The sequence below is a fragment of the Gaiella sp. genome, assembly GCF_057140465.1.
This window is the reverse complement of sequence record NZ_DBNHWK010000089.1, coordinates 1-53,907: the sequence shown is the minus strand read 5'-3', so window position 1 is coordinate 53,907 and position 53,907 is coordinate 1. Positions and strand designations below refer to the sequence as shown.

54 protein-coding genes and 2 tRNA genes are annotated in these 53,907 nt (G+C 73.0%); 19 read left to right on the top strand and 37 right to left on the bottom strand.

Features of this window, described 5'->3' with window-relative positions; all coding sequences use genetic code 11:
• The coding region (locus AC162C_RS12765; protein ID WP_484097871.1) for an adenylate/guanylate cyclase domain-containing protein at positions 1-391 on the top strand (391 nt) is incomplete at its 5' end.
• 315 nt (positions 392-706) lie between these two features.
• Here the strand turns inward: AC162C_RS12765 and AC162C_RS12760 are convergent.
• Both AC162C_RS12760 and AC162C_RS12755 read right to left on the bottom strand, forming a co-directional pair.
• The gene (locus tag AC162C_RS12760) at positions 707-1,567 is read right to left on the bottom strand and encodes an SGNH/GDSL hydrolase family protein (protein WP_484097870.1); all 861 of its coding nucleotides are present in this window, start codon (positions 1,565-1,567) and stop codon (positions 707-709) included.
• 472 nt (positions 1,568-2,039) lie between these two features.
• Positions 2,040-2,113 (bottom strand) — tRNA-Val (locus tag AC162C_RS12755).
• Between the two features lie 168 nt (positions 2,114-2,281).
• Between AC162C_RS12755 and AC162C_RS12750 the strand changes: the two genes are divergently transcribed.
• Complete coding sequence (locus AC162C_RS12750) at positions 2,282-2,623, top strand: TfoX/Sxy family protein (RefSeq protein WP_462975449.1); 342 nt, start codon at positions 2,282-2,284, stop codon at positions 2,621-2,623.
• Positions 2,624-2,706: 83 nt separating this feature from the next.
• Positions 2,707-3,921 carry a hypothetical protein gene (locus AC162C_RS12745; RefSeq protein ID WP_484097869.1) on the top strand — a complete coding sequence of 405 codons (1,215 nt, stop codon included), beginning with the start codon at positions 2,707-2,709 and terminating at the stop codon, positions 3,919-3,921.
• 69 nt (positions 3,922-3,990) lie between these two features.
• Here the strand turns inward: AC162C_RS12745 and AC162C_RS12740 are convergent, their stop codons facing one another.
• Complete coding sequence (locus tag AC162C_RS12740) at positions 3,991-4,497, bottom strand: CarD family transcriptional regulator (protein ID WP_462974542.1); 507 nt, start codon at positions 4,495-4,497, stop codon at positions 3,991-3,993.
• Between the two features lie 97 nt (positions 4,498-4,594).
• Here AC162C_RS12740 and AC162C_RS12735 point away from each other — a divergent pair, with 97 nt between their 5' ends.
• Entirely contained in the window at positions 4,595-5,356 is a 762-nt protein-coding gene (locus AC162C_RS12735) for an SDR family NAD(P)-dependent oxidoreductase (protein WP_484097868.1), read from the top strand.
• Here AC162C_RS12735 and hpnH read toward each other — a convergent pair.
• The 10 genes from hpnH to hutH all read right to left on the bottom strand — a co-directional run bounded on the left by hpnH (position 5,286) and on the right by hutH (position 15,790).
• Positions 5,286-6,365, bottom strand: a complete 1,080-nt coding sequence (gene hpnH, locus AC162C_RS12730) for an adenosyl-hopene transferase HpnH (RefSeq protein ID WP_462974544.1) — start codon at positions 6,363-6,365, stop codon at positions 5,286-5,288. The two genes, AC162C_RS12735 and hpnH, sit on opposite strands and share 71 nt — an antisense overlap.
• Positions 6,362-7,876, bottom strand: a complete 1,515-nt coding sequence (ispH, locus tag AC162C_RS12725; protein WP_484097867.1) for a 4-hydroxy-3-methylbut-2-enyl diphosphate reductase — start codon at positions 7,874-7,876, stop codon at positions 6,362-6,364. Before ispH ends, hpnH begins: the two co-directional genes overlap by 4 nt.
• Complete coding sequence (gene shc / locus AC162C_RS12720) at positions 7,873-9,729, bottom strand: squalene--hopene cyclase (protein WP_484097866.1); 1,857 nt, start codon at positions 9,727-9,729, stop codon at positions 7,873-7,875. The genes ispH and shc overlap by 4 nt, the downstream gene beginning before the upstream one ends.
• The gene (gene hpnE / locus AC162C_RS12715; protein WP_484097865.1) at positions 9,726-11,087 is read right to left on the bottom strand and encodes a hydroxysqualene dehydroxylase HpnE; all 1,362 of its coding nucleotides are present in this window, start codon (positions 11,085-11,087) and stop codon (positions 9,726-9,728) included. The genes shc and hpnE overlap by 4 nt, the downstream gene beginning before the upstream one ends.
• Positions 11,084-11,932 (bottom strand): squalene/phytoene synthase family protein, encoded by an 849-nt coding sequence (locus AC162C_RS12710; RefSeq protein ID WP_484097864.1) that lies wholly within the window; start codon positions 11,930-11,932, stop codon positions 11,084-11,086. Before AC162C_RS12710 ends, hpnE begins: the two co-directional genes overlap by 4 nt.
• The gene (gene hpnC, locus AC162C_RS12705; protein WP_484097863.1) at positions 11,929-12,798 is read right to left on the bottom strand and encodes a squalene synthase HpnC; all 870 of its coding nucleotides are present in this window, start codon (positions 12,796-12,798) and stop codon (positions 11,929-11,931) included. The genes AC162C_RS12710 and hpnC overlap by 4 nt, the downstream gene beginning before the upstream one ends.
• Positions 12,795-13,250, bottom strand: a complete 456-nt coding sequence (locus AC162C_RS12700) for a secondary thiamine-phosphate synthase enzyme YjbQ (protein WP_462974550.1) — start codon at positions 13,248-13,250, stop codon at positions 12,795-12,797. The genes hpnC and AC162C_RS12700 overlap by 4 nt, the downstream gene beginning before the upstream one ends.
• Before the next feature lie 216 nt (positions 13,251-13,466).
• Positions 13,467-13,539 (bottom strand) — tRNA-Glu (locus AC162C_RS12695).
• 47 nt (positions 13,540-13,586) lie between these two features.
• Positions 13,587-14,189, bottom strand: a complete 603-nt coding sequence (locus AC162C_RS12690) for a nitroreductase family protein (protein ID WP_484097862.1) — start codon at positions 14,187-14,189, stop codon at positions 13,587-13,589.
• Between the two features lie 71 nt (positions 14,190-14,260).
• On the bottom strand, positions 14,261-15,790 hold the full coding sequence (gene hutH, locus AC162C_RS12685) for a histidine ammonia-lyase (RefSeq protein ID WP_484097861.1): 1,530 nt from the start codon (positions 15,788-15,790) through the stop codon (positions 14,261-14,263).
• A 98-nt stretch (positions 15,791-15,888) separates the two neighbouring features.
• Between hutH and AC162C_RS12680 the strand changes: the two genes are divergently transcribed.
• Complete coding sequence (locus tag AC162C_RS12680; protein WP_484097874.1) at positions 15,889-17,217, top strand: formimidoylglutamate deiminase; 1,329 nt, start codon at positions 15,889-15,891, stop codon at positions 17,215-17,217.
• Positions 17,214-18,419, top strand: a complete 1,206-nt coding sequence (gene hutI, locus AC162C_RS12675; RefSeq protein WP_484097860.1) for an imidazolonepropionase — start codon at positions 17,214-17,216, stop codon at positions 18,417-18,419. Before AC162C_RS12680 ends, hutI begins: the two co-directional genes overlap by 4 nt.
• On the opposite strand, the gene AC162C_RS12670 is transcribed toward hutI, so the two are convergent.
• The 4 genes from AC162C_RS12670 to AC162C_RS12655 are packed head-to-tail and all read right to left on the bottom strand — an operon-like array spanning position 18,389 to position 23,451.
• Complete coding sequence (locus AC162C_RS12670; RefSeq protein ID WP_484097859.1) at positions 18,389-19,747, bottom strand: fibronectin type III domain-containing protein; 1,359 nt, start codon at positions 19,745-19,747, stop codon at positions 18,389-18,391. The two genes, hutI and AC162C_RS12670, sit on opposite strands and share 31 nt — an antisense overlap.
• Before the next feature lie 41 nt (positions 19,748-19,788).
• Complete coding sequence (locus AC162C_RS12665) at positions 19,789-20,154, bottom strand: hypothetical protein (RefSeq protein WP_484097858.1); 366 nt, start codon at positions 20,152-20,154, stop codon at positions 19,789-19,791.
• A gap of 4 nt (positions 20,155-20,158) precedes the next feature.
• Complete coding sequence (locus tag AC162C_RS12660; RefSeq protein WP_484097857.1) at positions 20,159-21,025, bottom strand: hypothetical protein; 867 nt, start codon at positions 21,023-21,025, stop codon at positions 20,159-20,161.
• Complete coding sequence (locus tag AC162C_RS12655) at positions 21,022-23,451, bottom strand: AAA family ATPase (protein WP_484097856.1); 2,430 nt, start codon at positions 23,449-23,451, stop codon at positions 21,022-21,024. The genes AC162C_RS12660 and AC162C_RS12655 overlap by 4 nt, the downstream gene beginning before the upstream one ends.
• An 89-nt stretch (positions 23,452-23,540) precedes the next feature.
• Here AC162C_RS12655 and AC162C_RS12650 point away from each other — a divergent pair, with 89 nt between their 5' ends.
• Positions 23,541-24,002 (top strand): peptidylprolyl isomerase, encoded by a 462-nt coding sequence (locus tag AC162C_RS12650; protein WP_484097855.1) that lies wholly within the window; start codon positions 23,541-23,543, stop codon positions 24,000-24,002.
• Between the two features lie 79 nt (positions 24,003-24,081).
• Here AC162C_RS12650 and AC162C_RS12645 read toward each other — a convergent pair whose 3' ends face one another.
• On the bottom strand, positions 24,082-24,735 hold the full coding sequence (locus AC162C_RS12645; protein WP_484097854.1) for a GGDEF domain-containing protein: 654 nt from the start codon (positions 24,733-24,735) through the stop codon (positions 24,082-24,084).
• Between the two features lie 80 nt (positions 24,736-24,815).
• Between AC162C_RS12645 and AC162C_RS12640 the strand changes: the two genes are divergently transcribed.
• The 3 genes from AC162C_RS12640 to AC162C_RS12630 are packed head-to-tail and all read left to right on the top strand — an operon-like array spanning position 24,816 to position 27,272.
• Entirely contained in the window at positions 24,816-25,556 is a 741-nt protein-coding gene (locus tag AC162C_RS12640) for an SDR family NAD(P)-dependent oxidoreductase (RefSeq protein ID WP_484097853.1), read from the top strand.
• Between the two features lie 11 nt (positions 25,557-25,567).
• Positions 25,568-26,869 (top strand): MATE family efflux transporter, encoded by a 1,302-nt coding sequence (locus tag AC162C_RS12635; protein WP_484097852.1) that lies wholly within the window; start codon positions 25,568-25,570, stop codon positions 26,867-26,869.
• A gap of 16 nt (positions 26,870-26,885) precedes the next feature.
• Positions 26,886-27,272 (top strand): DUF2237 family protein, encoded by a 387-nt coding sequence (locus tag AC162C_RS12630; protein ID WP_484097851.1) that lies wholly within the window; start codon positions 26,886-26,888, stop codon positions 27,270-27,272.
• Positions 27,273-27,286: 14 nt separating this feature from the next.
• Here AC162C_RS12630 and AC162C_RS12625 read toward each other — a convergent pair whose 3' ends face one another.
• The 4 genes from AC162C_RS12625 to AC162C_RS12610 are packed head-to-tail and all read right to left on the bottom strand — an operon-like array spanning position 27,287 to position 31,342.
• Positions 27,287-28,042: a GNAT family N-acetyltransferase gene (locus AC162C_RS12625; RefSeq protein ID WP_484097850.1), complete on the bottom strand. Its 756-nt coding sequence runs from the start codon at positions 28,040-28,042 to the stop codon at positions 27,287-27,289.
• A gap of 10 nt (positions 28,043-28,052) precedes the next feature.
• On the bottom strand, positions 28,053-29,294 hold the full coding sequence (locus AC162C_RS12620; RefSeq protein ID WP_484097849.1) for an MFS transporter: 1,242 nt from the start codon (positions 29,292-29,294) through the stop codon (positions 28,053-28,055).
• The gene (locus AC162C_RS12615; RefSeq protein WP_484097848.1) at positions 29,287-30,162 is read right to left on the bottom strand and encodes an MBL fold metallo-hydrolase; all 876 of its coding nucleotides are present in this window, start codon (positions 30,160-30,162) and stop codon (positions 29,287-29,289) included. Before AC162C_RS12615 ends, AC162C_RS12620 begins: the two co-directional genes overlap by 8 nt.
• A 34-nt stretch (positions 30,163-30,196) precedes the next feature.
• Positions 30,197-31,342, bottom strand: a complete 1,146-nt coding sequence (locus AC162C_RS12610; RefSeq protein WP_484097847.1) for a cystathionine gamma-synthase — start codon at positions 31,340-31,342, stop codon at positions 30,197-30,199.
• Between AC162C_RS12610 and AC162C_RS12605 the strand changes: the two genes are divergently transcribed.
• Complete coding sequence (locus AC162C_RS12605) at positions 31,226-31,735, top strand: phospholipase D-like domain-containing protein (RefSeq protein ID WP_484097846.1); 510 nt, start codon at positions 31,226-31,228, stop codon at positions 31,733-31,735. The two genes, AC162C_RS12610 and AC162C_RS12605, sit on opposite strands and share 117 nt — an antisense overlap.
• A gap of 42 nt (positions 31,736-31,777) precedes the next feature.
• Complete coding sequence (locus AC162C_RS12600; RefSeq protein WP_484097845.1) at positions 31,778-32,461, top strand: GAP family protein; 684 nt, start codon at positions 31,778-31,780, stop codon at positions 32,459-32,461.
• On the opposite strand, the gene AC162C_RS12595 is transcribed toward AC162C_RS12600, so the two are convergent.
• Positions 32,458-33,078 (bottom strand): DUF2238 domain-containing protein, encoded by a 621-nt coding sequence (locus tag AC162C_RS12595; protein ID WP_484097844.1) that lies wholly within the window; start codon positions 33,076-33,078, stop codon positions 32,458-32,460. The genes AC162C_RS12600 and AC162C_RS12595 overlap by 4 nt on opposite strands.
• A gap of 62 nt (positions 33,079-33,140) precedes the next feature.
• Positions 33,141-34,274 (bottom strand): winged helix-turn-helix domain-containing protein, encoded by a 1,134-nt coding sequence (locus AC162C_RS12590; RefSeq protein ID WP_484097843.1) that lies wholly within the window; start codon positions 34,272-34,274, stop codon positions 33,141-33,143.
• A 17-nt stretch (positions 34,275-34,291) separates the two neighbouring features.
• On the opposite strand from AC162C_RS12590, the gene AC162C_RS12585 reads away from it, so the two are divergent.
• Entirely contained in the window at positions 34,292-34,831 is a 540-nt protein-coding gene (locus AC162C_RS12585) for a YdcF family protein (protein ID WP_484097842.1), read from the top strand.
• A 42-nt stretch (positions 34,832-34,873) separates the two neighbouring features.
• Here AC162C_RS12585 and AC162C_RS12580 read toward each other — a convergent pair whose 3' ends face one another.
• From AC162C_RS12580 to AC162C_RS12540, 9 genes are all read right to left on the bottom strand, one after another.
• Positions 34,874-35,782 (bottom strand): threonine ammonia-lyase, encoded by a 909-nt coding sequence (locus AC162C_RS12580; RefSeq protein ID WP_484097873.1) that lies wholly within the window; start codon positions 35,780-35,782, stop codon positions 34,874-34,876.
• Positions 35,783-35,817: 35 nt separating this feature from the next.
• Positions 35,818-36,783, bottom strand: a complete 966-nt coding sequence (locus AC162C_RS12575) for an ornithine cyclodeaminase family protein (RefSeq protein WP_484097841.1) — start codon at positions 36,781-36,783, stop codon at positions 35,818-35,820.
• Between the two features lie 52 nt (positions 36,784-36,835).
• Complete coding sequence (locus AC162C_RS12570; protein WP_484097840.1) at positions 36,836-37,810, bottom strand: aldo/keto reductase; 975 nt, start codon at positions 37,808-37,810, stop codon at positions 36,836-36,838.
• A gap of 77 nt (positions 37,811-37,887) precedes the next feature.
• Complete coding sequence (gene gdhA, locus AC162C_RS12565; RefSeq protein WP_484097872.1) at positions 37,888-39,234, bottom strand: NADP-specific glutamate dehydrogenase; 1,347 nt, start codon at positions 39,232-39,234, stop codon at positions 37,888-37,890.
• Between the two features lie 215 nt (positions 39,235-39,449).
• Positions 39,450-40,625, bottom strand: a complete 1,176-nt coding sequence (locus tag AC162C_RS12560; protein WP_484097839.1) for an MFS transporter — start codon at positions 40,623-40,625, stop codon at positions 39,450-39,452.
• A gap of 87 nt (positions 40,626-40,712) precedes the next feature.
• On the bottom strand, positions 40,713-41,189 hold the full coding sequence (locus AC162C_RS12555) for an ester cyclase (RefSeq protein ID WP_484097838.1): 477 nt from the start codon (positions 41,187-41,189) through the stop codon (positions 40,713-40,715).
• A 173-nt stretch (positions 41,190-41,362) separates the two neighbouring features.
• Positions 41,363-41,743 (bottom strand): c-type cytochrome, encoded by a 381-nt coding sequence (locus AC162C_RS12550; RefSeq protein WP_484097837.1) that lies wholly within the window; start codon positions 41,741-41,743, stop codon positions 41,363-41,365.
• Positions 41,744-41,822: 79 nt separating this feature from the next.
• Complete coding sequence (locus tag AC162C_RS12545) at positions 41,823-42,911, bottom strand: LLM class flavin-dependent oxidoreductase (protein WP_484097836.1); 1,089 nt, start codon at positions 42,909-42,911, stop codon at positions 41,823-41,825.
• Positions 42,912-43,018: 107 nt separating this feature from the next.
• Entirely contained in the window at positions 43,019-44,080 is a 1,062-nt protein-coding gene (locus AC162C_RS12540) for an HAD family hydrolase (protein ID WP_484097835.1), read from the bottom strand.
• Positions 44,081-44,239: 159 nt separating this feature from the next.
• Here AC162C_RS12540 and AC162C_RS12535 point away from each other — a divergent pair, with 159 nt between their 5' ends.
• The 3 genes from AC162C_RS12535 to AC162C_RS12525 all read left to right on the top strand — a co-directional run bounded on the left by AC162C_RS12535 (position 44,240) and on the right by AC162C_RS12525 (position 45,787).
• Positions 44,240-44,458: a hypothetical protein gene (locus AC162C_RS12535; protein ID WP_484097834.1), complete on the top strand. Its 219-nt coding sequence runs from the start codon at positions 44,240-44,242 to the stop codon at positions 44,456-44,458.
• A gap of 125 nt (positions 44,459-44,583) precedes the next feature.
• On the top strand, positions 44,584-45,222 hold the full coding sequence (locus AC162C_RS12530) for a TetR/AcrR family transcriptional regulator (RefSeq protein ID WP_484097833.1): 639 nt from the start codon (positions 44,584-44,586) through the stop codon (positions 45,220-45,222).
• Between the two features lie 64 nt (positions 45,223-45,286).
• Entirely contained in the window at positions 45,287-45,787 is a 501-nt protein-coding gene (locus AC162C_RS12525; protein WP_484097832.1) for a quercetin 2,3-dioxygenase, read from the top strand.
• A 66-nt stretch (positions 45,788-45,853) separates the two neighbouring features.
• Here the strand turns inward: AC162C_RS12525 and AC162C_RS12520 are convergent, their stop codons facing one another.
• The gene (locus AC162C_RS12520) at positions 45,854-48,640 is read right to left on the bottom strand and encodes a vitamin B12-dependent ribonucleotide reductase (RefSeq protein ID WP_484097831.1); all 2,787 of its coding nucleotides are present in this window, start codon (positions 48,638-48,640) and stop codon (positions 45,854-45,856) included.
• 192 nt (positions 48,641-48,832) lie between these two features.
• Positions 48,833-49,390, bottom strand: coding sequence for a hypothetical protein (locus AC162C_RS12515; protein WP_484097830.1), 558 nt, complete (start codon positions 49,388-49,390; stop codon positions 48,833-48,835).
• Between the two features lie 203 nt (positions 49,391-49,593).
• Between AC162C_RS12515 and AC162C_RS12510 the strand changes: the two genes are divergently transcribed.
• The gene (locus tag AC162C_RS12510; RefSeq protein ID WP_484097829.1) at positions 49,594-51,555 is read left to right on the top strand and encodes an O-antigen ligase family protein; all 1,962 of its coding nucleotides are present in this window, start codon (positions 49,594-49,596) and stop codon (positions 51,553-51,555) included.
• Between the two features lie 69 nt (positions 51,556-51,624).
• Here AC162C_RS12510 and AC162C_RS12505 read toward each other — a convergent pair whose 3' ends face one another.
• Together AC162C_RS12505 and AC162C_RS12500 are read right to left on the bottom strand one after the other, a co-directional pair.
• The gene (locus tag AC162C_RS12505) at positions 51,625-52,365 is read right to left on the bottom strand and encodes an SDR family oxidoreductase (protein ID WP_462973069.1); all 741 of its coding nucleotides are present in this window, start codon (positions 52,363-52,365) and stop codon (positions 51,625-51,627) included.
• On the bottom strand, positions 52,362-52,646 hold the full coding sequence (locus AC162C_RS12500) for a hypothetical protein (protein ID WP_484097828.1): 285 nt from the start codon (positions 52,644-52,646) through the stop codon (positions 52,362-52,364). The genes AC162C_RS12505 and AC162C_RS12500 overlap by 4 nt, the downstream gene beginning before the upstream one ends.
• Before the next feature lie 33 nt (positions 52,647-52,679).
• On the opposite strand from AC162C_RS12500, the gene AC162C_RS12495 reads away from it, so the two are divergent.
• Together AC162C_RS12495 and AC162C_RS12490 are read left to right on the top strand one after the other, a co-directional pair.
• Positions 52,680-53,567, top strand: a complete 888-nt coding sequence (locus AC162C_RS12495) for a DMT family transporter (protein WP_484097827.1) — start codon at positions 52,680-52,682, stop codon at positions 53,565-53,567.
• 71 nt (positions 53,568-53,638) lie between these two features.
• Positions 53,639-53,907, top strand: a 269-nt coding sequence (locus tag AC162C_RS12490; protein ID WP_484097826.1) for a cation efflux transmembrane domain-containing protein, incomplete at its 3' end; no start/stop codon positions are given.

The following is a 53,907-nucleotide window of genomic DNA, read 5'->3' as shown; positions in this document are numbered from 1 at the left end:
CCTCGTGCGAGAGCGGATCGCGGCGGCCGGCGGCGAGGTCGTCAAGAAGACGGGCGACGGCTTCTTCGCGACGTTCGACAACCCGAAGGCGGCCGTCGACGCGGCGATCGCGATCCAGCGCGCGCTCGACGAGGAGGTCTTCGCACCCGACGTGCGGATCGGCGCGCACGCCGGCGACGCGTTCACGGCGGCGGGCGACGCGAGGGACTACGTCGGCCAGAGCGTTCACGTCGCGGCACGCGTCGGGGCGCTCGCGGGTGCGGGCGAGATCGTCGTCAGCCGAGAGACGCTCGACGGCCTCCCCGGGACCTACCGGCTCTCGGAGCCTCGCGCCGAGGAGCTCAAGGGCGTCGAGCAGCCCGTCGAGGTCGTCTCGGTCGACTGGCGCTAGCTCGGAACCGTCGCCTCCCTACTCCTCGAACGCGAGGAGCCGGCGCCGCCCAGCGCGCTCCCCACGGACAGACCCGCCCCACCACACGCCACGCGCGAGGACAGAGCGAGCAGACCGCAAGACTCCTGATCCCCCCACAAGCGGTCTCCCTCTAACCCCGCATCCAGCCGGGCTTCACGAGCCTGTTGGTACGGCGGTGGTACGTACGTCGGCGGCGGGTCAAGAACCGCCTAGCCAGCTCCTCGAGCAAGCACTAACCCGCCCCGGGGGGCACCTCCGCGAACCGATGGAGCTGCTCGTGCTTCGGATGATCGTCTAGCCGGGTGGCTTCACGGGCTTGTACCCGAGGCCGCTCAGCGTCTTGGCGATGATCGCCCGCCCTTTGTTGTTCGGGTGCATCCCATCCGGGAGGAACAGGCCCTTCGCCTTTGGGTCGTCTCGACGGCTCCGCCCGTTGAATGCTCGGTAGACATCGGCGACCGGCACACGGTACGCGGCGGCGGCTGTCGCGATCGCCTGAGCGAGCCCCTTCCACTTCTTCGTGCATGCGGCGGTGAGGCCAGCTTCGTTCCAGAGGTTGACGGCCGCGTAGTAGTTCGCGGTTCGCAGGATCACCGGCTTGCCCTTGCGCAACTCGAAGATCCGCTCGTAGATCGCCTTCAACGTCGTGACGTATTTCTGCCAATAGCGGTTGTCGAACGTCCCCTTGGGAGGGGCAGGGGAGTCTCCCGGATCGAAGACACAACTCGTACCTCTGACCTCCTCCAGGCCCTCGGGGCTGCCGTAGACGACGATCACGTCCGCACGACCCGCCATCACGGCCCACGGATCACGCGGCGAGCGAAGCCGCGCCAGGATCGTCCTCGCGCCGAGACCTCCCGTCCACCAATCCAGGGTACGCACGGAGACACCGAGGTCTCGCCGAATGTTCCTCGCGAAGAAGGACGCGGCTCCCGCTCCGGACGAGTCACTGAGCCAGAGCAGGTCAAGCGACCGACCGGCACTCGCGCCCGCATCAGCCGTGGACACGCCAACCTGCCCGCCCACCGCGGACGCTGTCACTACAACTGCCCGCTGGAACACGAACTTGCCGTCCTCCCCGGCACTCGTACCCGCCAGCGCCGCAGCCGTCGCACCGACTACCAGCGCTGCGACCAGCGCAATCACCACGGACACCCACACCGGTAGACGCCCGCGGTGCCAACCGCTCCTAGGTGACCTCCACACGAGAATCACCCCCTTCCAGCCACGAGCGTGCCACCACCACGCCCCTGCCGCGTCAGCGCAACCGCTGAAACCCGCTACACCGAACTACCGAACCTGTCGCGCCAAGCGCTCTTACCTGACCCACCTCTGACCCACGGCCGCGAACCCCGATCGCCACAGTCCTCCCGGGGTGAACCCCAACTTGAGAGAGAGGGGCTCGACGGCGCTCGCAACGCACAGCTCTAGGGCTGGAAGAGCGGCCCGGGGGGCACCCCCGCGAACCGGATCGAGCGATGGGAGTCCCACCTGGGGCCCCTGCCGACACGAGCGAAACACCGTTGGCGTCGCTACAGCTGAGTCGGCCGCGGGCGACGTACCATCAGACGTACCATCGGCCCCTCAAGGGTGCGGGCCGAACCCCGCAATCCCTGTGTTCAGCGGATGGGCGGTGCAGGGCTCGAACCTGCGACCTCCTGCGTGTAAGGCAGGCGCTCTGACCAGCTGAGCTAACCGCCCGGGCTCCGCCCGCGGGTCGTGCCGGGCCGCATGGCCCCGGCGTCGCCTGCGCGGCGCGACCGGAGCCCCAAGGATACGCGCCCGCCCGCCGCCCGCCGCGCCTTCCCCGCCGCCTCGGCCATCGCGTGACGGCTGCCGGCCGAACGGCGATGATGCACGTGGAAGCCGATGGCCTTCGACGAGCACCTCGCCGACCGCGTTCGCGACGCCCTCGCCGGGGAGGACGGCGTCACGGAGCGGAAGATGTTCGGGGGCCTGGCGTTCATGGTCGACGGGCACATGGCCTGCGGCATCGTCGGGGACGACCTGATGCTCCGGCTCGGGGCCGAGGGCGCCGAGGACGCCCTCGAGAGGGACCACGTCCGGCCGATGGACTTCACCGGCAGGCCGATGACCGGGATGGTGTACGTGGCGCCGGCGGGTCTCCGGGGCGCCGCGCTCCGCCCCTGGGTCGGCCGGGCCGTCGCCTTCGCCCGCTCGCTGCCGCCGAAGGAGCCGCGGCGTCGCTGACCGCCGCGCCCGCCGACGCGCGCGAGAACCACTCGAACGAGGCATAGCCGAGGAGGCCCTCCGGCCGGGATACTCGAGGGGAGGTGGCCGCCGCCGAGACCCTCGCCGCCCGGATCCGGGACGACATGCGCCGCATCGCGACGGCGATGGGCCTGCTCCGCACCGGCGTCGCGCTCACGGAGGATCCCGCCGCGACGTCGTCGCTCGTCGGCGAGCGGATGAGCGCGCTCCTCGGGCGCCGCCTCGAGGAGGTCGAGGGCGCGGTCACCGTGGCGACCGCACTCGCCGAGCGCACCGGCATCGACCTGCGCGAGGAGCTCCGTGCGACGACGCGCGCGCTCGCGGACGAGCTCGAGGAGGTCGCACGGATCGCGCGCACGACGGCCGAGCGGCCGGCGAGGGCCGTCGACCCCGCCGCTCTCGAGGTGCGCTTCGACGAGGTGCACCGACGGATCGACGCCGTGACGCGCGAGCTGCGTGGGGTCGCGACGGCGGCGCACGATCCGCCGTCCCCGTACGCGGGCCGATTCGCGGACACGCTGGGACGCCGCCTCGCCCGGCTCGAGGCGTCGGTCGAGGTGACGACGAGCCTGGTCGAGCGAACGGGGGCCGAGATCCGCGACGAGCTCGCCGACGTCGCCGCGGCAGGGGAGCTCCGACGGCGGGCCCTCGCGGACGAGCTCGCCGCGGTCAGAGAGCGGCTCGAAGCGGTCGAGGGCCGTGACGCGGCCGACGGCTCCGAGCTGACGGCGATCCGCGCGGACCTCCGCGTGCTCGAGGCCCGGCTCGGCGAGGAGCTCGCGCTGACCCGGAGACAGCGAGAGGAGGACGCGGTCCAGGGCGCCGGCGCAGACCTCGCGCTCCGGGAGCTCGGCGCGCGGATCGACCTCACGGAGTCCGATCGCGACGCCCTCACCGCACAGGTCGTCCAGCTCTCCGAGTCGTGGGCCGCGGAACGGACGGCGCTCCACGAGCGGGTGGCCGAGCTCGCGGCCCGCATCGTCACCGGCCCCGTCCCGGTGTCGGACGGCGACGCGTCGACGTGGCCGACGCCCGGAGCGTTCGATCAGCTACGTATCGCCGTCGAGGGCCTGCGCATGCGTCTCGCCTACCACGAGAAGTCCGTCGCGGAGCTCGTCCGCGGCCGGGACGTCGACGACCGGATCGACGACATGGAGCGCCTGCTGATGCGGCTCGAGGCGACGGGCGGCGCACTGGCGCGCGGCGACGGTGCGTCGGTGCTGACGCGCCTGGAACGCCTCGCCGACCACGTGGACTCCCGGCCGCCGGAAGACTGAGCCCCGCCTCGCGTCGGCCGTTGCGACCCCAGGGGGATTCGGGGGCGCACCTGCCTGCCCGAACCGGGCTCAGACAGCGTGCGCGAGCTGGGTCTCGATCCAGGCGTCGGCGTCGTCGCGCGACAGGCCGCGCGCCTGACCGATCTCCTCGGCGAGCAGCTGGCGCGCCTTGCCGACGACGTCGCGCTCGCCCGGGGACAGCTGCGACCGCTTGCCGCTCGCCTGGAGCGCCCGCTCGCGCGTCGCCCCCTCGCCGATGATCTCGGCGAGCCCGACCGGGTCGCCCGCCGTGAGCTTCGCCATGATCGCCTGCCGACGGGCGAGCCACGGCTCGCTGCCGAGCGTGCGCTCCTCCCGCAGCGCCGCCTTCACCTGCGACATCTCCGACGTGCCGAGGAGCGGCCGGAGCTGCTCACGGGCCCGGTCGACGGGCAGGGTCACGGTCAGGCCGTCCGCGAGCTCGAGCACCACCGCGTCGCGCGCCGGGCCGGAGGAGCCTCGGATCGACGTGCGCTCGACGACGCGCCCGATCCCGTGCGTCCCGTAGACGACCGCGTCACCGACCGCGAACTCCATGCCCATAGCGTATCGGGGGGGTGGGACGCAGATCCGGGCGTGGCCACCCCGCCCACTCGCCGCGGCGCGACCGGTGCGCCGGAAGTAGGGTCACGTCGTGACCACCCCGCAGCTCGCCGGACGCGTCTGCCTCGTCACCGGCGCGACGAGCGGCATCGGGCGCGCGACCGCGCTGCGGCTCGCGCGGCTCGACGCCCGGCTCCTCGTGTCGGGCAGGGACACCGAGGCGCTGCGCGAGGTCGCCGCCGTCACAGGAGGGACGGCGATCGCCGCCGACCTGTCCCGTCGGGACGGGGTGGAGCGCCTGGCGGAGGACGCCGTCGCCGCCCAGGGGCGCGTCGACGTCCTCGTCAACGCCGCCGGGGAGGGGCTCTACGGCCCCGTCGCCGAGCTCGACCCGTCCGACCTCGAACGGGTCGTCGCCGTCAACCTGACGGCGCCGATCCTGCTCACGACGGCCCTGCTCGAGGGGATGCTGGAGCGGCGCGCCGGGCACGTCGTCCACGTCGGGTCGATCGCCGGGCACGTCGGGCACCGGGACGAGGCGACGTACGCGGCCACGAAGGCCGCGCTCACGGTGTTCTCGGAGAGCCTGCGCGCCGAGCTCGCCGGCACCGGCGTCGCCGTCACCCTGATCACGCCGGGCGTCGTCGACACCCCCTTCTTCGAGCGGCGGGGAGCGGCCTACGACCGACGCTGGCCCCGCCCGATCCCGGCCGACCGGGTGGCGGCGCGGATCGTCGACGCGCTCTCGTCCCGCCCCGCCGAGGTGATCGTCCCCGGCTGGCTCAGCGTGCCCGTGCGTCTTCGCGGGGCGCTGCCGGGTCTCTACCGTTCGCTCGCCCAGCGCTTCGACTGAGCGGGCTCGACGCGACCGCCGCCCGCACCGTCTCCCGCAGCGACCGCGTCGAGGCGAGCACGGCCGTCGGCTCGTACCCGCAGTGGGCCATGCAGTTGGCGCAGCGATCGTCGCGTCCGCGGCCGTACGCACTCCAGTCGGTCGTCTCGATCAGCTCCGCGTACGTCTTCGTGTACCCGTCGCCCATCAGGTAGCAGGGCCGCTGCCAGCCGAAGATCGAGTAGCTCGGGATCCCCCAGGGCGTGCACTCGAAGTCCACCTTGCCCTCGAGGAAGTCGAGGAAGAGCGGCGTGTGGTTGAGCCGCCAGCGCCTCCGACCCCCGTCGGCGAACGCCTCGCGGAAGAGCGCGCGCGTCTTCGTGACACCGGGGAAGTGCTCCTGGTCGGGCGCCTTCTCGTACGCGTAGGCGGGTGAGATCTGGATGCCGTCGACGCCGAGCTCGTCGTTGAGGAAGTCGAGCACCTCGCGCACCGTCTTCGGGGTGTCGGTGGAGAGGAACGTCGTGTTCGTGTTGACGCGGAAGCCCCGTGCCTTCGCCTCGCGGATCGCGGCGACCGCGAGGTCGAAGACGCCCTCCCGCTCGACGAACCGGTCGTGGCGCTCCCGCATCCCGTCGAGGTGCACGACCCACGAGAAGTACGGCGACGGCTCGAACCGGTCGAGCCGCTTCGACATCAGGATCGCGTTCGTGCAGAGGAAGACGAACTTCTTCCTCGCCACGAGCTCGCGCGCGATCACGTGCACCTCGGGGTGGACGAGCGGCTCGCCCCCCGCGATCGAGACCATCGGCGCCCCGCACTCCTCGATCGCCGCGAGGGCCTCGTCGACCGGCATGCGCTTGCGGAGGACGTGGTCCGGGTGCTGGATCTTGCCGCAGAATGAGCACGACAGGTTGCACTGGTACAGGGGCTCGAGCTCGACGAGCAGCGGGAAGTGCGTTCGCCGTCGCAGCCGCTGGGTTGCGAGGTAGCGCCCGATCACGAGGCGCTGACGGAGCGGGATGCTCACCGGGCTCTCACCTCCAGGGGGAGTCGGAAGCGGACGTTCTCCGTCGCCGTCGTCGACTGGACGACCTCCGCGCCGCCGAGTGCGTCGATCGAGCGGACGAGCTGGTGGACGAGCGCGTCGGGCGCGGACGCACCGGCGGAGATCCCGATCGTCCCGGCGTCGGCGATCCACGCGAGGTCGACGTCCGTCTCGTCGTCGATCAGGTACGCGGGCGTTCCCGCCCGCTCGGAGACCTCGACGAGCCGCTGCGAGTTCGAGGACGTCCGCGAGCCGACGACGAGGACGACGTCGGCCTCGCGTGCGACCTCGCGGACGGCCAGCTGGCGGTTCGTCGTCGCGTAGCAGATGTCGTCGGTCTCCGGCCCGCGCAGCGCGGGGAAGCGCGAGCGGAGGACGTCGACGATCTCGGAGGTCTCGTCGACCGCGAGCGTCGTCTGTGTCAGGTACGCGACGCGCTCCGGGTCCGGCGCCTCGACCCGCTCCGCCTGGCTCACGTTCTCGACGAGCCGGATCGAGTCCGGCGCCTCGCCCGCGGTGCCCTCGATCTCCTCGTGGTCGTGGTGCCCGATGAGGAAGATCGTGTCCCCGCCGGCTGCGAACCGCCGCGCCTCGGCGTGCACCTTGCTCACGAGCGGGCACGTCGCATCGATCACGTCGAGCTCGAGCTCGCGGGCCCGGTCGCGCACCGCCGGCGAGACGCCGTGCGCGGAGAAGACGACCGTCGCGCCGTGCGGGACGTCGTCGAGCTCCTCGACGAAGACGGCACCGCGCCGCTCGAGATCGGCGACGACGTGGTCGTTGTGAACGATCTGCTTCCGCACGAAGACGGGAGCGCCGCGCTGCTCGAGCGCGAGCTCGACGATCTCGATCGCCCGGTCGACGCCGGCGCAGAACGACCGCGGCGCGGCGAGCAGGATGTGCCGCGGGCGGAGCGCGTCGACCCACTCCTCCAGCACCTGCGTCGCGCGACGGAGCGAGAGGAGGGCCCGGGTGCCCGCCGCGAGGGTACGGGGGGCGACGAGCTCGCGCCCGGCCGCCTCGACGACGACGCGGAGCACCGCGAGCGGTCGACCGTCGGCCGCGCCGGCGAGCCAGGCGGACTCCATGTCGACGCCGGAGACCCCCGTCTCGGCGAGGTACCGGCGCTCGCACGGCCCGGCGATGCGCTCCGTGGACGCAACGCGGCCGACGCGCACCCGCAGCCCGCGCCGCCGCAGCGCGCCGGCGAGCAGGCCGTTGCCGTGCAGCGCGATCGGGGCGCCTCCGTCGTGGCGGAGCTCCGAGGCGAGCACGACGTCCCCCGCGCGGAGATCGTCGCTCGTGGCCGCGCAGAGCCCGACCACGGCAACGCCGCGGGCATCGTCGACCGCCAGGCCCCGCGCCGCCGCGATCCGGGCCTGGTGCGGCCCCATGCCGGTGCGGATGACGCGGGCGCGCCGACGGAGCGTGCGACTCACCGTCGCCGCCTCGAGGCGGAGCGGGGCGAAGACGAGGAGCTCGCGCGTGCTCACGGTGTGCCCCCGTCCCTCGTGTGCCGGCCGAGTGCGGAGATCGGGAAGATCAGTCGGTACAAGTGGTAGTTGATGTAGAAGGCGCCAGGGAAGCCGGTGCCGGTATACCACGGCTCGTCCCAGCCACCGTCGGGTCGCTGGGTCTCGACGAGCCAGCGCACGGCGCGTCCGGTCACGGGGCCCCGTTCCCGGGCGGCGTGCGTGGCCAGGAGCGCCCAGGCCGTCTGAGAGGCGGTCGATGCGCCTCGTCCTCTCCACGCGGCGTCGTCGTACGAGCGGAGGTCCTCGCCGAAGCCTCCGTCCTCGTTCTGCACCGCCGCCAGCCAGTCGATCGCCCGCCCGACGCTCTCGTGCCCGGAGAGGCCCACGGCCGCGAGCGCGGGCACCGCGGCGCCGGTGCCGTACAGGTGGTTCGCGCCCCAGCGGCCGAACCACGAGCCGTCGCGCTCCTGCTCCCCGAGCAGGTACGCGAGGCCGCGCTTCGCCTCGGGCCGCTCGGCCAAGCCCTCGTGCGCCAGCGCCTCCAGGACGTGCGCGGTGACGTCGGCGCTCGGCGGGTCGGTGACCTCGCCGAAGTCGCAGAACGGGAGCCGTGCCGGGAGGCCGCTCGTGTTGTCCGCGTCGAAGGCGGCCCAGCCTCCGCCCTTCGACTGCATGCCGAGCATCCATGCCACCCCACGGTCGATCGCCGCGTCGCCCTGGCCGGCCCGGCGGAGCGCGATCACGATCTCGGCCGTGTCGTCGATGTCGGGGTAGTTGTCGTTCGCGAACTCGAACGGGAAGCCCCCCGGTGCGAGCGTCGGACGGCGGACCGCCCAGTCGCCCCGCACGTGCACCTCGCGGCCCACGAGCCACCGGGCCGCGCGCTCGACCGCCGGATGACGCGGCGACAGCCCCGCGTCGAGGAGCGCGATCACGGCCAGCGCCGTGTCCCACACGGGGGACTGGCAGGCTTCGACTCGCCGGCCGAGGTCGTCCTCGATCGTGAAGGTGTCGAGCCCGCGGAGCCCCGCGACGATCGCCGGGTGCTCGAGCGGGTGCCCGAGCGCCCGCAGGGCGACGAGCGACCAGACCCACGGCGGCTGGATGCCCCCCCACGACCCGTCCGCCTCCTGGCGGTCGACGATCCACCGCTCCGCCGCGCGCAGCGCCCGCGCCCGCAGACGCCGCACGGGCCGTCGCTCGTAGCGGTGCAGGCCGCGGTCGAGCAGGAGGAAGGCCCGGTCCCACGCGTCGCGCGGCACCAGAGCCGGGGCCGGTCCCGCGCGCAGCTCGTCGAGCCCGAAGGGCACCGCCCGGGCTGGGCGGAGCGCCGTCACGACCTGGAGGGCGACGATCGTCTGGCGCGCCCAGCAGCCGAACGCGTAGATCGAGAGTGGGGCGCGGTCGGGGAGGAGCATCTGCTCCGGCGGGAGCACCGGCACGTCCTCCCAGGCCCAGAGGTCGAGCAGGGCGAGCCACATCCGCGTGAAGACGCGCGTCGACTCGACGCCGCCGGTCTCCCTGACGAGCGCCGCCGCCCGCTGCATGTGGTCGGCGTCGACGGGATCGCCCGCGAGCCGGAGCGCGAGGTACGCCTCCACCGTCGTCGAGAGGTCGGCCGGCCCGCCGTGGAACGTCCCCCAGCTGCCGTCGTCGCGCTGCTTCGACCGGATCCAGCGCGCCGTGGCGGCGGCCTGCCGCTCGTCGAGGATCCCGAGGTAGTGGCGCAGGAACAGGTCCTCGGCGTCGATCGTGACGTTCGTCTCCAGCTCGCCCTTCCACCACCCGTCCGCGTGCTGGAGCGCGAGCAGGCGCTCGACGCCCCGCGTCAGCGCGCGCTCGGTCGGCCCGGCGGCGACGGTCACGGTCACGCGACCGCCCCCAGGGCGTGGCCGGCGGCGCGTTCGGGGCGGGCGCGATCGGCGAGGGCTGCGCCCGCAGCGGCGACGCCGCTCCGCACCGCCCCTTCCATCGTCGCCGGCCACCCCGTGTCCGTCCACGCGCCGGCGAGGAAGAGCCCGGGGAGCGCGGTGCGCGGGCCCGGACGCAGAGCAGCGGTGCCCGGAGCCCCGCGGAAGGTCGCGCGCGGCTCCTTCGTGACGTGGGCGTCGAGCAGCCGCGCGGTGCGTGCGAGGGGCAGCACCCGCTCCACCTCGGGCCGGAGCATCGCGATCAGCCCGTCGCGCGTCGACCCGAGCTCGCGGTCGGCGCCCGAGAGCGAGATCGCGAGCAGCTGTCCCCTGCCCACGCCCGAGGGCTCCGTGCGGTCGAAGACCCACTGCAGCGGCGACTCGAGGCACGCGACGAACGGCTCGCCGAGCACGCGACGGTCGTAGTGGAGGTGCACGTTCACGATCGGGCTCGACCCCAGCCGGGCGAGCGCCGACGTGTCGACGACGCCCCGCGGCACGACCCGGCCGACGGCCTGGTGCGGGACGGCGACGATCACGGCGTCTGCGTGCGTCCGGCCGTCCGCAACCTCGAGGTCGAACCCGGCCGCCGTCGGCTCGACGCGCCGCACGCTGCGGCCGAGCTCCACGCGCACGTTCCGGGCGCGGAGCGCCGCCGCCGCCGGGTCGCCGTGGAGGTGCTGGAGCGGCACGCGCGGCAACGCCACGTCGCACGCATCCGACTCGTCGAGCAGGCCGGTGCGGAACACCTTGACGGCGAGCGCGAGCGAGGCGTCGTCCGCCGGGAGGTTGATCGTCGGCAGCGCGATCAGGTTCCAGAGCGCCGAGATCGCCCGCTCGGACTGCCCGTGCGCCCGGAGCCACGCCCCGAACGTCTCCCGGTCGAGGCGATCGTCCTCCGGGTTCAGCGTGCGGAGCGCCGCGGACGCCCTGATCGCCGCCAGCCGCTCGCGAACCGAGAGGTGCCCGTAGCGGAGCAGCGCCTGCCCGAGGTGGAGCGGCGCCGCGAGGGCGTTGCGCTCGAGGACGGCCGTGCGGCCGTCGGGCCCGATCACCGGGATCCGCAGGCGCGGCTGCACCTCGAGCCGTCCCTCGACGCCGATCCGCTGCAGGAAGCGGCGGTACGCGGTGCAGCAGCGCAGCGCGACGTGCTGACCGTTGTCGATCCAGACGCCCTTTCGCTCGACCGAGAACGTCGCTCCTCCGAGCCGCGGCCGCGACTCGAACAGCGTCACCGACGCCCCGCCGTCCGCGCACTCGAGTGCGGCGGCGAGCCCGGCGAGGCCTCCCCCGACGACCGCGATGCGGCGGTCGCTCACGCGGCCGCTCCGATCACGCTGCGGAGGACGACGACGGGCTTCTCCCACCGACGCAGCGACACGCGCTCGGCGCGCACGGCGAGGGCCGGGCGCTCGGCGATTCGCTCGAGCAGCCGGCCGTACGAGGCGGTCATCGCGAGGACGCACGCGGCGCTGCGTCGGTCGAGGAGCGGGGTCAGCTCGAGGCCGCGGTCGAGCCAGCCGAGTGCGCGCTCGGCCTCGAACGCCACGAGCGCCTCGACATCGCCTTCGATCCGCCCTCGCCCGAGCGTGCACCCGAACCGTGCGAGGTCGGCGGCCGGGAGGTAGCAGCGCCCGCCGCGGAGGTCGTCGCCGAGGTCGCGGAGGATGTTGCCGAGCTGCAACGCGACGCCGAGGTCGTCGGCGAGCCCGCTGGCGCGCTCGCGGTCGGTCGTCTCGAAGAGGCCGAGCGTGAGCCGCCCGATCGAGCCGGCGACGCAGCGGCAGTACCACTCGAGCTCGGGAAACGTGTCGTAGCGCCGGCCACGCGTGTCCGCCTCGGCGCCGTCGAGGAGGTCGCCGAACGCGTCGACGGGGATCGGGAACCGCGACGCCGCATCGCGCACCGCGACGAGCACCGGGTCCGTGGCCTCGTCGAGCGCCGCCAGCTCCGAGCGGGTCCGGGCGAGCCGTTCGAGCTTCGTCTCGGGCGGCAGCGGCCCGTCGGCGATGTCGTCGATGTGACGAGCGAGCGCGTACACCGCGAAGATGCCGCGGCGCCGGTCCGGCGGGAGCAGGCGCATGCCGAGGTAGAAGCTCGAGCCGGAGGCACGCGTGATGCCCCGGCACTCCTCGTAGGCGGCATCGACCGCCGGGGTCGTCACCAGGCCCCCCTGTGCGTCCGGATCGTCGCCCACGCACGGCGGCGCCGCGAGGCGCGCCGCGTCGCGGTGAGCACGTCGAAGTCGCACGCCGCGAGCGAGTCGATCGTCGCCCGCCCCCCACCGACGTAGCCCGCCACCGCGATGCGCGCACGGCCGCGCAGGGATGCCACCAGCTCGGCACCGGACGCGAGCAGCTCGGATGCCCGCCCGACCTCCAGCTCGAGGAGGCGCCGCAGCTGCGGAGCCGTCGTCGACGCCGTCAGGTGCTCGCGGGTGACGCCGAACCGTGCCCGGTCGTCGGCCGGCAGGTAGACCCGACCGCGGGCGGCGTCCTCGCCCACGTCCTGGCAGTGCTCGACGATCTGGAGGGCCGTGCACACGTCGTTGGAGAGCGCGACCCGCTCCGGTGTCGCAACGTCGAAGACGTGGAGCACGAGCTCTCCGACGGGGTCCGCCGACAGCGTGCAGTAGCCGACGAGGTCCGCGAACGTCGCGTACTCGGACTGCAGCTGGTCACGGCGGTTGGCCTCGATCAGCCGCGCGAACGGCCCCCGGGGGAGCCGGCACCCGCGGACGGTCGTGGCGAGGTCCTGGAGCAGCGGATGGCGTGGATCGCCGTCGAAGACCTGGTCGAGCTCCGCCTCGAGGAGCCCGAGCAGCGCAAGGCGGTCGCCGTCCGCGGCGTCGCCGAGCTCGTCCACGAGGCGGGCGAAGCCGTAGATCGCGAGCAGATGGCGCGCGTGCCGTCGGCCGACGAGCAGCGAGGCGACGGCGAAGTTCTCGCCCGGGGCCCGTGCCCGGATCGCCTCGGCCGAAGGAAACGAGAGCGCGGTGGGCTCCCGTACGTGTGCGATGCCGGCGGTCATTCGCCCAGGACCTGGATGAACACCTTCCGCTGCCGCGAGCGGTCGAGCTCGCAGAAGAAGATCCGCTGCCAGGTCCCGAGCATCAGCCGGCCGTCGACGACCGGGATCGCCTGCGACGACGACGAGAGCAACCCGGCACGGCAGTGGGAATGGCCGTTGGGGAACTCCTCGGTGTCATCCTCGATCCCCTCCGTGCGGATGTCGAGGTCGTCGTGGCGGTAGTAGCGCCCCTCGGCGGGAGCGAGCTCCGCGAGCAGCTCCGCGAAGTCCTCCTCGAAGCCGCTCTCCTTCTCGTTGACGACGATCGCGCAGGTGGTGTGGGGCGAGTAGACGAGCGCCATGCCGTTCGCGATCGCCGCCCGGTCGACGGCCTGCTGGACGTCGTCGGTGATGTCGATGAGCTGCGACGCGTCGTCGGTCACGAGGTCGTGGTTCTCGAACCTGATCGTCATCGCACGGCTCTCCGCATGCCCTCGGCGATGAGGGCCTCGTCCCACGACAGCGTTGCTCCTGACCTCCCGGCAGCGTTCATTCGACCTTCGATGTCCGCCTACTCCGAACGGCGGGCGCCCACCCGCGACCCGCCAAACATAACATCCTGTCGCCGTCGGGGAAACGCGAGTCCCCGCGGGCCGCAGGGGACGGGGCGCACAGGCCTCGCCGTGCGATGCCCCCAACGGGATTCGAACCCGTGCTGCCACCTTGAAAGGGTGGTGACCTAGGCCGCTAGTCGATGGGGGCGCGGCCCGCCGAGGATAGCGGTGCGACGCGTCGCCCCGGCCGCCGGCCTACTCCCACCGCTCCCAGCGGGCGAGCTCGTCGAGTGGAAGCCGCCGCTGCGTCGTCCGAGAGCTGACCCCCGCCCCGTCCGGTGCGGGGACGCCGATCGTGACCACACAGACGAAATGCACGTCCTCGGGGAGCCCGACCAGGGCCTTCAGCTCCGGCACCTGCTCCGGCACGACCCCGTACACCCCGGACGCGAGGCCCTCGTCGATGGCAGCAAGCTGCAGCAGCAGGAACAGCGAGCCGGCGTCGACGTACCAGTACGGCGCCGGCCAGCCGATCTCCTCGCCGTCGCGGAGCTTGTCGGGCTTGCGGTACCGCTCGTGGTAGCTCTCCTCGCGCACGCCGACGACGACGTGAACCGGGACCGTCGAGATCCACGGCCGGCCCCCCGCCGCAACGTACTCCTCCTCGCCGGCGAGGCGTGCGAGCTCGCGGCGCGTCTCCGGCTCCGTGACGACGACGAGCCGATGTCCCTGGCTGAAGCCCGCGCTCGGGGCCCGCCTCACGGTGGCGACGATCCGCCGAACGGTCTCGTCGGGCACCGGGTCGGGCAGGTAGCTCCTCACCATCCGCCGCCGCTCCAGGATCTCGCTCCACTCCACGGCGCGATCCTACGGCAGTTCCTGCGGCGGTTCCGTGCCCGCGCCCCCTACCAGCCCCGCGGGTCGCAACGTCAGGCGAGCGGGCCCGCGACCGCCTCGACGGCGGCCAGGATCGCGCCGTCGGCGAGCAGCCGCTCGGCGGCCGCGAGCTCGGGTGCGACCGCGCGGTCGGGGCCGGGCCCCGGCACCCGCTCGCGCACGGCGTCCCGGGCGGCGCCGGTCCCCGCGGCCGGCCCGAGCGGGCTGCGCAGGTCGAGCGCGCGCGCAGCGCAGACGAGCTCGACGGCGAGCACGCGCCGGAGGTTCGCGACCGAGGTGCGCAGCTTCCTCGCGGCACCCCACCCGAGGGAGACGTGGTCCTCCTGCATCGCGCTCGTCGGCAGCGTGTCGACGCTCGCCGGCACGGCGAGGCGGCGGTTCTCGGCGACGAGCGCCGCCTGGGTGTACTGCGCGATCATCAGGCCCGAGTCGACGCCGGCATCGGGTGCGAGGAACGGTGGCAGGCCGTCCGAGCGCCGTGCGTCGAGCATCCGGTCGGTCCGGCGCTCGGCGATCGCGCCGATGTCCGCGACGGCGATTGCGAGGAGGTCGCACGCCTGCGCGAGCGGCGCGCCGTGGAAGTTGCCGCACGACTCCACCCGTCCGTCGGGCAGGACCATCGGGTTGTCGATCGCCGACGCGAGCTCGCGCTCGGCGACCTGCGCCGCATAGGCGACAGCGTCCCGGGCCGCGCCGTGCACCTGCGGCGTGCAGCGGAGCGAGTACGCGTCCTGCACGCGGTCGTCGCCCTCGCGGTGGCTCGCCACGATCGCCGAGCCGGCGAGGAGGGCGCGGAGGTTCGAGGCGCTGGCGGCCTGCCCGACCTGTCGCCGCAGGGCCACGAGGTCGGCGGCGAACGCGCGGTCGGTGCCGAGGAGCGCCTCCACGCTCATCGCCGCCGTGACGTCCGCCGCCCGCAGCAGCGCCTCGAGGTCGTGCAGTGCGAGCACGAGCTGGCCCAGCATCCCGTCGGTGCCGTTGATCAGCGCCAGTCCCTCCTTCGCCCGGAGCACGAGCGGGCTCAGGCCTGCCTCGTGCAGCGCCTCGGCCGCCGGGCGGGCGCGCCCGGCGGCGTCGACCAGCTCGCCCTCGCCCACGAGCGCGAGGCCGCAGTGCGCGAGCGGTGCGAGGTCGCCGCTCGCGCCGAGCGACCCGTACTCCGGGACGACCGGCGTCAGGCCCGCGGCGAGCAGCCCGAGCATCGCGTCGACGACCTCGGGTCGCGCCCCCGAGTACCCGAAGGCGAGGCTGCGGGCGCGGAGCACGATCATCGCCCGCACCACGTCGCGCTCGAGCGGCGCGCCCATGCCGGCGGCGTGCGAGCGGAGCAGGGCGAGCTGCATCTCCGCCGTCCGCTCGGTCGGGATCGAGCGATTCGCGAGCGACCCGAACCCGGTGGTGACCCCGTACACGGCTGCGCCCGACTCGACGTGCGCCTCGACCTCCGCGGCGCTCGCGGCCATCGCCGCACGCGAGGCGTCGCCGAGCGCCACCGCCGCGTCGTCGCGGGCAACCGCGACGACCTCCTCCGGCGTGAGCCCGGCGGGGGTGAGCTCGATCACGGGGGAACCGTAGACCGTCCGGCGGCGTGGCGGGCCGAGAGGTGCTGCCCGGCAGCGCGAGCCGGGGCGACCGCGCTGTCGTAGAGTCCGCGCACGTGATGACGCTCTGGTGCGAGTACGCGTGGCTCGGCGGAGACGGCGTCGAGCCGGGGGTCGAGCTCGACATCGAGGGTGACCGGATCGCGGCGCTGCGATCCGGGGTCGGCTCGCCCGGCCCCGGCGTCGAGCCCGTCCAGGGCCTCGTGCTCCCCGGGCTCGCAAACGTCCATTCGCACGCCTTCCAGCGCGCGCTCCGCGGCCGGACGCAGGTCGCCGGTGCGGACAGCTTCTGGGCGTGGCGCGATCTCATGTACCGCCTCGCGGGGACCCTCGACCCCGACGCGCTCCACGCGATCGCACGGGCGGTCTTCGCCGAGATGGCCGAGGCCGGGGTCGCCGTCGTCGGCGAGTTCCACTACCTGCATCACGCGCCGGGCGGCGTGCCGTACGCGGACCCGAACGAGACGGGGCGGAGGATGCTCGCCGCGGCAGCGGAGGTGGGGCTTCGCATCACGCTGCTCGACACCTGCTACCTCCACGGCGGCATCGGCAGGCCGCCGGGCGACGTGCAGCGACGGTTCGCCGACGCCGACGCCGCGGCCTGGGCGAGCCGCGTCGAGCACCTGCTCGGGCTCGAGGGCCGGGCGTCCCGTGTCGGTGCCGCCGTCCACAGCGTCCGGGCCGTCGACCCCGCGTCGATCGAGGAGGTCGCGCGCTGGGCGGAAGCCCACGCGACCCCGCTCCACGCACACGTCTCGGAGCAGCCGGCCGAGAACGCCGCCTGCCTCGCCACCTACCACGGCACGCCGACCACGGTGCTCTCCGACGCCGGCGCGCTCGGGCCCCGGTTCACCGCCGTCCACGCCACGCACCTCACCGACGCCGACGTCGACGTGCTCGGCCGCTCCGGCTCGTCCGTCTGCCTCTGTCCGACGACGGAGCGCGACCTCGCCGACGGTGTCGGCGGCGCGTCACGAGTCGCCCGGGCGGGAGCCTCACTGTGCGTCGGATCCGACTCCCACGCCGTCGTCGACCTCCTCGAGGAGGCGCGCGCGGTGGAGCTCGACGAGCGTCTCGTGACCCTGAAGCGCGGCCTCCACGCCGGCCGGGACCTCCTCCGGGCGGCGACCGAGAACGGGTACCGGGCGCTCGGCTGGGACGACGGGGGCCGGCTCGGGCCCGGGGCCCTCGCCGACCTCACGGTCCTGTCGCTGCAGGGGAGCCGGCTGGCAGGGATCCCGGTCGCCCACCTCGTCGAGGGGGCCGTGCACGCGGCGGCGGCCGGCGACGTCACCGCGACGATGGTGGGCGGGGACTGGGTGGTGCGCGACGGACGCCACGTGTCGATCGACGTCCCCGATGCGCTCCGGCGCGCGATCGACGCATGAGCCGGTCGCTGGTCGTCGACCGCATCGGGCTGCTGGTCACGAACGACCCGGCGCTCGGCGAGGGGCCGCTCGGCATCCGGCGGGATGCGGCGGTCGTGCTCGAGGACGGGCGCGTGGCCGACGTGCGGGATGTGGGCCCGGTCGCCGCAGACGAGCGTCTCGACGCCGGCGGCCGCTGCGTGATCCCCGGGTTCGTCGACAGCCACACCCACCTCGTCTTCGCCGGCGACCGCGCCGACGAGTTCGCGGCTCGCATGGCGGGGCGCCCCTATGCGGCGGGCGGGATCCGCGTCACGACGGATGCGACCCGCGCTGCCGCCGACGTCGACCTGCGCGCGCTCGCCGCTGCCCGACGCGACGAGGCGCTCCGGGCCGGCATCACGCACCTCGAGATCAAGTCCGGCTACGCGCTCGACGTGGAGGGCGAAGCCCGGCTGTGCCGGCTCGCGGGCGAGCTCACCGACGACGTCACCTTTCTCGGGGCGCACGTCGTGCCGGAGCAATGGGCCGAGGATCCCGACGGGTACGTCGGCCTCGTCTGCGGGGAGATGCTCGCCTCGTGCGCCCCCCTCTCACGCTGGGTGGACGTGTTCTGCGAGCGCGGCGCCTTCGACGCGGAGCAGTCGCGGCGGGTGCTCGCGGCGGGCGCCGCCGCGGGGCTCGGCCTGCGGGTGCACGCGAACCAGCTCGGCCACGGCCCCGGTGTGCAGCTCGCGGTCGAGCTCGGCGCCGCCTCCGCGGATCACTGCAACTACCTGTCCGACGAGGACGTGGCCGCGCTCGCGGCCGGTGACACCGTCGCCACGATCCTCCCCGCAACCGACTTCTCGACGCGGGCCCCGTACGCGGACGGGCGGCGCCTCGTCGACGCGGGGGCGACGGTGGCGATCGCCACGAACTGCAATCCGGGGTCGAGCTACACGACGTCGACTGCCTTCTGCATCGCGGTCGCCGTGCGCGAGATGGGCCTCACGGTCGAGGAGGCGCTGTGGGCGGCGACCGCCGGCGGTGCCCGCGCGCTGCGGCGCGACGACGTCGGACGGCTCTCACCCGGCTGTCGGGGCGATCTCGTCGTGCTGGCGGCACCGGGGTACGCGCACCTGGCCTACCGCCCCGGAGTCCCGCTCGTCGACACGGTGCTCGCGTCCGGTCGGGTCGTGGTCAGCGGCGGTCAGAACGCCCCCGCCGGGGGAGCCACGTAGATCCGCGCTTCGAGGCCGCGGAAGCGGTCGGAGAGGATGCCGTTGCGCGCGGTGATCCAGCGCCCGGTGCCGTAGACCCGTAGCCCCCGCGTGCCGAGGCCGGGGACGGTGATCGTGGCCCCGACGCGCGCGAACGTCGGGTTGACCGCGATCACGTACGTGGCGCCGTTCCAGCGCCGGACGCCCACGCGGATCGGGCTCGGTGCAGCGACCGTCGCGACCCCGGCCGGGGCGAGCAGCGCCGCCGACAGCGAGGCGATCTCGGTCGAGAGCCGGCGCACCTCGGCCCTCACGTCGGGTCGCCACTGATCGGGGAAGAAGCCGATGCCGCGTGCTCCGCCCGCGATCGCGAGCCAGGTCTCGGCGCGCACGAGCGCCGGGCTCGGGTCGAGGCCGAAGCACTGGTTCATCGGGCCCGCCTCCACCCACTGGAACGTCGGCTTGCCGGCTGCGAGTGCGACGAGCTCGCGTTGCGCCTCGTACAGGTCGTGGAAGCGGTCCTTCCGGCACCAGATCTGCAGCGGGTACAGGTCGAACCCGACCATCTCGGTACGGTCGATCAGGCCCGTGTACATCTCCCGGTCGACGCCGGGAAGCGGCGACGACCCGCTGTAGAAGTGATTGGTCAGCGTGAGGAACGTGACCCGGCCGGTCTCGCGCGACGAGGGGACACGGGGGATGCCCTCCGGTGAGCCGACGTGCTCGTCTGCCTCGTCGAGGTGGTGCCAGCCCACGATGCCGGGCCCCGTGACGTTCCGCTTCGCGATGTCGATGATCGAGAGCGCCCGTCCGGCCAGCCGGCGCAGCTGCGCCTGCGGGGAGACGCACCCTGCGCCCATGAACGCGTTGATGCCGGCGGCGAGGCTGGCCGGGTACGCATAGGGGCACTGGTGCCAGACCATCCGCGGGAAGAACCGCTGGCCGTTGACGACGAGCGCGTCGCGGATCGTCCGCCCGCGAACGGACGTCGGCATCGCCGGGGTGGTGAGGCCGCCCTGGGCGGAGCCGCGGGCCTTGCCGGCGGCCGCCAGCACGCGGAAGCGATACGTCGTCGCGGGCTCGAGCGCGGTGAGCCGGAGCGTCCCGCGCGTCCCCGGCCGCACCGACACGGCCTTCGTCCAGACCTGGGTGTCGGCGCCGGTCCCGTACTCGACGACGACCCGTGCCGCCCGGTCGACGGTGAACCGCACGAGCGCCGAGAACGGCCCCACGCTCGCGCCGTCGATCGTCACGCGCGGCGCCGTCGCGCTCCTGTCGGCGCCCGCCGTGCTCGCACCGCCGAGCACCGCGGCGACCATGACGGCGACCCCTGCGGCCCTGAACCGCACACTCCGAGGGTAGCGCGACGCCCGTGTCGTGTCGGTGCCGCTTACAAAGGCCGAACGGACGGCGCCGCAGCCGTCGGCCGGGTGGCGGCGACCGCCGCTCTCGCCTGCCGCTCGTACGGGTTGTTCCAGTAGCCGGAGAGCAGGTAGCTCAGCGGCATCCGGATCGGGTGGTGCTGCATCTGCCAGACGTGGCAGAGCTCGTGCGTGATCAGGTCGTCGGAGACGCCGTCGCTGCGCAGCAGCATCCCGACGTGGAACGCGTGACCGTCGAACCGCCGGAACCAGGGGAGCCGGAAGAACCAGGGCGTCACGAGGACGGCGACGCGGTCGATCCGCACGGGCCTCGGCCACCAGTCGAGGCGGTCGAGCCGCTCCTTCGCGCGGACGACGCGCGGATCGGGGCGCATCCGGCTAGGCGATGGGGCTCAGCAGCATGATCGCGCTCCCGTCCTGGGCCTGCCGGTAGGCGTACCCGTACGTCCGCGGGAGCGTGATCCGGTTGATCGTCGCGAGCTCCGTGGCGCCGATCTCGCCGACCCCCGGCGTGATCGGGTTGAGCGTCTGGGCGAGCGGCCGCTCCAGCTCGGGCGCCACGTCGCCGCGCTCGAGGTACACGGCCGTCGACGAGAGCTCCTGCTCCGCCGTCTCCGGGAGCGCCGGTGGGAGCAGGACTGCGACCTGGTCGATCCCCTCGACGTAGTGGAACGTGTAGAGCGCCATCTCGAGCGCCTGGCGCCGGAGCAGCGTGTGCCGCTCCTCGGACGGCTCGCCGAACGGGATCGAGCAGGCCTCGCCGAGGCCGCACAGCGAGACCTGGAGGGTCTTCTGCGTGCCGACGATCTCGACGTCGTCCTCCTCCTGCTGGCCGGTGGACGCGTCGGGGAGGACGGCGAGCGCGCTGATCGGCACCTGGATCGCCTCGCCGTCGGCGGAGGTCACGCGCGGCGGCCCGGCGAGCGCCACGGTGAGCTGGGTCCCGTCCGTCCGGTACTGCTTCGACACGTGGTCGGCGATCTGTCGTGTCTTCGCGGTCTCGCTCCCGGTCGGCTCCCACGTCGACCACGCCCGGGAGGGCCCGGAGTCGGGCTTCGCGACGACGACGAGGAACGCCCCGATCCCGACCCCCGCGACGGCGGCGAGAGCGAGGTAGATGGCGGCGAAGCGGCCGCGGTAGCCCGAGCGCCGCTCGCGGTCGCTCCTCGCCGTGCGAGGCGCATCCGTGACCGGGCGGGCGGGCTCGGCCTCGATGATCGGCGGCTCGGCGGTGCTCTCGCTCACGCCTCGCCTCCCGGAGTCCCGTTCCCCGACACCTGCTCCGGCAGCATGGCCGGCCGGGGCGGCCCGACCTGCGCCGAGAACGACAGCGGCGGCCACGCCGCCTCGTCGGAGAGGTCGACGGTCGGGATCTCGATCTTCGACCCGTCGAGCAGCTCGAGCAGCTCGTCGCCGAAGATCTCGCGCTTCTCGGTCAGCGTCGTCGCGATCCCCTCGATCGCGACGCGGTTGTGGACGACGAGGTTGTGCGCGGCGACGTACGCCTGTCCGAGGATCTGGGCCGCGAGCGCACGCTTCGCGGGATCGGAGAGGGCGCCGGCGATCGGGTCCTGGGTGAAGGGGCCGCCGCCGGTGCGGTTCATGATCTGCAGGCCGATCCTCTCGAACCGCTGCAGGACGCGCCGGTGCGCGTCCTCCTCGGTCTCGTTCGGGAGCGGCGTCACCTCGAAGGGCTCGGGGCCCATCGCCGCCGCACCGACCATCGCCGCCGCCTGGGCGGTCGCCGACATCACGTCGCCGCCGACGCCGACGGTGTTCTCGCCGTAGAACACCCGCTCCGCCGCCATCGCGCCCAGGCCCCAGACGAGGCGGGCGAACATCTCGCTCTGGAAGCGGCCGAAGCGCTCTTCCTTCTCGAGCGCCTGGTGGTGGCCGAGCGAGCCGCCCCGCATGCGGATCGAGAGGCGGGTCGACTCCGCGCCCTCCATGTACGCGTGCCCGCAGGCCGCGTGGCCGGCCTCGTGGATGGCGACGGCCTCGGTCTCCTTGGGGACGTACTCGACGCCGACCGCGGTGCCGGCCTCGAGCGTGGTCATCGCCTCGACGAGGTCCTCCCACGTGAACGCCTCGCGCCCCGAGTGGTGCGAGATCGTCAGGGCCATCGACGTCACCTGCTCGATCATCGCCGGGGAGTAGCCGTTCGTGACGCGGGCGATCTCCTGCCGTCGCCGCGGGACGTCGAGCTCGGGGTCGTGCGCGACCTTCCCGATGTAGAGGTCGAGGATGTCGAGGCGGTCCTGCTGCGTCGGCGTACGGAACCAGACGTGCCGGCCCATGCGCCCCGGGCGGGTGAGGGCCGGGTCGAGTCGCTCCAGCGGGACGTTCGTCGCCCCGATGAAGTAGATCTGCTCCTTGCGCGGGCGGGCCGCGGGGAGGCGGAGCGACACCTTCCCGATTCGGCGCGGGACGATGTAGACGCCGTCGAGGAGCGTGTTCAGCTTGCTCGTGAAGAACTTCTTGAAGAACGGCGGGTTGTCGATCCCGTCCATCACCACGAGCAGCTGGTTGAGGGCGAGTCCGCCTCCCATGCCCATGCCGCCCGGGAACATGAAGCTGCGGATCGACTCGAGCTTCGCGTAGATGCCCCCGGGAACGGTCTGCGGGCGGGGCTCGCGCTCCGCGAACAGGCGCTCGCGCCAGGCCCGCGTCTCCAGGATCAGGTCGCCCGAGGGAGTGAGGGCGCCGTGCGGCCCGAAGAACAGGTACTCGGCCGGGTCGGTGTCACCGGTGTAGCCGGACGCCCCCGGCACGCCCTGCCCGAGCGACTGCCGGCGCATCCCGACGGCGTCGATCTCGTCGATGAACACGATGCACTGGCCGCCCCACTTGCGGGCCAGCTTCTTCGCCCGACGCGCGAGGATGCGGACGATGATCGCGTCGATCCCGATGAACGTCGCCGCGAAGCCCGACCCGGGGATCGAGATGAACGGCGAGTTGAAGCCCGTGGCGATCGCCTTCGCGAGCATGGTCTTGCCGGTTCCCGGCGCCCCGAGGAAGAGCAGCCCCCGCTCGCGCTTCCCGCCTGCCCGCTCGAACTGCTCGCCGGACTGCCAGATCGAGACGACGCGGCGCACCTCCTCCTTCGCCTCGATCTGGCCGCGCACGTCCTCGAGCTTCACGCCCCACTGCGCATCGCCGGGCTCGAAGGCCTGGATCTGCGAGAGGTTCATGAGGAGGAGTGGGCCGAAGAGGATGACGAAGTTGAAGACGAGGAAGAGCGGCAGCATCACCATCAGCGGCAGGATCTGGATGAGCAGGTCCGCGCTGAGGAACCGCGAGGCGAGGAACCAGAGGACGCCGACGACGATCGCGAACTTGACCCAGAAGCGCCAGAACCAGACACGCCGGCGGGCGACGACGTCGTCCTCGCGCAGGGCGGGGCTGTCGAGCCCGAAGAGGCTCGGCCAGGGGATCAGGCGGTGGAAGAGGAGATCGACCAGCCCGCGGAACGCGACGACCATCGCGAGCGACGCGAGGAGCGCGGTCCACCAGCTCCAGCCCTGCTGCTGGGTGAACCAGACGTACAGCGCGGGGCTCGTCAGGAGGGCGACGAACGTCGCGGCGCGCGTCAGCCGCCGCCAGTTCGACGCGAGCTCCTGGGACGCCTCGCTATGGGCGAACGTGCCGGGAAGCGGCTCCGCGCTGGCCATCGGAGCAGTGTACGTCCGGGGTTGCTCCGGCGGTTGTTGGCGATCTGTTAAGGGGCGTGGCGACGCCGGGCGTTGCTAGCGTCCCGCGCATGACACACGCGACGCTGCACACATCGAACGGCGTGATCGAGGTCGAGCTCTTCGCCGACGACGCGCCGAAGACGGTCGAGAACTTCACCACGCTCGCCGGAGACGGCTTCTACGACGGCCTCTCGTTCCACCGCGTGATCCCGGACTTCATGATCCAGGGCGGCTGCCCGCGGGGTGACGGCACCGGCGGACCGGGCTACACGTTCGAGGACGAGTTCAACGAGCGCAAGGTGGTCCGCGGGGCGCTCGCGATGGCGAACGCCGGCCCGAACACGAACGGGTCGCAGTTCTTCATCGTGACGGCCGACGCCTGCCCGTGGCTCGACGGGAAGCACACCGTCTTCGGGCAGGTGACGACCGGTCAGGACGTCATCGACGAGATCTCGGCCGTCGACCGTGACGCCCGCGACCGCCCGACGACGGCCGTCACGATCGAGCGCATCGAGCTCGCCACGACGTAGAGCGCCGACGCGAGGCCGGCGGGACCGACGCTCGTCCGAGGGGCGCGCGGTCGGGCGGGACGGGTGCTCGTCCCGGGGCTCAGCGGGCGCCCGACGGCGACGCGAGGTCCGCGTCCGCGAGCTGCAGGAGCTCGCCGGGGGAGGTCACGTCCGGCGTCAGCGTGGCGACGCCGACGTCGATCCCGTCGCCGAGCGCCTCCCGGATGCGACCCGCAAGGATGTGCGCGCCGTCGAGCGGGGTGTGCGGGAGGATCACGGCGAAGTCGTCGCCGCCGATCCGCGCCGCGATGTCGCTCACGCGGAGGCGCGAGAGGAGCAGCTCCGCGACGACGAGGAGCACGCGGTCGCCGGCGTCGTAGCCCTGCTCCGTGTTGACGGTCGCGAGGCCGTCCACGTCGAGCGTGAGCAGCGACAATGCGTGGTCGTAGCGCCGCGCCGCCGCGAACTCGCGTCGGAGGTCGTCGAAGAAGCGGCTGCGGTTCCGGAGGCCGGTCAGCGGGTCGACGCTCGCGGCCAACTCCACTTCCTGCGCGAGCAGGGCGTTCTCCATCGCGAGGTCGACCCAGCCCGGAGCGATCCCGTCGTCGGCGAGCGCCGCGTGGATCTCGTCCAGGAGGACGGCGACGTCACCGGCCGGGCGTGATCGCCGCACCGCATCCTCGATGCGCTGCCACGCCGTCCCGGAGAGCGTGCCGGGCGTCCGTGCCGTCATCTGTCCCTCGTTCGGGGTCACGGGCTCAGTCTCTCCGGCCGTGGGCGGGACCGTCGTCCCTCGAAGGGGGGATCCTGCCGGTACCGGTGTAGGCTCGCGTCGTGGAGCTCGCCGGGAAGACCGCGATCGTGACGGGGGCCTCGTCCGGGATCGGCGCCGCCACGGTGCGCAAGCTCAGGGAGGCGGGCGTCCGGGTCGCGGGCGGCGCCCGACGTGTGGAGCGGATCGACGCGGACGAGGCGTTCGCGCTCGACGTCACCGACGAGGCGAGCGCGCGCGCGTTCGTCGAGGCCGCCGTGGGCGCGCTCGGAGGCTCCTTCGACATCCTCTACAACAACGCGGGCCTGGCGCTCGGCCGCGTGCCGTTCTGGGAGTCGACGCCCGAGGACGAGGCGACGGTGATCCACACGAACGTCGACGGGGCACTGCGCATGACACGCCTCTGCCTCCCGTTCATCCGCGACGGAGGGCACATCCTCTTCACCGGCTCCGTCGCCGGCCGCCAGGCGTACCCGAACGGCGCGTCCTACATCGCCGCCAAGTTCGGCCTGCGCGGCTTCGTGTACGCGCTGCGGGAGGACCTGCTCGGCCGCCCGATCCGCATCACGACCGTGGACGCCGGGCTCGTCACCGAGACCGAGTTCTCGCTCACGCGGTTCAAGGGCGACGCCGACGCGGCAGCCGCCGTCTACGAGGGCGTCGACACGCCGACGGCGGACGACGTCGCCGACTGCGTCCTCTTCGCGCTCACGCGGCCGCCGCACGTGAACGTCGACGAGATCGTCATGAAGGCCCTCGCCCAGTCGAGCGGATCGCGGATCGTGCGACGCGCCGACGCGTAGGCGGCGGCGCCGTGACGCTGCGCTCGCGGTACGACCGCGACATCCTGCGGCTCGCGCTGCCCGCGCTCGGCGCCCTCGCCGCGGAGCCGCTCTACATCCTCGTCGACACCGCGATCGTCGGTCACCTCGGCCGCCCCGAGCTCGCCGCCCTGGGTGCGGCGGCAACGGCCCTCTCCGTCCTCGCCCTCTTCAACTTCCTCCAGTACGGGACGACCGCTCAGGTGGCGCGCGCGATCGGGGCCGGGGAGGAGGAGACGGCTGCGCGGATGGGCGCGCAGGCGCTCTGGCTGTCCCTCGGCATCGGCATCGCGCTGACGGCGCTCGTGATCGCCCTCGCCGACCCGATCGTGGCGGCGATCGGCATCGACGGACGTGCGGCCGAGCTCTCGGTCACGTACCTGCGGATCGTGTCGCTCGGGCTCCCGTCCGCGTTCCTGGCGCTCGGCGGTCAGGGGTACCTGCGCGGCGTCTCCGACCTGCGCACGCCGCTCCTGATCCTCATCGCCGGGAACGTCGCCAACGCGATCCTCGAGGTGGTCTTCGTCTACGGGTTCGGATGGGGGATCGAGGGGTCGGCGTGGGGCACGGCGGTCGCGCAGACGGGCATGGGAGCCCTCTTCGTCTGGGTGATCCTGCGCCGCGTCGGCTGGGCGCGTGCGGCGGTCGTGCCGCGGCTGGCCCGCCGCCTGCTCTCCGTCGGCGCGTTCCTGTTCGTGCGCACGGCGGCGCTCATCTCCTCGTTCGTGCTCGCGGGCGCCGTCGTCGCGCGGTTCGGCGACGCGCAGCTCGGCGCGCATCAGATTGCGTTCCAGCTCTGGGTCTTCCTCGCCCTCGTGCTCGACTCGTTCGCGATCGCCGGCCAGATCATCGTCGGCCGCGAGCTCGGGGCGAGCCGTCCCGACGAGGCCTTCAGCGCGAGCGTCCGCATGATCCAGCTCTCGGTGGCGACGGGCGTGGCGTTCTCCCTACTCCTGCTCGCGCTCGCCGACCTGCTCCCGCGTGTCTTCTCGTCCGACTCGGCCGTCCTCGAGCAGTGTCGCGAGCTGTGGCCGCTGTTCGCGCTCATGCAACCCGTGAACGGCGCGGTCTTCGCGCTCGACGGGATCCTGATCGGGGCGAGCGACGGGCGGTTCATCGCGGTCTCGATGGTGCTCGCGTTCGCCTGCTGTGCCGTCGGGCTCGTCGCCGCGTCCCTGCTCGACGGGGGCGTTCGCGGCGTCTGGCTCGCACTCGTCGTCCTCCTGCTCGTCCGCCTCGCGACGATGGGCGCCCGATTCCGGCGCCGCCGGTGGCTCGTCACCGGCTTCGCGTGAAGGTACGCTCGCCGTCGTGAGCGCATCCAGCGAGCCCGGGAGAAACGTGCTCGGCGGAGAGCTCGAGCCCTGTGGGCTCGATCCCGTCACGGGCTTCTACCGCGACGGCACGTGCCGGACGGGGCCGCAGGACGTCGGGATGCACGTCGTCTGCGCCGAGATGACGGAGGCCTTCCTCGCCTTCAGCCGGACGGTGGGGAACGACCTGTCGACACCGCGCCCGGAGTGGGGGTTCCCGGGGCTCCGGCCGGGCGACCGCTGGTGCGTCTGCGCCGATCGCTGGCGCGAGGCGCTCGACGCCGACGTCGCGCCGCCGGTGATCCTGGCCGCGACCCATGCCTCGGCGCTCGAGTTCGTGACGCAGGCCGACCTCCGCGCACACGCGATCGACGGCGCCGCCTGACCTCCGGGCGGCCGTCAGCCGGCGACGCCGACCCAGTGGGCCGTGACCGCGACCTCCACGAAGCCCGCGCGGAGGATGTTGCGATACGAGTTCGACGGCAGGCCGTCGCGGCGCTCACCGGTCTCGGTCAGCACCACGTCGCACCCGCGGGCCGCGGCTCGGCGGATGCGCTCCGCGAGCAGCAGGCTCTGTGCGCCCTTCCCCCGATGCTCGGTGAGCGTCGCCGCGAACCCGAGGTAGCCGGCCCCCTCGGACACGTAGAGGGCGGCGGCGCCCGCGGGCTCGTCGCCGTCGAGGGCGAGCAGGCACTCCCAGCCCGCGTCGGGCGTGCGGCGGAGACGCCCCTCGAGTGCCTCGGGCAGCCCGTAGCCGATCCTCACGATCCGCGCGAACGCGTCCCGGTGCTCGGGGGACTCGACGTCGACGAGCGCGAGCCCGCTCTCGACCTGCGGCAGCGTGTCCAGGCCCCGCCGGAACGTCATCCAGCCCCACCCCGGCTCGAGCCCTCGCGCCTGCAGCCACCCCGCGAGCGCGGGCGGCCCCGCCTCGGGTGCGATCGCGACGTAGAACCGGACACCGGAGGGCACGGCGGCGAGCGCCTCCTCGACCTGGGCCTCCGTCGCGGGCCCGTCGGCCCCCAGCCCGACGATGCGATTCAGCATCGGGGAGTCGGGCGCCTCGGGGACGAGCACGACGACTGCTCCGTCGGTCTCGACGACGTCGGAGAAACGCCGGTACGCGTCGAGCATCACGCGCTCCGCTCGGGTCACGGCACGGAGCCTAGTGGGCCGCGGGGGCGTGGGAAAGGTCGGCGAGACTGGGGCGGGGGAGGACGCGGACGCTGCGCGACGCCAGCTGCATCGTGATCGCGAGGAGGGTGACGAGCGCGCAGAGCCACAGCGTCCCGGAGACGCCGAGGGCGATGCTCAGCGGCCCGACGACGGCGAACCCCACCGGCATCAGCACGAGCGAGCCCATGGCGTCCCAGGCCGAGACGCGGGAGAGCACGTCGTTCGGAACGTGCCCCTGGAGGGACGTGTCCCAGAAGACGGAGAACAGCTCGGTCGCGAGCCCTCCCCCCACCATCGTCAGGGCCAGCGCGGGCCAGGGCGCCTCGAGGGCGAGCAGCACGAGCGGCGGCACGGTCAGCGTCATCGCCACGACCCCGTTGCGCAGGGGAAAGGCCGGACGGGTCCGCAGGGCGATCAGCCCGCCGACGACCAGTCCGACGCCCTGTGCGGCGAGCGCGACCCCCCACACCGACGCGCCGCCGAGGGCGTCCTTCGCGACGATCGGCCCGAGCACCTGGGTCGCCGAGGCCGAGGCCGCGTTCGCGAACGCGAACCCGATCACGCAGACCCAGATCCACGTCCGCGAGCGGAACTCGCCCCAGCCGTGCCGCAGCTCGGAGACGAAGCCGGAGGCGGCGCTCCTGGCCGGTGCGACGACGCGCATCGGGAGCAGGAACGCCGCCGCCACGAGATAGGTCACCGCGTCGACGCCGATCGCCCAGCCCGGGCCGGCGGCGGCGACGATCACGCCGCCGAGGGCCGCGCCGCCGATCGTGGTGACGTTGAGCGTGAGCCGCAGGAGCGCATTCGCGGGCTGGAGGAGCGCGAGCGGCACCGTCTGCGGGACGATCCCCTGTTGCGCGGGGAAGAAGAACGAGCTCGCCACGGCACGCACCACGGCGACGGCCGCGAGGTGCCAGATCTCCGCGCGGTCGGTGAGCAGGAGGACGGCCGCCACCGCCTGCGCCACCCCCGAGAGCACGTTCGCCCACACCATCACGTGCTGTCGGGGCAGGCGGTCGGCCACGACCCCGCCGACGAGCAGGAAGACGACCTGGGGCAGGATCGCGAGCGTGAGGACGAGCCCGAGGTCGGTCGCGGACCCGTCGAGCTCGAGCACCGCGAAGGCGAGCGCGACCGGTGCCATCGCCGTGCCCGCGAAGGAGATCGCCCGCCCCGCGAAGAGCAGGCGGAAGTCGCGGTGTGTCAGCGGTGCGAGTGCATCACGCACCGGTGCTGGCCTCGTGGCGCTTGCGCCAGTAGCGCTCGAGGCCCCGGAAGCCGTGCCAGGCGGGGACGATCGTCAGGTAGTTGTCGACGTCGTCCGGGTCGCTCGCGGCGACGTCGGCGTGCACGGCCGTCGCGAACGTCTCCTCGTCCATGCCGTGACCGACCCACTCCGACCAGCGGTGCATCGTCCCCCGGAGCCGGTCGAGGTGCGCCTCGACGTCCTCGAAGACCCCGAAGTGGACGAGCGCGAGACGCGAAGGTGAACGGTGCTCCATCTCCTGGATCGTCCGCTCCCACGCCTCGAGGTCGACCTCGGGCGGGGGCAGCGGCGGGAGCACGAAGCGGGAGGGCGTGAGGCGCACGCCGGCCGCGTCGCCGGAGTACAGCGTCCCCTCGCCGTCGAGGTAGGAGACGTGGTGTGAGGCGTGCCCGGGCGACGGGAAGCACTCGAGGCCGAGCACCTCGTCGCCGACGACGCGGACGTTCCCTTCGGGAACCGGGACGAGCTCGCCCCAGAGCGAGTCGAACGCGTCGCCGTAGAGGCGCCGGGCGCTCGCCTCGAGCTTCGTCGGGTCGACGAGGTGCGGTGCGCCGACCTCCGAGACGTGCACCTGGATCCGCGGGTTCTCGCGGACGACCGCGCCGGCCGCACCGGCGTGGTCGAGATGGATGTGGGAGAGCAGGAGGTGGTCGACCTCGTCGAGGCTCAGCCCGTGCTCCGCGAGGCCTGCGCGGAGCCCGTCGAGGGCGATGCCGGGCCCGCAGTCGAAGAGCGCGAGCCCCTCGTCGGTGTCGAGGAGGTAGACGCCGACGAAGCGCTCGAACCCGAGGTGGTGGACGTCGATCGGCCCGGCTCTCAGCGTCGACACGGCGAGGCCTCGGTGGGGGTCGGGGGCGGGGTCGTCACGTCCGTGCGGGGACGGCGGCGAGCGCGTGGGCGAGGTCGTCGACGAGGTCGTCTGCCGCCTCGATGCCGACGGAGAGCCGGATCAGGTTGCGGGGTGCGGCGAACGGGGCGTCGGCGGTGGACGCGTGCGTCATCCGGTAGGGATGCTCGATCAGGCTCTCGACACCGCCGAGTGACTCGGCGAGCGTCCACACCCGCGTCCGCGCGACGAGATCGACCGCCTCGTCCTCGCTCTCGACGAGGAACGAGACCATTCCCCCGAAGTCGTCCATCTGCCTCGCCGCGATCTCGTGGCCGGGGTGCGAGGGGCGGCCCGGGTAGAGGACGTCGACGACACGGGGGTGGTCCTCGAGGAAGGCGACGACGGCCCGCGCGTTCGCGCAGTGTCGCTGCATGCGCACGGCGAGCGTCTTCAGGCCGCGCAGCACGAGCCAGGCGTCGAACGGGCCGGGGACCGCGCCCAACGACTTCTGCAGGAACCGCAGCCGCTCGGAGACGGCCGGGTCGTTCGTCGCGACGAAGCCGCCGACGACGTCGGAGTGCCCGCCGAGGTACTTCGTCGTCGAGTGGACGACGACGTCGGCGCCCAGCTCGAGCGGTCGCTGCAGGAACGGCGAGGCGAACGTGTTGTCGACGACGAGCAGCGCCCCGACCTCGTGCGCGGCCGTCGCGGCGGCGTGGATGTCGACGACGTTGAGCAGCGGGTTCGTCGGCGACTCGACCCAGACGAGGCGCGTCGTCTCGTCGAGATGCGCGGCGAGGCCGGTCGAGAGCTCCTCCGGCGGCAGGTACGTGAACGCGTAGCCCTTCGGCGCGTACACCTGCGAGAACATGCGGTACACGCCGCCGTACACGTCGTTCACGCAGACCACGCGCTCGCCCGGGTCGACGAGGTGCATCAACGTCGTCGTGGCGCCGAGGCCGGACGAGAACGCGTGCCCGTGGGCGGCCGACTCGAGCGAGGCGAGGCACTCCTCGAGCGCCGTTCGCGTCGGGTTCGCGACGCGCGCGTAGTCGTAGCCCTTGTGGACACCGACCGCCTCCTGGGCGAACGTCGACGTCTGGTAGATCGGCGTCGTCACCGAGCCGGTGGCGGCGTCGGGTGCCTGGCCGGCGTGGATCGCGCGCGTCTCGAACTCCATGGCCGGATCGTAACGACCGGGCTACGCGAGTCTCCGTCCAGCAGCCGTCGGATAGGGTCGCGGGACGCCCAGGCGTCGGCCGCGCTGCGGCATCGCTACCGGGACCTGCTCGACGCCGGGGTCGAGGTCTGGGAGATGCCGGGCACCGTCGTGCACGCGAAGGTCGTCGTGGCCGACGACGTCGTCAGCCTCGGCACCGTGAACCTGGACGCCTGGGCGCTCTACCGTGACTCGGAGATCGCGATCGTCGCGCGCAGCGCCGAGACCGCGGCCGTGCTCGAGGAGCGGTTGTTCGAGCCGGACGTCGCCCGCGCGACGCCCGGACGCCCTCCCGCCACCGAGGACGAGCAGCGGCAGAGCCGGCTCTGGAACCGGCTCGCCTACTTCCTCTGAGCGGCACGCCGCGCCGCCGTGCCTGCGGGTAGGTTCCGCTCTGTGGGAACGGCGATCGGCGACATCCTCCCGCTCGCGATCGGCATCGCCCTCAGTCCCCTGCCGATCGTCGCGGTGGTGCTCGTGCTGTTCACGCCGCGGGCACGTGCGAACGGGCTCGCGTTCCTCGCAGGCTGGGCCGGCGGCATGCTCGTCGTCGGGGGGATCGTCCTCGTCGTCTCGGATGCGACCGACGCCGCCTCCGACGACGGCGGCGAGTCGACGCTCTCCGGAGCCGTCAGGCTCGCGCTCGGCGTCGGGCTGCTCCTGCTCGCGGTGCGGAGCTGGCGCTCGCGTCCGCCCGAGGGCGTCGAGCCGGAGCTCCCGAGATGGATGGGCGCGCTCGACACGTTCACCTTCCCGACGTCGCTCGCGACCGGCGCGGTGCTCTCGTCGGTGAACCCGAAGAACCTCGCGCTGCTCGTCGCCGGGGTGGCGACGATCTCGGCCGCGGGGCTCTCCGGAGGCGAGGCCGCAGGCGTGCTCGTCGTCTTCGTCCTCCTCGCCAGCCTCTCGATCGCGGTCCCGGTGGGCACCTACCTCGCCCTCGGCCGCGATCGCGCCGAGGTCGTCCTCACCCCGACCAAGGACTGGCTCTCGCGCAACAACGCCGCCGTGCTCGCGATCCTCTTCCTGATCTTCGGCGCCATGCTCCTGGGCGACGGGATCCGGATCCTGTCGGGCTAGACGGGTGCCGGGATGTCCATCGGCGGCGGCGCCGGCGCGCGCCGTTGCTGTTCACGGTGGCGGTGGATCGCGTACCAGGTCACGGCGGCGGCGATCAGCGACCCGAGCAGCCCGAACGTCATGTCCCCGATCGTGTCCCGATAGGCGGTGGGCAGCTCCTCCTCGTTCCCGCGCAGGAACGTCATGTACTCGCCGAGCTCCCAGAGGATCACGAGGGTCGAGCCGAACGCGATCACGAGCGCGGCGGCCACCAGCGGCTCCAGCGCCGTGCGCATCAGCAGCGCCCCAGCCCCCAGCGAGAGGAAGAGCCAGTTCGCGAAGTGGTTGACGTCGTCCCACCAGCCGATCTTGTCGTAGAAGTCGACGACGTTCCCGAGCACGTCGATCAGGAACGGGACCGTCAGGAGCGCGTCCGCGGTGTACGGGTACGGCTTGCCCTTCGCGGCCAGTCGCCAGACGACGGGGAGCGCGAGGACGGCGATCGGGTACCAGAGCAGCCGCCAGCCGAACCCCTTCTCCTCGAACCGCTCCAGCCCCCCGAAGGCGCCGAGCGCCGTCAGCCCGATCGTCGTCGCCTTCAGGACGACCACCAACGGCAGGCCGATGCGTCGATCCATGTCTACTCCGTAGCGTACGCAGGCGATGCGCGCATCGGTAGATCGCCGAACGCCGGTCGCGGTCAGCGACGGACGCTCTCGAGCCCGGCGGCGGCCCGGAGCCGGTCGAGCGCGCGGTCGAGGGCGTCGTCGAGCGCCCCGGAGCCTCTGACGCCGGGCTCCCGGTGGACGGCGCGGACGACGAGCTCGCCCGCGGCCCGCTCCGCCTTCAGGTCGACGCGCGCGACGATGCGGTCGCCGCGCAGGAGCGGGAGGACGTAGTAGCCGTAGCGGCGCTCGTGCGGTCGCTTGTAGATCTCCATCACGTGGTCGAAGGCGAACGCGCGTCGGGTGAACGACCGATCCCAGAGGAGGTTGTCGAACGGGGAGAGGAGCACGGGCGTGGCGACCGGGGGCGGATCGACCGTCGACCCGGCGGGGACGAGCACGGCCGGCCCCGCGTCCTCCACGGACCACCGCTCGAGGAGCCCGTCCCGGACGAGGTCGTCGACCGTGGGTCGGATGCGCCGCGTCCCCCCCTTGAGGCGCCAGTGCTCGACGAGCCCCTGCTCGGTGAGCGCCCCGCGTGCCCGCACGGCTTTCAGCGCGAGCGAGCGCAGGCGCTCGCGCTCCGACGGCACGGGCGCGTCGAGGACGGCCCGGGGCAGGACGCGCTCCGGGAGGTCGAACAGCCGCTGGAAGCCGTCGCGCCCCGCGACGACGAGCTCCCCGCGGTTCCAGAGGCGGACGAGCATCGCCTTTGCCGGCTTCATCGCCCACATCTCGCCGCCGGCCTCGCCCTCGAAGTGCCGCGAGCCGAGTGCGCCCTCGACGCGGATGCGCTCGAGCACGTGCTCGGCGAGATGCGGGTGCGTCCGCTCGACCGACGCGTACCAGCTGCGACCCCCGTCCGCCATCGCCGGCCGGAACAGGGGCCAGTCCTCGGCCGGGAGCAGGCAGGCCTCGTGCGCCCAGTACTCGAACACCCGGCCACCGCGGAGGAGGCGGTCGACGGCGCTCCGCGGGTACGCGCCGACGCGTCCCGCGAGGACGATGCGGTGGCTCCGCTCGACGGTCGAGATCGAGTCGAGTTGGACGCACGACAGGGCGGTGATCGCCCGCTCGACCTCGGTCGTCGTGCCCCGTCTCCGACGGGCCGCGTAGCCCTGCGCGGCGACCACGAGTCGTCGCAGCGCAGGCAGGGAGATCGTCGCCATGGTGGTAATCATGTCTCGTGCGGAGTCTCGTGACGCTCGCCCTGTTCGTCCTCGTCGCCGCGTACGCGATCGGCGGTGCGCTCTTCCTCGCACGCGACGACGACCCGGTCTCCCGGGCCGATGCCGTGGTCGTCCTCGCCGGCGGAGACTCGCGCCTCGACGTCGGGCTCGACCTCGTCCGCGACGGCGTCGCTCCCGTGCTCGTCGTCTCCGAGGACACGACCGGGCGTGACGACGAGCGCGTCGCGTTCTGCGCCGAGGGAGGGACGAGCGCGAAGCTCGTGGACGTGGAGGTTCTCTGCCCCATCGCCTCCCCCTACTCGACCCGGGGCGAGTCCCGGGTCGTCGCACAGCTCGCGGAGAAGCGCGACTGGAACTCGATCGTCGTCGTCAGCTCCCGCTACCACCTGTTCCGGGCCGAGCGGCTGATCGAGCGCTGCACCGATGCCAAGCTCGCGATGCGTGGCGCGCCGGAGCCCTGGTGGCGCAACGTGATCGCCGTCCCGGCGGAGTGGGCGAAGCTCGCCCTCGCCGAGACGACGCGCCGCGACTGCTGAGCGCGGCCACGCCGTCACCGCACCGGGAGGTGGGGGCTCCGGTCAGCCCGGGACGTGGCCCTCGAGGATCGCCGCCAGCCGGTCAGCATCGATGTTGCCGCCCGAGACGATGCACACGAGGCGCTCCCCGGGCACACGACCCGAGAGCGCAGCGGCGACCGCGAGCGCGCCGGCGCCCTCCGCGACGACGTGCGCCCGTTCGACGAGGAGCCGGACGGCGGCTGCCGTGTCCGCGATCGACATGGCCTCCGCCCCCGCGAGCAGCGGACGCGCGTGCTCCCACATCTCGGGCAGCATCCCCTTGCCGCCGGCGCCGTCGACGAACGAGGCGCGATAGGGCACCTCGACGGGCTGCCCGGCGGCGAGCGCTGCGCTCACCGGAGCCCCGGTCTCGGGCTCGCACGCGATCACGCGGGTCGCGGGGCTCGCCGCCGCGAGGGCGCTCGCGATCCCCGTGGTCAGGCCGCCGCCTCCCCACGGGACGAGCACGGCGTCGACCGCGTCGAGCTCCTCCGCGAGCTCGAGCCCGATCGTCCCGTTCCCCGCGATCACCGCCGGGTCGCTCACGGGATGGACGAAGTGCCCCCCGAGCCCGGGGTAGCTTCCCTCTGCCATCGCCTGCCACCAGCGCTCGTGCGGAACGGGGACGACGCGGCCGCCGAGCCGCTCGATCGCGTCGAGCTTCGCTCGCGGCGCGTGATCGGGCGCGACCACCGTGGCCGGGACGCCGAGCTCCCGCGCCATCCACGCGACGCCCTGCGCCATGTTGCCGGCGCTCGTCGTCCAGAGCCCGTCGGCCGATAGCGCGGGCTCGGCGAGGCGGACCGCGTTCGCGGCGCCGCGGATCTTGAACGAGCCGATCGGCTGGAGGCACTCGAGCTTCAGCCAGATCTCGCGTGGGCCGTCCACCTGCAGGCGGACGAGGGGCGTGCGGGTGGCGATGTCCGCGATGCGTGCTCGGGCGGCCTCGATCTCGGCGAGGGCGATCAGAAGTCGACCTCGGTGCCGACGCCGCGCTCCCGCGCGCGAGCGACGGCGAGCTCCGCGGCGAACAGGTCCTCGACCGCGATGCCGAGCGACTTGAAGACCGTCAGCTCGTCGGGGCGCGTGCGCCCGGGATGGGCGCCGACGAGCAGCTCGCCGAGCTCGGCGAGGATGTGCCCGTCGTCGAGCCCCACCTCGTCCGCCGCGATGCGGAAGTCCCCGGACTCGGCGAGCGTCGACTCGCGGCGGTCGACGAAGAGCGAGGCGTCGGCGACGGTCCGGGTGTCGAGCTCGCGCATCGACGGGATCGACGAGCCGACGGCGTTCACGTGCGTGCCCGGCGCGAGCCACGATCGCTGCACGATCGCCTCGCGGCTGCTCGTGCACGTGCAGACGACGTCGGCGCCGTCGAGCGCCTCCGCGACCGTGGCGACGGCGTCGGCATGGGCCTGGAGGGCGAGGCCGACGGCCCGCTCCGGGGTTCGGCTCCAGATGCGCAGCTCGCAGTCGGGGAGGACGGCCCGCATCGCCTCGACGTGGGAGCGGCCCTGGACGCCCGAGCCGAGGATCGCGACGACCCTCGACTCGTCGCGGGCGAGGAGCGACGTGGCCACCGCGGACACCGCGGCGGTGCGGATCTCGGTCACCGCCGACGCGTTCAGGATCGCGCGCAGGCGGCCGGTCTCCGCGTCGTGGAGCAGGACGGCGCCCTGATGGGGATCGAGGCCTCGCGCCGCGTTGGCGGGCGCGACCACGATCTCCTTCAGCGAGAACACCGCCCGGTCGCCTCCGCGGTAGGCCGGCATCAGTCCGAGCACCTGCTTCGTTCCCGGTCGCATGATGAAACGGAGCGGCATCTGCGCCTCGTCGCGCTCGAGCGCGACGAGCGCGTCGCGCATCGCCTCGATGCAGGACGGCATGTCCAGCACGGCCCGCACGTCCGCGTCGGAGAGCACGAGCACGGTCACGGCCGCGACCCCCGCGGGAGAGGGGTGGAGGCCGGGCGGCTGCGTGTCGGCCTCATGCGAACAGCGCCCCGATCTCCGCCCACTCGTCGTGCGTGAGCGACACGTCGAGGGCGGCCCGCACGTCGTCCAGGTGCTCGGGACGGTTCGGGCCGACGACGACCGCGGTCGCCTCCGGGACGTGGAGGGCCCACGCGAGGGAGAGCGCCGCCGTCGTCACGCCCCGGTCGGACGCGTGGCGCTCGAGAACCTCGAGGGCGTCGAACACCTCGTCGACTGCGTAGCCGCGGTAGGCCTCGGGGCGCTGCGTCATCCGCGACCCGGCCGGGGCCTCCTCGCCGCGCCGGTACTTGCCGGAGAGCCAGCCCCCGGCGAGCGGGCTGAACGGGGTGTAGCCGATGCGGTGCTCGTGGCAGAGCGGGAAGACGGTCTCGTGGTCCTGCTGCTCGAGGAGCGAGAACTGGTTCTGCACCCACTCGTAGCGCACGAGGCCCTCGAGGGCCGACAGCTCGATCGCCTCGGCGAGCTGCTCGGCCGTGAAGTTCGAGGCGCCCACCGCCCCCACGGTACCCGCGCGGACGAGCTCGTCGAACGCGAGGAGCGTCTCCTCCTGTGCGACCTCGGGGTCGAAGTCGTGCGTCATGTAGCACGCGATCCGATCGACGCCGAGGCGGTCGAGGCTCGTCGCGATCTGCCGCCGGATGCGGACGCGCGACAGCCCGCGGTCGGCACCCTCGCGCATCGGGTTGAAGGTCTTCGTGCAGAGGACGATGCGGTCCTGCACCGCGGCTCCCTTCGCGGCCAGCCACTCGCCGATCCAGGACTCGCTCGTGCCGCCGCCGTACGCGTCCGCGGTGTCGAACGTCGTCACGCCGAGGTCCCATGCCTCGTCCATCAGTCGGAACGCCACGTCCCTCGGCGTCCCCTGCCCGAAGAGCGCCGGAGCAGAACCGACGCCGCCGAAGTTGCCGCACCCGAGGATCACGCGCGAGACCGCGATCCCGCTCTGACCGAGCAGCCGCTCGTCCACGACCCCGATCGTAGTCGTGGAGGAGGCGTCGATGGGCCCGGGGGCGCGGCGTGGCGCGGCGTCCGCCCGAGCGCCTCTCAGACGATGCCCTGGTCGAGCATCGCCTCCGCGACCTTGACGAACCCGGCGATGTTGGCGCCGACGACGTAGTCCCCGGGCGCGTCGTACTCCTCCGCCGTCTCGCGGCACGTCTTGTGGATCGAGGCCATGATCCCGCGCAGGCGCAGGTCGACCTCCTCGCGCGTCCAGGTGATCCGCAGTGCGTCCTGGGACATCTCGAGCCCGGAGACGGCGACGCCGCCGGCGTTCGCGGCCTTCCCCGGCCCGTACAGGACACCCGCCTCGCGGAAGCGGTCGACCCCCTCGGGCACGGTCGGCATGTTCGCGCCCTCCGCCACGAGCACGACCCCGTTCGCGACGAGCGTCGCCGCGTCGTCACCCGAGATCTCGTTCTGGGTCGCGCACGGGAAGGCGCAGTCGGCCGGGACCGCCCACAGCCGGTTGCGGCCCTCGGGAATCGTCGGCGTATAGGTCGCCCGGGGGAAGCGCTCCGCGTACTCGAGGATGCGCCCCCGCCGCACGTTCTTGAGGTCCATCACCCACTGGAGCTTCTCGTCGTCGATGCCGTCGGGGTCGTGGACGAAGCCGTCCGAGTCGGAGAGCGTGACCGGCTTCGCCCCGAGCATGATCAGCTTCTCGACCGCGTACTGGGCGACGTTCCCGGAGCCGGAGACGAGGCACGTCTTTCCCTCGAGGCCCTCGCTTCGCGTCTCGAGCATCTCCTCGGCGAAGTACACGGTCCCGTACCCCGTCGCCTCCGGTCGGATCAGCGAGCCACCCCACTCGAGCTCCTTGCCGGTGAGCACGCCGCTGAACTCGTTGCGGATGCGCTTGTACTGGCCGAACAGGTACCCGATCTCCCGGCTGCCGACGCCGATGTCCCCGGCCGGGACGTCGGTGAAGGGGCCGATGTGGCGCTGGAGCTCCGTCATGAACGACTGGCAGAACCGCATCACCTCGAGGTCGCTGCGGCCCTTCGGGTCGAAGTCGGAGCCGCCCTTCCCGCCGCCCATCGGGAGCGTCGTGAGCGCGTTCTTGAACACCTGCTCGAACGCGAGGAACATCAACAGCCCGAGGTAGACGCTCGGGTGGAACCGCAGGCCACCCTTGTAGGGGCCGATCGCGCTCGACATCTCGATCCGGTACCCGCGGTTGACGTGGATCTCGCCGTGGTCGTCGACCCACGGCACCCGGAACATGATCACGCGCTCCGGCTCGATCAGACGGTCGAGGATCTTCTGCTCCCGGTAGCTGGGATGCCGGTCGATGACCGGCACCAGTGACTCGGCGACCTCCGCGACCGCCTGGTGGAACTCGGTCTCGCCCGGGCTGCGCGCGACGGCATCGGCGAGGAGCGTCTCCAGGTAGCGGTGTGTGATGGATGGTCGACCTTCTGCCAACGGCGTCGTCACCGTCGCTCCTTCCTCGTAGACCTGTGGGAGGACTTTCGCCCGGGAGGACTTTCGCCCGGGATGACCCTCGTCCTGCCCGGACGGTCTCAGTCGGGGCCACGCCTCGCATCCGCGGGCACACGGTTGTCAGGCGCGGAAACTCCGCAGTCGAACGCGGCGCCCTCGCACTAGGGTGGCGCGTCCGCGGCGGCCGGTGTCGTGACGCCGGCTGTGGAGCGGATCCGGAGCAGCGGGACGACACCGCAGGCGAGGACGACGGCCGCGACGGCGAAGACGCCGCGGTAGCCGGTCGAGGCGGCGACCGCACCCAACGAGACGGCGCCGATCGCGTACCCGAGGTCCGCCGCTGCGGTGAAGCTCCCGACGGCGGCGCTGCGCTGGGTCGCAGGGGCGCGCGCGACCACGATCATCATCAGCGCGGGGAAGATCAGCGCCTGTCCGGAGGCGAGGACCGCCGTCCCCAGGTACAGCCCGGTCGCGGAGTGCGCGAGCGCGATCACCCCGAACCCCACCGCGGCCAGGGCCATGGCGGCCGTCGCCGTGCGTGCCGACCCGAAGCGGTCGGGGATCCGGCGACCGATCGAGCGGATGCCGATCACGATCGACGCGTTGAGCCCGAACACGAGGCCGGCGCCCGAGAGGCCGAGCTCCCTCGCGTAGAGCGGTGCGAACGCGGCCATCCCGGCGAACCCGATCATCGAGAGGACGAGGACGAGCCCGGGAAGGAGCGCCGCCGGATGGACGAACGGCTGGCGGCGGGTGTCGACCTCGAGGTCGCTCGGCCTCGTCTCCGGCAGCCCGGATGCTGCGAGCGCGGCGACGAGCGACACGCCGGCGGCGACGAGCCAGACGGTGTCGTAGTGGTCGTCGCGCAGGAGCAGCTCGCCGAGGAGCGGGCCCGCGGCGAGGCCCCCCCAGACCGCGAGCGAGTAGAGGCTCACCGCCTCGCCGCGCCGGGAGTCGGGCGCGAGGTCGTTGACGATCGTCGCCGAGCCGACGAACAGCAGTGCCTCGCCGACGCCGCCGACGAGGCGCAGCGCGACGATCGCGGCCAGCGAGGAGGCCGGGACGTAGAGGGCGACGCTGCCTGCCAGCACGAGGCAGCCGACGATCACGAGGCGCCGCCTCCCGCGGCGGTCTCCGAGACGCCCGGCGAGCGGTTGGAGCAGCAGGGCCGTCGGGCTCGCCGCTGCGACCGCGACGCCCACCCCGACGTCGCCGACGTCGAGCGGGCCCCTCGCGTAGACGGGGAGGACGGGGAGGAGCATCCCGATGGTGAAGAGCGACCCGAACGTCGCGACCCAGACGAGCGCGAAGGGTCGGGTGAGCACGCGTTCGGTCACGCGGGCGCATCCTCCCAGGTTCGTCCGCCCCGGTCCCCGGGTCGCCGACGCCGTCTGCGGGCCGGCCCGGGCGCAGGTCTCCCGGCGTTAGCCGGGGAGGAGGCCGAGTTGGCCGAGGAAGTCCATCTGGTCGAAGAACAGGTGCTCGGACTTCAGCGTCTCACCGTCGGTGACGTAGAGCGCCGCCCACCGGAGCTCGACTGCTCGCCCTGTCGGCGCGATATCGCCGTTGGGCGTGCGGAGCACACCGTCGTGAGTGCCAGTGAGGGTTCCCTCGGCCGCTGCGGCCGGCCCGTCGGTGAGCAGCTGGACGATCTCGAGGCGGAGGTCTGGGAAGGCTTCCTGGAACACGGCGAGGAAGCCGATGACGTTGTCGCGGCCGCTGACCTGGGCGCCTGGCGCTGCTAGCTCCGCATCTGCGGCCCACGGATCGGCGTCGTCGTCACGGCCGTTGAACGCGTCGATGTGCTTCAGGATCACGTCTCTGGCGCTGGGCATCTCCTCTCCGATCGTCGTCGGGATTGCCATCCTGTCAGAAATGGGGACTCTCGCCTCGGGCAACACGCAAGAGCCCATGACCCCGGCACGTTCCTGCGTCTCTGCCGCTCACGTGACATTGCCGAACACTGGCCCACGCGGGCGCATCCTCCCAGGTTCGTCCGCCCCGGTCCCCGGGTCGCCGAAGCCGTCTGCGGGTCGGCCCGGGCGCAGGTCTCCGCCGCCGGGACGACGGCCGGCTAGGAGCCCGCGCTCGACGAGACGTACTCGGCGACGGCCTGGATCTCGTCGTCGGAGAGCTGGTCGGAGAACGACGGCATTGCGCCGCGGCCGTTCGTCACCGTGTCGACGACGGTCTCGACGTCCGGCCGGGCGTCGTCGAGGTTCGGTCCCACCGAGCCGCCCGAGCCCGCCGCCGCGAGCGTGTGGCAGCCGCCGCAGCCGGCCGACGCGAACACCGCCGCCCCATCGACCGCACCGGCGTCCATGTCCGTGTCCACGGCGTCGGTCGTCTCGGCCGCCGGAGGCGCAGCCTCCTCCGCTCCGTCGTCACCGCCACACCCGGCGGCGACGCCGCCGAGACCGAGGAGGAGAGCTGCGAGCACGAGTGCGACACGCACGACGCCGAGTATCCCACACCGCGGCCTCGTCGCCGGCGTCCGCCGAGAGCCCCGACGGGGTCGAGCTCGAGCCGACGGCCTACGCCGTCCGCCGACCCTGGGTGCCGTCACGTGGGGAGGAGAGCGGGGCCGACGGCATTCGCGCGTCGAGCGCGGCGCGCACCGCCGGCGCGACCTCGGTGCCGAGCAGCTCGATCGCGCGCAGCACCTCGTCGTGCGGCATCGTGCCCACGGTGAGCTGGAGCAGGAAGCGCTCGTGCCCGAACACCTCGTGCTGGAACAGGATCTTCTCGGCCACCTGTGCGGGGCTGCCGACGAAGAGGTGCCCTCGGAGGTCCAGGCTGCGGTCGTAGTCCGCGCGCCCGAGCGGAGGCCAGCCGCGCTCGCGTCCGATCCGCGTCATGGTGTCCGCGAGCGCGGGGAAGTAGTCGTCGGCGGCCTGCTGCGACCGGTCGGCGATCCAGCCGTGCGCGTTGATGCCGAGCGCGGGGGCCGCACGGCCGGCCCGTGCCGCCGCCTGCCGGTGGATCTCGGCGAACGGGGCGAAGCGCTCCGGCAGGCCGCCGATGATCGCGAGCGCCATCGGGAGGCCGAGCGCCCCCGCCCGCGCCGCGGACTCCGGCGTGCCGCCGACGGCGACCCAGACGGGCAGCGGCTCCTGCACGGGCCGCGGGTAGACGCCGAGGCCGTCGATCGGTGGTCGGAGGCCCCCCGACCACGTCACGTGCTCGGCGTCCCGCAGGCGCAGCAGCAGCTCGAGCTTCTCGGCGAACAGGGCGTCGTACTGCCGGAGGTCGTAGCCGAAGAGCGGGAACGACTCCACGAACGATCCTCGCCCGGCCATGATCTCCGCACGGCCGCCGGACAGGAGATCGAGGGTCGCGAAGGCCTGGAAAACCCGGACGGGTTCGTCGGACGAGAGCACGCTGACCGCGCTCGTGAGGCGGATCCGCTCCGTTCGCTCCGCCGCTGCCGCGAGCACGACGGCCGGGGAGGAGACGGCGTAGTCCGGACGGTGGTGCTCGCCGACGCCGAACACGTCGAGACCGACCTCGTCCGCGAGCGCGATCTCCTCGACGAGGTCGCGCAGTCGCTGCCCCGGCGTCACCGTGCGCCCACTCCGGGCGTCGGGGGTCACCTCCGCGAAGCTGTAGACGCCGATCTCCACGCGCTGCCTCGGCTCGCACTGTATGCGAGCGGCGACGCACGGGAACCGACACGGCCGCGAGACGCTGCGCCGCACCGTCCGCGCCGGGATTCCGACGTACCGACGCGCTAGAGCGGGACGATCTCGTCGCCGATCGCGATCGTGCCGTCGCTCAGGATGTCGGCGTTGATGCCGCCGCGGTGCACGAGCTCGCGCATGATCCCGGGGCGCGTCATCGACTCGAGGTGGGCGCAGGGCTCGCAGAGCTCGACGCCGTGGCACTCGACCTCGCCGACCCGGAAGCGCCTGCCGACGAGGTCGTTGAGACGGATGCCGCGCGTCGTCACCTGTCGGCGCGTGCCTCCCGGTGGGAGCCCGACGTCCGCGACGACCTCCGCCTCCACGAGCGTCAGCGCCTGCCCGGGTGCGGCGCCGTCGTCGGCGTAGTAGCGGTCGCCCTCGAGACCACGACCCGCGACCGCCCGCGCCGACGCGACCGATCGCAGCTCCGCTCCCTCGGCCGGGCCGAGGTGGATCGCCTCGACGGCGGCGTGCGGCGACCTCCCGCTCGACGGCGGCCGCGGTGCGTCGCCGGCGACGGCGTCGAGCGTGTCGGCGAGGCCGGCGAGCGACGGCTGCTCACGTGTCGCGGGTGGGTCGCCGACCTCTGCGAGACGGTTGATCCAGATCGTCGGGATGCCGAGGCGCGTCGCGGGGACGACGTCGTGGAAGTGGCTCTGGGCGATGTGGACGTCCGGGAGCCGCCCGACCGCGGCCGCGAACGCGTGCCAGTGCTCCAGGGCCGGCTTGTACGAGCCGATCTCCGAGGCGACGATCGCGAGGTCGAACGCCACCCCGATCGCCCGGATCGACGCCTCGATGAGGTCGCGATCCGAGTTCGAGAGGATCGCGAGCCGCCAGCCGCGCGACCTGGCCTCCGTCAACGCGGCCGTCACCTCCGGGAAGACGGGCCAGTCGGGGAGGGTCGACGCCGGGTCGGCGTCGATGCCCATCCGGCGCGCCGTCTCGCGGAGGACCTCGCGGTAGGTGCGCGTCGGGTCCTCGGCCTGGACGGCGGGCTCGAGCTCGTGGTATCGGTCGAGGAGCTCGACGCCGCCGAGCGCGCCCGCGATCCCCGCGTTCCAGTCGACGAGGGTGCCGTAGCAGTCGAACGTCGCCCACCGTGCCACGGACGGAGACTACCGTCGCTCATTCCCGCCGCCGCGGCGCATCGCCCGCACGCTGCCCCGTCGCACCCCGGGCGGGGGCGTGCCGACGACGCGCACCGGGGCCCGGAAGGACTGTCGAGCGACGTCGGCCGGGTGGCGACGCCGTCTATCGTGCGGGCGATGAGCGCCTGCGGATCGGGGTACGGGAGCCTGAGTGAGGCGTTCGCACGCCGCGTCGAGCTGGCGCTCGTGCACGCGGAGCTCCAGGAGCTGGTCGACGTCGCGCCGTCGCGGGAAGTGTTCCTCGAGGAGCACGGCGCCGACACGGCCGCCGCGGGCCGGCCCGTCGGCTACCGCGTCACGCTCGACCGGCTCGCCGCCGCCGTGCCCCCTGCGTGACGTCGCCGGGACCGGGCGGGTGCCCGGCCCCGGCATTCCCCTCCGACCAGAACGCGTCCCAGGCGTGGAGGTCGTAGAGCGGTGAGCCAATTGATTGATTAAAGAGTTCATGCAATAGTGTTCGAGTGGCGCCGCGGGACTACGACATGACGACGCGCAGGGCGGCCACGGAGCGAACGCGACGACGGATCCTCGAGGCGACACTCGAGCTGCATACGGAGCAGGGGATCCTCGGGACGAGCTGGCAGGACATCGCGCGTCGCGCCGACGTCGCCGTCGGCACCGTGTACAGGCACTTCCCGTCGCTCCGGGAGCTCGTTCCCGCCTGCGGCGAGCTGCTGTTCGAGCGGACGGGGCCTCCGTCGCCGGACGACGCGGCGGCTGCGATCGGGGACGAGCGCGACCCGATGCGGCGCCTGGAGCGCGCTGCGACCGTCATCTTCGGCTTCTACGAGCGGGCCGGGAGGCACATCGACAGCGACGTGCGCGAACGTGAGCTCCCAGAGGTGCGCGAGTGGGAGGAGTACCTCCGCGCAACCGTCACGGCCTTCGTGCGGGAGGCGCTGCGGCCGCGGCGGGTCGGTGCGCGCGAGTTGCAGATCGTCAGCGCGTTCTTCGACTTCCGCGCCTACGACGCCTTGCGCACGCGCGGTGTCTCCACGGCGCGCGCGACCCGCGAGGTCGCCGCGCTGGCGGGCTGCCGCTTCGGGCTCGAAGGCGAAACGAGGTCGTCCATGAGATCGACGAGAGGAGGCACGAGGTGAGCTGTACCGCGTCAGGTGACCCGGCGGCATCGCACGGGGCGACCGTCGGGCAGGGGGTGGTCACATGACCGAGGTCGCCGCGAGGCCCTACGTCCTCGCCGGTGGGGAGGCAACGGTGCGCTGGCTCGGCGACACATCGACGGCTTTCCTCGCCACCGGGGACAGCACCGCCGGCGCGTTCGCTCTCGTCGACGAGCGGGCCCGGAAGGGTGAGGCGGTGCCGCTGCACCGGCACGTCGAGGACCTCGAGGCCTTCTACGTCGTCGAGGGACAGGTGTCGTTCTTCGTCGACGGGGCGTCCGGCCGAGCCGTGGGCGCGGGCTCGTTCGTGTACGTCCCGCCCGGCGTCGTTCACGGCTTCCGCGTGGCATCGGAGACGGCGCGTTACCTGATCCTCACCACACCGCACCACGGTGCGTTCTACGAGGCGATCACGCTGCCCTCGGGCCCGGCCGGCGAGCGTCCGACCGGGTCGCTGCCCGACGGCCACATCAGGAAGGCGGCCGTCGAGTTCGGCATCGAGTTCGTTGGTCCGCTCCCCGACACCGGCGACCCCGACGCGTAGCACGATACGAGCGCGCTGTCGCGCCGGGCGGCTCGTCACCCGGCGCGACAACGAACGGGCCTCGGCTCAGCTGCAGCCGGTGTTGGTGCCGCAGTCGCGGCACGTGTAGCAGGAGCCGGTGCGCACCATCCGGCCGCCGCAGCGGGCGCACTCGACCGCGTCCTCCCACTGGTTGAACAGCGCCGTCTGGCCGGGGGGAGCGGCCTCGGCGGGTGCCGCGGCACCGCCGGCGGCGGGTGCCGCGCCCGCGTACTGGGCGGCGAGCCGCGCCTTCACCTCCGGCGTGAGGATCCCCGCCTCCTCGAGCTGATCCTCCGTGAGGAACTTCTTCCCGAACCAGCGGAAGATGTAGTCGACGATCGACTTCGCCGTGCGGATGTCCGTGTCGTTCGTGAGCCCGGACGGCTCGAAGCGCATGTGCGAGAGCTTCGAGACGTAGACCTCCGGCGGGACCCCGTACTGGAGGCCCATCGAGACGGCGATCATCAGCGAGTTCATGAGGCCGGCCATCGTCGTGCCGTCCTTCGCGATGTCGACGAAGATGTCGCCGGGTGTGCCGTCGTCGTAGAGGCCGACGTGGATGTAGCCCTCGTAGTCGCCGACGCGGAACTTGCGCCCGACCTCGGTGCGATCCTCCGGCAGGCGGCGGCGCTGTGGCACGTGGACGCCGGAGGGGACGAGCCCTGCGATCGCGGCGGCCGTCGTCGCCCCGTCCTTCTCCTTGGAGGACGACAGCGGCTGCGCCACCTTGCAGTTGTCGCGGTAGATCGCGATCGCCTTCACGCCGAGCTGCCACGCCTCGACCAGGAGCCGCGAGACCTCGTCGACGGTCGTCTCCTCGGGCAGGTTCACGGTCTTCGAGATCGCCCCGGAGATGAACGGCTGCACCGCGCCCATCATCTTCACGTGGCCCGAGTAGTGGATCGCCCGGTCGCCGATCGCGCAGTCGAACACCGGATAGTGCTCGGCCTTCAGGTAGGGCGCACCGACGACGGTGTTGCGCTCGTCGATGAACGCGACGATCTCGTCGACCTCGCCCGGCGCGTGGCCGAGCTCGTGGAGCGCCATCGGCACCGTCTTGTTGACGATCGTGATCTCGCCGCCGCCGACGAGCTTCTTCGACTTCACGAGCGAGAAGTCGGGCTCCACGCCGGTCGTGTCGCAGTCCATCATGAAGCTGATCGTCCCGGTGGGGGCGAGCACCGTCGCCTGGGCGTTGCGGAACCCGTTCACCTCGCCGAGGTCGAGCGCTTCCTCCCACGCGTGCCTCGCGGCCGTGAGCAGGTCGTCCGGCACCGCGTCGGCGTGCTGGATGTTCCCGACCGCCGCGCGGTGCTTCGCGATCACGCCGAGCATCGCCGCGGCGTTCGGCTGGTATCCGGCGAACGGCCCCATCCGCTTCGCGACCTCCGCCGACTTCCGGTAGGCGCGCCCCGTCATCAGGGCGGTGATCGCGGCCGCGTATGCCCGGCCCTCGTTCGAGTCGTAGGGCAGGCCCTCGGCCATCAGGAGCGCGCCGAGGTTCGCGTAGCCGAGCCCGAGTTGCCTGAACGCCAGGGCGTTGCGGCCGATCTCGGGCGTCGGGTACGACGAGTACCCGACGACGATCTCCTGTGCCAGGAACATGACGTCGACGGCGTGCTCGAACGCGTGGACGTCGAAGGTGCCGTCCTCGCGGCGGAACTTCATGAGGTTGAGCGAGGCGAGGTTGCAGGCGGAGTCGTCGATGTGCATGTACTCCGAGCACGGGTTCGACGCGTTGATGCGTCCCGTGTTCGGGCACGTGTGCCAGGCGTTGATCGTCGTGTCGTACTGGACGCCGGGGTCCGCGCACTCCCACGCGGCAGCGGCGATGTCCTTGAGGAGCCCGCGCGCGTCGACCGTCTCGACCACCGTGCCGTCCGTCCGCGCCGTGAGGTTCCACTCCTTGCCCTCGACGACCGACTCCATGAACGCGTCGGTGACGCGCACCGAGTTGTTCGCGTTCTGGTACTGGATCGACGCCCAGTCGGAGGAGTCGAGCGACATGTCGTAGCCTGCCGCCTCGAGCACGCGCGCCTTGCGCTCCTCCTTCGCCTTGCACCAGATGAACTCCTCGACGTCGGGGTGGTCGACGTCGAGCACGACCATCTTCGCCGCGCGTCGGGTCTTGCCGCCGGACTTGATCGTCCCTGCCGAGGCGTCCGCGCCGCGCATGAACGAGACCGGGCCCGACGCGTACCCGCCCTTCGAGAGCTGCTCCTTCGAGGAGCGGAGCCTCGACAGGTTGAGGCCGGAGCCGGAGCCGCCCCGGAAGATGATGCCCTCCCGCCGGATCCAGTCGAGGATCGACTCCATCGAGTCCTCGATCGAGAGGATGAAGCACGCCGAGCACTGGGGCTTCTCCTCGAACCCGACGTTGAACCACACCGGCGAGTTGAACGACGCGATCTGGTTGACGAGGATCGCCTTCAGCTCCGCCTCGAAGGCGTCGGCCTCCTCGTCCGTCGCGAAGTAGCCGCCGCTCCGGCCCCAGCCGCCGATCGTGTCGACGATTCGCCCGATCATCTGCTTGACGGAGCGCTCACGGTCGGGGGAGGACATGCGGCCGCGGAAGTACTTCTGGGCGACGATGTTCGTCGCCGTCTGCGACCAGAACTTCGGGAACTCCACGTTCCGCTGCTCGAACGCCGGCGCTCCCTTGCCGGGAATCAGTGCGTCACGGAGCTCCCATTCGACCTCGTCGAACGGGTCGCGCCCTGGGATCGTGAAGAAGCGACCTGGCGCGACGCTCGCCTCCCCGTCGATCACGGTGTTGACGATGTCCTCCTGTGCCGATGCCGGAGCCTGCGTCGCGTCCTTCGCCAGTGCCATTGCCGTCCTCCCGAGCCGTTGCGGTTCCTTGATGAGCCGTCGCTCTGCTCTCCGTCCAAGTGAGCGGGCCGCTCAGCGTAGGACGCGCCTCGGCTGGACCAAAAAACCCTGATTTGCAGGTATTCTTGGGTTTGGCCCCTCGGAGGGGATTCTACTTGCTGCGGCGAGCGGGTGCCGACGGCCTCGCGTGCGTCAGGCGGGAGTCGGAGGTTCGCCGCCGCGCTGGACCGCCCGCCTCCTGGTCACGTAGCCCGCTGCACCGAGGGTGAGGAGGAGCGTCGCGAGCCCCGCCAGCACGAGGAGGGGGACCGGGAGCGACGACGGGCCGGCGGTGTCGACCTGGGCGGTGCCGATCCCGCCGGTGGTGCCGCCGTCGGTGCCGCCAGACCCACCACTGGAGCCGCCGCTCGACCCACCGGCAGGGGCGCCGCCCGCTCCGGTGTCGCCGTCGTCGGTGTCGCCGGACGACGGCTCGGTCGCGCCCCGCTGCGCGAACTGGAGGGCGCGAAGGATGTCCTCCTTCGCGCTCGAGTAGTCGCGGACGTCGACGGGGAGCGCGTCCACCGCATCGCGGTAGCACTGGAGCTCGTAGATCTGGTCGACGCGGCCGTTGTCGTACCAGTCCGCGATCACCTGCTTCGCGCAGTCGTCCGCGGCGCTCGCCGGCTGCGCGACGATCGCCAGGGCGATGACGGTCAGGGCGGCGACCGCGAGCGCGGCGCAACGGCGGATGGGGCGTGGGTCGGTCACGTATCGAACTCCGGAGTTCGAGCCAAGTGTCGTCCTCCGCGATGAGTCGGCGATCAGTGAAGGGTAAACGATGTGTAAGACGAGAGTTGGCGAGACGCGCCCGTTTCCCTCTTTCCGGAACGCGCAGCAAACCCGGAACGCGCAGACGGCCCCTCCCCTGCTCACGGGGCGCGACTGCCGATCGATCATCTAGCGTCTTCGCGATGGCCTCGTCGCTCGCGCGCAGCCCGGGTCGGCCCTGGGCCGCTCTCGCCCTCCTGCTCGCGCTCGCGGGCGTGCTGTTCTGGGCCGTGTTCTTCGGCGGCGGCTCCGGTGACGACGCCGTCGCCGGTCTCGGCAGCACGGTCGTGGCGCTCGCGGCGGTCGCGCTCGCCGCCGGGTTCCTCGGCGTCGTCCGTCTTCCCCGGCTCGACCGGGCCGGCGTGCTCGCGCTCGGCGCCTCGGCGGCTCTCGTCGCGTTCGGCGGGATCTCGATCGTGTGGTCGGTCGCCGGCGACCGATCGTGGGCCGCGCTCGGGAAAGGGCTCGTCTACCTCGCGTTCCTCGTGCTCGGCCTCGTCGTGGGTGCGGCTCTCGGAGCACGCGGCATGCGTTCGGTCGCCGGCGTGCTGACGCTCGTCCTCGCCCTGGCGCTCGGTTGGGCCCTGCTCGGGAGGGCCGTGCCCGGTCTCTTCCCGGACGGAGGGCGCATCGCCCGCCTTCGCAACCCGGTCGACTACTGGAACGCGCTCGCGCTCCTCGCCGATGCGGCGCTCGCCCTCGGGCTCTGGCTCGCTGTCTCCGTGCGCGCCCGGGGCGCCCGTCCGGGAGGGGCCCTCGTCGTCTACGCCGGCGTCCTCGTCGTCCTCCTCACGCAGTCGCGGAGCGGCGTCGTCGCCGGCGCCCTCGTGCTCGTGCTCGTGCTCGCGCTCTCCTCGCGTCGCCTCGAGACCGGCCTGCTGACGCTCCTCGCCTCCGTGCCGGCGCTCGCGGTCGGGGCCTGGGCGTTCACTCGCCCCGCGCTCGTCGAGGACGGCGCCCTACGAGCCGACCGGGTCGAGGACGGTGCCGTCTTCGCCGTCCTCGGGCTCGCCGGCGCGGTCGTCGCCGTCGTCCTCGCGACGCGTGTGCCCGTCGCGCGGATCGCCGCCGACCACGCACGCCGCCTCGCCCGCGCGCTCGCGGTCGCCGCCGTCACCGTCGTCGTCGTCGGTCTCGTCGGTCTCGTGGCGGCCGTCGGCAACCCGATCCGGTGGGCAGGCGATCAGTTCTCCGGTGGTGAGTGCGCGAACGCGCCGGGGCGCTTCACCGACCTCTGCGACAACAACCGCCTCGCCTGGTGGGACGACGCCTGGGAGGTCTTCGTGGGGCACCCGGTCGGCGGGGCCGGGGCGCTCACGTACGAGATCGCGCGCAAGCGGGTCCGCGACGACGGGACGCCGGTCCTGCAGCCGCACAGCGTCCCGCTCCAGTTCCTGGCGGACACGGGGCTCGTCGGCTTCCTCCTCGCCGGCGCCGCCGTACTCGGCCTCGCCGGGGGTGCGATCACGGCGCTCCGCCGCCTCGACGGCCCGGAGCGGGACGCCGCCGTTGCGCTCGTCGCGCTGCCGGCCGCGTACGTCGTCCATGCGCTCGTCGACTACCCGCTCGACTTCATCGCCGTCACCGGGCCCGCGATCGCGGTGCTCGGGGCGCTGCTCGCGGCCGGGCGCCCCGGCGTCCGGCCGACGGGCCGGCTCGTGCGCGTCGGCGCCGCGGCGGCGACGGCGCTCGCCGTGATCGCCGTCCTCGTCACCCCGTGGCTCGCGCAACGCGACGTCGATCGTGCGATCCGCCTCCTCAACGACCGCAGGCTGGAGGAGGCCGCCGACGCGGCGGACCGCGCTCGCGCGCTCGACCCGCTCTCGCTCGATCCGGTCCTCGCCGCCGCCCTCGTCGCGGAGGCACGGGGCGAGGACGACCTCGCGCGCGGGCTGTACCGGAAGGCGACCGAGATGCAGCCCGAGAACCCGGAGTCGTGGATGAACCTGGGCCTCTACGAGTTCATCGCACGCGAGGACCTCTGCCGGGCGTACGAGGCGCTGAACAACGCCTACACGCTCGACCCCAACGGACAGCAGTGGGAGCCCGGCGGCCCGCTCGACGTCGCCCGGGACGCCGTCAACGCGGGCGCCTGCGAGGCGTAGTCCCTCCCGTCCCGGATCGGCGTGCGGCGCGGCGGCCCGGTCGCGTCCCGCTCGGCGGAGCCGCCGGGCTCACGCCCCGGCGAGCAGCGACCAGCCGCCGTCGACGACGAGCGTCTGTCCGCGCACCATCTCCGCCTGCGGCGAGCAGAGGAACGCGACCGCGTCGGCGACGTCCTCGGGTGTCACGAGGCGCCCCACCGGATTGCGCGCTCCCATCTCGAGCATCGCCTCCCGGTTCGGGAAGTGCTCGAGCGCGCCCGTCTCCACGATGCCCGCCGACACGGCGTTCACGCGAATCCCCTGGGGGGCGAGCTCGACGGCGAGGTAGCGCACGAGCGACTCGAGCGCGGCCTTCGACGTGCCGACGAGCGCGTAGTTCTCGAGCACCCTCGTCGAGCCGAGGCTCGAGATCCCGACGATCGACGCGCCCACCGGCATCGACGGCGCGGCGACCTTCGTCAGCGCGAGCAGGGCGCGCGCGTTCGCGCCGAGCGTCCAGTCCCAGTGCCGCTCGTCGGTCTCGAGCGCCGGTCGGATGACGCCGGTCGCCGCGTTGTGGACGAGCGCCGCCAGCGGCCCGAGCGCCGCCACCTGCTCGAGCACGCGCTCGGACGTGACGTTGCCGCGCACGAGCACCGGCTCCGACCCGAGTGCCCGCAGGGCCTCCGCGGTCTCCTCGGCCGCCGCGTCCGAGCGGAAGTAGCCGATCGCGACACGCGCTGCGCCGAGGCGCGCGAGCCGCAGGGCGATCGCCTTGCCGATCCCGCGCGAGCCCCCGGTCACGAGGACGGTCGCGCCCTCGACGGTCATCGGGTCGTGCGGGGCAGAGGCTCGGAGGCCGGGGCGGAGGACGGGATGCGGTCCCAACCGGCCCGTGTGCGTGGCTCGCGCTCCTCGTCGTTCTCGGCCTTCGTGGACGCGAACCCGAGGCTCTCGAGTTGCCCGATGCGCTCCTCGCCGTAGCGTCGCACGGGATGATCGTCCGCGAGCGGCTCGATCAGCTCGCGGACGCGGGCGCGGATCTGGAAGGCGAAGTGCGGCGTCGCGGGCCCCACGAGGGCGTCGACGTCGGCGATCGTCGGCTCGCTCATCGAGCGGGAAGACTAACGAGTAGCGTCGCACCGATGCGTCGACCTTCGCCCGTCGAGCTGATGCTCCTCACGGTGATCACGCTGTGGTCGCTCAACCTCACGGTCACCCGCTACATCCTCACGCACGGATTCCAGCCGCTCGCGTACGCGACCGTCCGCTACGGGCTCGCGGCGGCCGTGTTCGTCGTCGTCGTGCTCGTCGCGGAGCGGACGCTCTCGATCCGGCGCTCCGATCTGTGGCTCGTCCTCGCGGCCGTGCTCACGCTCTGGTTGAACCAGCTGGGGTTCGTCTACGCGCTGAAGACGACGTCGGCGTCGGTGGTCGCCCTGATCCTCGGGGCGACCCCGATCTTCGCGGCGTTGATCGGCCTCGTCACGAGGACCGAGCTGCTCACGTCGCGCTTCTGGCTCGGCGCCACGATCTCCTTCGTCGGCGTCGGGCTCGTCGCGCTCGGCTCCGGCGGCGAGACCCGCGGAGGCCTCGGCGGGGTCCTGCTCGGCGTGCTCACCGCCGCGACCTGGGCCGCCTACTCCACGTGCGTCGCCCCGCTGATGCGCCGCTACTCGCCGTACCGGATCAGCGCCGTCGTCCTCTCGGCGGCCTGGGTGCTGATCGCGCTCAGCGGCAGCGGGCAGACGCGCTCCCAGGACTGGTCGCTCGACGCCGAGGTCTGGGCGCTGCTCGTGTTCGCCGCGCTCGGCCCGCTGGTGCTCACCAACGTCCTCTGGTTCCGCTCGCTCGACCGGATCGGGGCCGCGCGGGCGACGCTCGCCGCGAACCTCCAGCCGTTCGTGGCCGCGCTGTTCGCGGTCGTGCTGCTGTCGGAGCGGCTCGTCGCGCTGGAGCTCGTCGGAGGTGTCGCGATCGCGATCGGCATCCTGCTCGCCCGCCGCCGACGGCCGCCCGCCGCCGTGGATTGAGGTACCACTCCGCCGTGTCCCCGCAGCGCCGTACCGCACTCGCGTCGGTCGTTGCGGCCTGTGTCCTGATAGTGATCAAGCTCGTGTCCGGTCTCGCGGCCGGGAGCCTCGCCTTCGTCGCCGAGGCCGCCCACAGCGGCACCGACCTCGTCGCCGCCCTGCTGACCTTCTTCGCCGTCGGCTACGCCCGCAAGCCGGCCGATGCGACGCACCTCTACGGGCACCTCAAGGCCGAGCACCTCGCGGCGCTCGCGGAGGCGACGTTCCTCGCGCTCGTCAGCCTCGCGGTCGGCGGCCTCGCCGTCGCCCGGCTCGCGGGCGCGATCCCGACCGACGTCGA

Coding starts and splice junctions, on each gene's coding strand:
- AC162C_RS12750 (WP_462975449.1), top strand. CDS start 2,282: ATGGCCTTCGACGAGCACCTCGCCGACCGCGTTCGCGACGCCCTCGCC.
- AC162C_RS12740 (WP_462974542.1), bottom strand. CDS start 4,497: ATGGAGTTCGCGGTCGGTGACGCGGTCGTCTACGGGACGCACGGGATC.
- hpnC (WP_484097863.1), bottom strand. CDS start 12,798: ATGACCGCCGGCATCGCACACGTACGGGAGCCCACCGCGCTCTCGTTT.
- AC162C_RS12700 (WP_462974550.1), bottom strand. CDS start 13,250: ATGACGATCAGGTTCGAGAACCACGACCTCGTGACCGACGACGCGTCG.
- AC162C_RS12680 (WP_484097874.1), top strand. CDS start 15,889: ATGACGCTCTGGTGCGAGTACGCGTGGCTCGGCGGAGACGGCGTCGAG.
- hutI (WP_484097860.1), top strand. CDS start 17,214: ATGAGCCGGTCGCTGGTCGTCGACCGCATCGGGCTGCTGGTCACGAAC.
- AC162C_RS12665 (WP_484097858.1), bottom strand. CDS start 20,154: ATGCGCCCCGATCCGCGCGTCGTCCGCGCGAAGGAGCGGCTCGACCGC.
- AC162C_RS12655 (WP_484097856.1), bottom strand. CDS start 23,451: ATGGCCAGCGCGGAGCCGCTTCCCGGCACGTTCGCCCATAGCGAGGCG.
- AC162C_RS12650 (WP_484097855.1), top strand. CDS start 23,541: ATGACACACGCGACGCTGCACACATCGAACGGCGTGATCGAGGTCGAG.
- AC162C_RS12610 (WP_484097847.1), bottom strand. CDS start 31,342: ATGGAGTTCGAGACGCGCGCGATCCACGCCGGCCAGGCACCCGACGCC.
- AC162C_RS12595 (WP_484097844.1), bottom strand. CDS start 33,078: ATGGATCGACGCATCGGCCTGCCGTTGGTGGTCGTCCTGAAGGCGACG.
- AC162C_RS12590 (WP_484097843.1), bottom strand. CDS start 34,274: ATGGCGACGATCTCCCTGCCTGCGCTGCGACGACTCGTGGTCGCCGCG.
- AC162C_RS12535 (WP_484097834.1), top strand. CDS start 44,240: ATGAGCGCCTGCGGATCGGGGTACGGGAGCCTGAGTGAGGCGTTCGCA.
- AC162C_RS12525 (WP_484097832.1), top strand. CDS start 45,287: ATGACCGAGGTCGCCGCGAGGCCCTACGTCCTCGCCGGTGGGGAGGCA.
- AC162C_RS12520 (WP_484097831.1), bottom strand. CDS start 48,640: ATGGCACTGGCGAAGGACGCGACGCAGGCTCCGGCATCGGCACAGGAG.
- AC162C_RS12510 (WP_484097829.1), top strand. CDS start 49,594: ATGGCCTCGTCGCTCGCGCGCAGCCCGGGTCGGCCCTGGGCCGCTCTC.
- AC162C_RS12505 (WP_462973069.1), bottom strand. CDS start 52,365: ATGACCGTCGAGGGCGCGACCGTCCTCGTGACCGGGGGCTCGCGCGGG.
- AC162C_RS12500 (WP_484097828.1), bottom strand. CDS start 52,646: ATGAGCGAGCCGACGATCGCCGACGTCGACGCCCTCGTGGGGCCCGCG.
- AC162C_RS12495 (WP_484097827.1), top strand. CDS start 52,680: ATGCGTCGACCTTCGCCCGTCGAGCTGATGCTCCTCACGGTGATCACG.